This window comes from Streptomyces sp. NPDC047880 (assembly GCF_040706515.1).
GTDB lineage: Bacteria > Actinomycetota > Actinomycetes > Streptomycetales > Streptomycetaceae > Streptomyces.
Genome location: NZ_JBEZOK010000001.1, coordinates 127,067 through 183,336, shown reverse-complemented (window position 1 = coordinate 183,336; position 56,270 = coordinate 127,067). Strand labels below are relative to the sequence as shown.

At 70.7% G+C, this 56,270-nt stretch carries 54 protein-coding genes, 1 tRNA gene and 2 pseudogenes; 26 read left to right on the top strand and 31 right to left on the bottom strand.

The features are described from left to right. Positions 1–73 precede the first annotated feature (73 nt). The 4 genes from AB0937_RS00925 to AB0937_RS00910 all read right to left on the bottom strand — a co-directional run bounded on the left by AB0937_RS00925 (position 74) and on the right by AB0937_RS00910 (position 4,678). Positions 74–979 (bottom strand): SRPBCC domain-containing protein, encoded by a 906-nt coding sequence (locus AB0937_RS00925; RefSeq protein WP_366708821.1) that lies wholly within the window; start codon positions 977–979, stop codon positions 74–76. 260 nt (positions 980–1,239) lie between these two features. Continuing rightward, the gene (locus AB0937_RS00920) at positions 1,240–2,895 is read right to left on the bottom strand and encodes a polyamine aminopropyltransferase (protein ID WP_366708820.1); all 1,656 of its coding nucleotides are present in this window, start codon (positions 2,893–2,895) and stop codon (positions 1,240–1,242) included. Between the two features lie 140 nt (positions 2,896–3,035). Next, entirely contained in the window at positions 3,036–3,563 is a 528-nt protein-coding gene (locus tag AB0937_RS00915; protein ID WP_366708819.1) for a DUF2617 family protein, read from the bottom strand. A gap of 824 nt (positions 3,564–4,387) precedes the next feature. Next, a complete protein-coding gene (locus AB0937_RS00910; protein ID WP_366708818.1) occupies positions 4,388–4,678 on the bottom strand; it encodes a hypothetical protein in 291 nt (96 codons plus the stop codon). 128 nt (positions 4,679–4,806) lie between these two features. On the opposite strand from AB0937_RS00910, the gene AB0937_RS00905 reads away from it, so the two are divergent. Beyond that, complete coding sequence (locus tag AB0937_RS00905; RefSeq protein WP_366708817.1) at positions 4,807–6,003, top strand: pyridoxal phosphate-dependent aminotransferase; 1,197 nt, start codon at positions 4,807–4,809, stop codon at positions 6,001–6,003. A 222-nt stretch (positions 6,004–6,225) separates the two neighbouring features. Here the strand turns inward: AB0937_RS00905 and AB0937_RS00900 are convergent, their stop codons facing one another. From AB0937_RS00900 to AB0937_RS00880, 5 genes are all read right to left on the bottom strand, one after another. Then, positions 6,226–6,588 carry a hypothetical protein gene (locus tag AB0937_RS00900; RefSeq protein WP_366708816.1) on the bottom strand — a complete coding sequence of 121 codons (363 nt, stop codon included), beginning with the start codon at positions 6,586–6,588 and terminating at the stop codon, positions 6,226–6,228. Positions 6,589–6,987: 399 nt separating this feature from the next. Beyond that, entirely contained in the window at positions 6,988–7,542 is a 555-nt protein-coding gene (locus AB0937_RS00895; protein ID WP_366708815.1) for a Uma2 family endonuclease, read from the bottom strand. A 327-nt stretch (positions 7,543–7,869) separates the two neighbouring features. After that, the gene (locus tag AB0937_RS00890) at positions 7,870–8,793 is read right to left on the bottom strand and encodes a hypothetical protein (protein ID WP_366708814.1); all 924 of its coding nucleotides are present in this window, start codon (positions 8,791–8,793) and stop codon (positions 7,870–7,872) included. 259 nt (positions 8,794–9,052) lie between these two features. Beyond that, the gene (locus AB0937_RS00885; RefSeq protein WP_366709324.1) at positions 9,053–9,187 is read right to left on the bottom strand and encodes a DUF397 domain-containing protein; all 135 of its coding nucleotides are present in this window, start codon (positions 9,185–9,187) and stop codon (positions 9,053–9,055) included. Further along, complete coding sequence (locus tag AB0937_RS00880) at positions 9,147–9,704, bottom strand: Scr1 family TA system antitoxin-like transcriptional regulator (RefSeq protein ID WP_366708813.1); 558 nt, start codon at positions 9,702–9,704, stop codon at positions 9,147–9,149. The genes AB0937_RS00885 and AB0937_RS00880 overlap by 41 nt, the downstream gene beginning before the upstream one ends. A 238-nt stretch (positions 9,705–9,942) precedes the next feature. Here AB0937_RS00880 and AB0937_RS00875 point away from each other — a divergent pair, with 238 nt between their 5' ends. Further along, positions 9,943–10,368 (top strand): ATP-binding protein, encoded by a 426-nt coding sequence (locus tag AB0937_RS00875; RefSeq protein ID WP_366709323.1) that lies wholly within the window; start codon positions 9,943–9,945, stop codon positions 10,366–10,368. A 131-nt stretch (positions 10,369–10,499) separates the two neighbouring features. On the opposite strand, the gene AB0937_RS00870 is transcribed toward AB0937_RS00875, so the two are convergent. Further along, on the bottom strand, positions 10,500–11,027 hold the full coding sequence (locus AB0937_RS00870; protein WP_031106386.1) for a YbjN domain-containing protein: 528 nt from the start codon (positions 11,025–11,027) through the stop codon (positions 10,500–10,502). Positions 11,028–11,192: 165 nt separating this feature from the next. Between AB0937_RS00870 and AB0937_RS00865 the strand changes: the two genes are divergently transcribed. Further along, positions 11,193–11,681, top strand: coding sequence for a hypothetical protein (locus AB0937_RS00865; RefSeq protein ID WP_366708812.1), 489 nt, complete (start codon positions 11,193–11,195; stop codon positions 11,679–11,681). A gap of 12 nt (positions 11,682–11,693) precedes the next feature. Here AB0937_RS00865 and clpB read toward each other — a convergent pair whose 3' ends face one another. Beyond that, a complete protein-coding gene (gene clpB, locus AB0937_RS00860) occupies positions 11,694–14,315 on the bottom strand; it encodes an ATP-dependent chaperone ClpB (protein WP_366708811.1) in 2,622 nt (873 codons plus the stop codon). Between the two features lie 102 nt (positions 14,316–14,417). Here clpB and AB0937_RS00855 point away from each other — a divergent pair, with 102 nt between their 5' ends. After that, complete coding sequence (locus AB0937_RS00855) at positions 14,418–14,843, top strand: TIGR03618 family F420-dependent PPOX class oxidoreductase (protein WP_366708810.1); 426 nt, start codon at positions 14,418–14,420, stop codon at positions 14,841–14,843. A 158-nt stretch (positions 14,844–15,001) separates the two neighbouring features. Here the strand turns inward: AB0937_RS00855 and AB0937_RS00850 are convergent, their stop codons facing one another. Further along, entirely contained in the window at positions 15,002–15,337 is a 336-nt protein-coding gene (locus tag AB0937_RS00850) for a hypothetical protein (protein ID WP_352114048.1), read from the bottom strand. A gap of 304 nt (positions 15,338–15,641) precedes the next feature. Here AB0937_RS00850 and AB0937_RS00845 point away from each other — a divergent pair, with 304 nt between their 5' ends. Both AB0937_RS00845 and AB0937_RS00840 read left to right on the top strand, forming a co-directional pair. Next, positions 15,642–16,673: a helix-turn-helix transcriptional regulator gene (locus tag AB0937_RS00845; protein WP_366708809.1), complete on the top strand. Its 1,032-nt coding sequence runs from the start codon at positions 15,642–15,644 to the stop codon at positions 16,671–16,673. Next, positions 16,670–17,656, top strand: a complete 987-nt coding sequence (locus AB0937_RS00840; protein WP_366708808.1) for a helix-turn-helix transcriptional regulator — start codon at positions 16,670–16,672, stop codon at positions 17,654–17,656. Before AB0937_RS00845 ends, AB0937_RS00840 begins: the two co-directional genes overlap by 4 nt. On the opposite strand, the gene AB0937_RS00835 is transcribed toward AB0937_RS00840, so the two are convergent. From AB0937_RS00835 to AB0937_RS00805, 7 genes are all read right to left on the bottom strand, one after another. Then, positions 17,619–18,671, bottom strand: coding sequence for a helix-turn-helix transcriptional regulator (locus AB0937_RS00835; RefSeq protein ID WP_366709322.1), 1,053 nt, complete (start codon positions 18,669–18,671; stop codon positions 17,619–17,621). The two genes, AB0937_RS00840 and AB0937_RS00835, sit on opposite strands and share 38 nt — an antisense overlap. A 170-nt stretch (positions 18,672–18,841) precedes the next feature. Next, positions 18,842–19,951 (bottom strand): substrate-binding domain-containing protein, encoded by a 1,110-nt coding sequence (locus AB0937_RS00830; RefSeq protein ID WP_366708807.1) that lies wholly within the window; start codon positions 19,949–19,951, stop codon positions 18,842–18,844. 283 nt (positions 19,952–20,234) lie between these two features. Then, entirely contained in the window at positions 20,235–20,687 is a 453-nt protein-coding gene (locus tag AB0937_RS00825) for a helix-turn-helix domain-containing protein (RefSeq protein ID WP_142166878.1), read from the bottom strand. A gap of 5 nt (positions 20,688–20,692) precedes the next feature. Then, on the bottom strand, positions 20,693–21,877 hold the full coding sequence (gene dnaJ / locus AB0937_RS00820) for a molecular chaperone DnaJ (RefSeq protein ID WP_366708806.1): 1,185 nt from the start codon (positions 21,875–21,877) through the stop codon (positions 20,693–20,695). Between the two features lie 33 nt (positions 21,878–21,910). Further along, positions 21,911–22,567, bottom strand: a complete 657-nt coding sequence (grpE, locus tag AB0937_RS00815) for a nucleotide exchange factor GrpE (protein WP_366708805.1) — start codon at positions 22,565–22,567, stop codon at positions 21,911–21,913. Next, positions 22,564–24,420 carry a molecular chaperone DnaK gene (gene dnaK / locus AB0937_RS00810; protein ID WP_366708804.1) on the bottom strand — a complete coding sequence of 619 codons (1,857 nt, stop codon included), beginning with the start codon at positions 24,418–24,420 and terminating at the stop codon, positions 22,564–22,566. Before dnaK ends, grpE begins: the two co-directional genes overlap by 4 nt. Before the next feature lie 94 nt (positions 24,421–24,514). Then, entirely contained in the window at positions 24,515–25,534 is a 1,020-nt protein-coding gene (locus tag AB0937_RS00805) for an undecaprenyl/decaprenyl-phosphate alpha-N-acetylglucosaminyl 1-phosphate transferase (RefSeq protein WP_366708803.1), read from the bottom strand. A gap of 265 nt (positions 25,535–25,799) precedes the next feature. Here AB0937_RS00805 and AB0937_RS00800 point away from each other — a divergent pair, with 265 nt between their 5' ends. After that, entirely contained in the window at positions 25,800–28,121 is a 2,322-nt protein-coding gene (locus tag AB0937_RS00800; protein ID WP_366708802.1) for a (Fe-S)-binding protein, read from the top strand. Positions 28,122–28,184: 63 nt separating this feature from the next. On the opposite strand, the gene AB0937_RS00795 is transcribed toward AB0937_RS00800, so the two are convergent. After that, positions 28,185–28,499, bottom strand: coding sequence for a hypothetical protein (locus tag AB0937_RS00795; RefSeq protein WP_366708801.1), 315 nt, complete (start codon positions 28,497–28,499; stop codon positions 28,185–28,187). A gap of 450 nt (positions 28,500–28,949) precedes the next feature. Between AB0937_RS00795 and AB0937_RS00790 the strand changes: the two genes are divergently transcribed. Together AB0937_RS00790 and AB0937_RS00785 are read left to right on the top strand one after the other, a co-directional pair. Continuing rightward, positions 28,950–29,216 (top strand): winged helix-turn-helix domain-containing protein, encoded by a 267-nt coding sequence (locus tag AB0937_RS00790; RefSeq protein ID WP_366708800.1) that lies wholly within the window; start codon positions 28,950–28,952, stop codon positions 29,214–29,216. Positions 29,217–29,300: 84 nt separating this feature from the next. Continuing rightward, positions 29,301–29,843: a UTRA domain-containing protein gene (locus AB0937_RS00785; RefSeq protein WP_366708799.1), complete on the top strand. Its 543-nt coding sequence runs from the start codon at positions 29,301–29,303 to the stop codon at positions 29,841–29,843. 418 nt (positions 29,844–30,261) lie between these two features. Here AB0937_RS00785 and AB0937_RS00780 read toward each other — a convergent pair whose 3' ends face one another. Further along, a complete protein-coding gene (locus tag AB0937_RS00780) occupies positions 30,262–31,233 on the bottom strand; it encodes a hypothetical protein (protein ID WP_366708798.1) in 972 nt (323 codons plus the stop codon). 56 nt (positions 31,234–31,289) lie between these two features. Beyond that, positions 31,290–32,621 (bottom strand): hypothetical protein, encoded by a 1,332-nt coding sequence (locus AB0937_RS00775; protein ID WP_366708797.1) that lies wholly within the window; start codon positions 32,619–32,621, stop codon positions 31,290–31,292. A 562-nt stretch (positions 32,622–33,183) separates the two neighbouring features. Between AB0937_RS00775 and AB0937_RS00770 the strand changes: the two genes are divergently transcribed. The 11 genes and pseudogenes from AB0937_RS00770 (at position 33,184) to AB0937_RS00720 (ending at position 45,286) form a co-directional block, all read left to right on the top strand. Then, positions 33,184–34,449, top strand: a complete 1,266-nt coding sequence (locus AB0937_RS00770) for a nucleotide sugar dehydrogenase (RefSeq protein WP_366708796.1) — start codon at positions 33,184–33,186, stop codon at positions 34,447–34,449. A 115-nt stretch (positions 34,450–34,564) separates the two neighbouring features. Further along, a complete protein-coding gene (locus tag AB0937_RS00765; RefSeq protein ID WP_366708795.1) occupies positions 34,565–34,729 on the top strand; it encodes a hypothetical protein in 165 nt (54 codons plus the stop codon). A gap of 1 nt (position 34,730) precedes the next feature. Continuing rightward, complete coding sequence (locus AB0937_RS00760) at positions 34,731–36,023, top strand: glycosyltransferase (RefSeq protein WP_366708794.1); 1,293 nt, start codon at positions 34,731–34,733, stop codon at positions 36,021–36,023. A gap of 224 nt (positions 36,024–36,247) precedes the next feature. Beyond that, positions 36,248–36,472, top strand: coding sequence for a hypothetical protein (locus AB0937_RS00755; RefSeq protein WP_366708793.1), 225 nt, complete (start codon positions 36,248–36,250; stop codon positions 36,470–36,472). Positions 36,473–36,818: 346 nt separating this feature from the next. Further along, positions 36,819–37,199, top strand: a complete 381-nt coding sequence (locus tag AB0937_RS00750; protein ID WP_366708792.1) for a hypothetical protein — start codon at positions 36,819–36,821, stop codon at positions 37,197–37,199. A gap of 572 nt (positions 37,200–37,771) precedes the next feature. Further along, positions 37,772–37,966, top strand: a pseudogene (locus AB0937_RS00745) (hypothetical protein); the annotation flags it as partial. 288 nt (positions 37,967–38,254) lie between these two features. After that, the gene (locus tag AB0937_RS00740; protein ID WP_366708791.1) at positions 38,255–39,658 is read left to right on the top strand and encodes an FG-GAP-like repeat-containing protein; all 1,404 of its coding nucleotides are present in this window, start codon (positions 38,255–38,257) and stop codon (positions 39,656–39,658) included. 35 nt (positions 39,659–39,693) lie between these two features. Further along, positions 39,694–41,118, top strand: a complete 1,425-nt coding sequence (locus AB0937_RS00735; RefSeq protein ID WP_366708790.1) for an FG-GAP-like repeat-containing protein — start codon at positions 39,694–39,696, stop codon at positions 41,116–41,118. A 119-nt stretch (positions 41,119–41,237) separates the two neighbouring features. Next, positions 41,238–42,686: an FG-GAP-like repeat-containing protein gene (locus tag AB0937_RS00730; RefSeq protein ID WP_366708789.1), complete on the top strand. Its 1,449-nt coding sequence runs from the start codon at positions 41,238–41,240 to the stop codon at positions 42,684–42,686. 17 nt (positions 42,687–42,703) lie between these two features. After that, a complete protein-coding gene (locus AB0937_RS00725) occupies positions 42,704–44,056 on the top strand; it encodes an FG-GAP and VCBS repeat-containing protein (RefSeq protein WP_366708788.1) in 1,353 nt (450 codons plus the stop codon). Positions 44,057–44,275: 219 nt separating this feature from the next. Further along, entirely contained in the window at positions 44,276–45,286 is a 1,011-nt protein-coding gene (locus tag AB0937_RS00720) for a Yip1 family protein (protein ID WP_366708787.1), read from the top strand. 61 nt (positions 45,287–45,347) lie between these two features. On the opposite strand, the gene AB0937_RS00715 is transcribed toward AB0937_RS00720, so the two are convergent. Continuing rightward, positions 45,348–45,845 (bottom strand): phosphoribosyltransferase, encoded by a 498-nt coding sequence (locus tag AB0937_RS00715; RefSeq protein WP_366709321.1) that lies wholly within the window; start codon positions 45,843–45,845, stop codon positions 45,348–45,350. Positions 45,846–45,871: 26 nt separating this feature from the next. Next, positions 45,872–46,447, bottom strand: a complete 576-nt coding sequence (gene dcd, locus AB0937_RS00710; RefSeq protein ID WP_053670409.1) for a dCTP deaminase — start codon at positions 46,445–46,447, stop codon at positions 45,872–45,874. Positions 46,448–46,992: 545 nt separating this feature from the next. Between dcd and AB0937_RS00705 the strand changes: the two genes are divergently transcribed. Then, a tRNA-Gly gene (locus tag AB0937_RS00705) sits at positions 46,993–47,066 on the top strand. A 626-nt stretch (positions 47,067–47,692) separates the two neighbouring features. Then, positions 47,693–47,872, top strand: a pseudogene (locus AB0937_RS00700) (acyl-CoA desaturase); the annotation flags it as partial. Positions 47,873–48,019: 147 nt separating this feature from the next. On the opposite strand, the gene AB0937_RS00695 reads toward AB0937_RS00700, so the two are convergent. Together AB0937_RS00695 and AB0937_RS00690 are read right to left on the bottom strand one after the other, a co-directional pair. Continuing rightward, positions 48,020–48,247 (bottom strand): hypothetical protein, encoded by a 228-nt coding sequence (locus tag AB0937_RS00695; protein WP_366708786.1) that lies wholly within the window; start codon positions 48,245–48,247, stop codon positions 48,020–48,022. A 60-nt stretch (positions 48,248–48,307) separates the two neighbouring features. Beyond that, positions 48,308–48,490, bottom strand: a complete 183-nt coding sequence (locus AB0937_RS00690; RefSeq protein WP_366708785.1) for a hypothetical protein — start codon at positions 48,488–48,490, stop codon at positions 48,308–48,310. A 193-nt stretch (positions 48,491–48,683) separates the two neighbouring features. Here AB0937_RS00690 and AB0937_RS00685 point away from each other — a divergent pair, with 193 nt between their 5' ends. Continuing rightward, positions 48,684–49,925 carry a PP2C family protein-serine/threonine phosphatase gene (locus AB0937_RS00685; RefSeq protein WP_366708784.1) on the top strand — a complete coding sequence of 414 codons (1,242 nt, stop codon included), beginning with the start codon at positions 48,684–48,686 and terminating at the stop codon, positions 49,923–49,925. Here AB0937_RS00685 and AB0937_RS00680 read toward each other — a convergent pair. The 3 genes from AB0937_RS00680 to AB0937_RS00670 all read right to left on the bottom strand — a co-directional run bounded on the left by AB0937_RS00680 (position 49,904) and on the right by AB0937_RS00670 (position 51,506). After that, entirely contained in the window at positions 49,904–50,281 is a 378-nt protein-coding gene (locus tag AB0937_RS00680) for an STAS domain-containing protein (RefSeq protein WP_366708783.1), read from the bottom strand. The two genes, AB0937_RS00685 and AB0937_RS00680, sit on opposite strands and share 22 nt — an antisense overlap. Positions 50,282–50,592: 311 nt before the next feature. Continuing rightward, entirely contained in the window at positions 50,593–50,904 is a 312-nt protein-coding gene (locus AB0937_RS00675) for a hypothetical protein (RefSeq protein ID WP_366708782.1), read from the bottom strand. 5 nt (positions 50,905–50,909) lie between these two features. Next, positions 50,910–51,506: a DUF5994 family protein gene (locus tag AB0937_RS00670; protein WP_366708781.1), complete on the bottom strand. Its 597-nt coding sequence runs from the start codon at positions 51,504–51,506 to the stop codon at positions 50,910–50,912. A gap of 467 nt (positions 51,507–51,973) precedes the next feature. Here AB0937_RS00670 and AB0937_RS00665 point away from each other — a divergent pair, with 467 nt between their 5' ends. Next, positions 51,974–53,689, top strand: a complete 1,716-nt coding sequence (locus AB0937_RS00665) for a SpoIIE family protein phosphatase (protein ID WP_366708780.1) — start codon at positions 51,974–51,976, stop codon at positions 53,687–53,689. Positions 53,690–53,722: 33 nt separating this feature from the next. Here the strand turns inward: AB0937_RS00665 and AB0937_RS00660 are convergent, their stop codons facing one another. Continuing rightward, a complete protein-coding gene (locus tag AB0937_RS00660; protein ID WP_366708779.1) occupies positions 53,723–54,397 on the bottom strand; it encodes a hypothetical protein in 675 nt (224 codons plus the stop codon). A gap of 530 nt (positions 54,398–54,927) precedes the next feature. On the opposite strand from AB0937_RS00660, the gene AB0937_RS00655 reads away from it, so the two are divergent. Together AB0937_RS00655 and AB0937_RS00650 are read left to right on the top strand one after the other, a co-directional pair. Then, positions 54,928–55,380, top strand: coding sequence for a hypothetical protein (locus tag AB0937_RS00655; protein ID WP_366708778.1), 453 nt, complete (start codon positions 54,928–54,930; stop codon positions 55,378–55,380). A gap of 76 nt (positions 55,381–55,456) precedes the next feature. Next, positions 55,457–55,870 carry a DUF5994 family protein gene (locus AB0937_RS00650; RefSeq protein WP_366708777.1) on the top strand — a complete coding sequence of 138 codons (414 nt, stop codon included), beginning with the start codon at positions 55,457–55,459 and terminating at the stop codon, positions 55,868–55,870. Between the two features lie 129 nt (positions 55,871–55,999). On the opposite strand, the gene AB0937_RS00645 is transcribed toward AB0937_RS00650, so the two are convergent. Next, on the bottom strand, positions 56,000–56,270 hold a 271-nt coding region (locus AB0937_RS00645), incomplete at its 5' end, for an LAETG motif-containing sortase-dependent surface protein (protein WP_366708776.1).

The following is a 56,270-nucleotide window of genomic DNA, read 5'->3' as shown; positions in this document are numbered from 1 at the left end:
GCCTCACCGGTGACGGGTCGCTGCGGCCGGATGGGCCCGGGGCAGGGGCGTTGCCGCCCGGCCGCCACGCGGTTCAGCGGCGTCTGCGCAGGGCCCGGACCGCCACGATGGCCGACGCCAGGGCCAGGGCCGCCGCGGGGGCCGCCCAGCGCAGCGGGGCCGGGGCCGTCACGGTCTGCGGCGCGGGCACGGGGGCGTACCGGCCGCGCGGAGGGGCGTGGTCCACCTCCTCGGCGCTGCGTCCGATCATGGTGCGGCGCGCGTGCGCCGCCTCGGCGATCTCCTCGTCGTTCTCGTCACTCTCGTCGTCCGCGGGTCCTGGAGGGGAGAGCGGGACGTCGGCGCCGAAGGCGGAGGGCCGCTCGGGGGCCGGGGGCTCCTCGGTGAGACCGGGGTCGGAGGTGGCCTTCTCGTCGGACGCACCCGTCTTGCCGTCGGTCGCACCCGTCTTGCCGTCGGCGGCCGGCGGTGGTGGTGCCTCGTCGTCCGCGTCGGGCGTCGTCTCGTGGTCGGTCGTCGCGCGCGGTTCGAAGTCCTGTGTGGCGAGGGGGGTGGTGGTCTGCGCCGCCGTGGCCAGGTGCTCCGCGAAACGGTTCAGCAGCCGGGTGACCGCGCCCTCCACCGCGTCCGGCGGGAGCTCCTTGATCCGTCCGTCCGCCGTGGCCGTGCCTTCGTACACGACGGTGCAGCCGTCCTCCGCCTCGCGCAGGGCGATCCGCAGGGCGATCTTGACCGAGCCGCTGCCGCGCGACTCCTCGGCCTCGCCCTCGACGGCGTACGCCTCATCGCGCCGGGACACCCGTACGGCACCCCGGTAGGTGATGGAGTGACTGCCGACCCGGATCTTCAGCCGCCCGGTGACGGGCTCGGCGCCGGCGTCCTGCTGGAGCCCCGGAACGGCCCGGGCGACCCGCGCGGGGTCGTCCAGCACCTCCCTCAGCCGCTCGGCCGGAACCGGAACGAACACCTCGTGCTCCATGTCGACGGACTCTACCCAGCACAGCCCGAAACGCACCCTCGCCCGAGGGATTCGCCCCCGATCCACCCCCAGCAGGCGTATCCTCCGCGACCCGCGGACGGGGTCCGCCGCCCCCTGGTGGGCGCGGGTGCACCCGTCAGGGGCGCGGGAACGCCCGTCAGCGGCACAAATCCACGGATCGATCGCGCGGATCCACAGGCCAGTCGCGCGGATCCACAGGCCTATCGCGCGGACACACCCGTCAGTAGCGCGGCCCCCCGTCAGTAGCGCGGATGCACCAGCGTCGACGCCGGCAGTCCCTCGATCCGCGTGCCGCGCGCCGCCCGTTCCCCCGCGGCCAGGGACGCCTGCGTGAGGGCCCGGGGCCGTGGGCCGTCCGGGTCGAGCCGCAGCCGCGGTTCGCTGCGCGCGGCCAGCACGAAACCCCAGTCGCGGGGTGCACGGGAGCGGTCGGCGGGGGTGCGGTCGGGCCCGGCGGTGAATCCGGGACGGCGGCCGCCGGTGCCGTACGGGGCGGTGCGCAGACCGGCCGCGCGCAGGGTCGCCTCGACCGTCCAGTACACCCGGGGGCCGGACGCGACCGGCCCGGCGTGCACCACGAGCCGGCCGCCGGGGGCCAGCACACGCCGCGCGAGGCCGTAGAACTCCTGCGAGTACAGCTTCGTGCTCGCCGTGATCCCGGGGTCCGGCAGGTCCGAGACGACCACGTCGTACGCCGCCGGGTCCGCTCCGCGCAGCCAGCCGAAGGCGTCGTCGGTCGTCACGTGCACGCGCGGGTCACCGAAGGCGTGCCGGTTGAGCGCGGACAGGGCCGGGTCGGTGCGGGCCAGGCGGATCACCTCCGGGTCGAGTTCGACGACGTCGATCCGGTCCACTCCGCGGTGGCGCAGCACCTCGCGGACGGCCAGGCCGTTGCCGCCGCCGAGGATCAGCACGCGCGCGTGCGGCCCGTTCATCGCGGGGTGGACGAGGGCCTCGTGGTAGCGCGGCTCGTCGCGTCCGCTGACCCGCAGCCGGCCGTCGAGGAACAGGTCGAGGGGCCGCCCGTGCGTGCCGCCGGTGAGGACGACCTCCTGCACTCCGGTCCGGAGCGCCACGCGGACGTCGTCGCCGTACACCGCCTGCCGCGCGGCCCGTTCGAAGTCGTCGACGAGGACGGCGGCCGAGGCGAGGACGGCGAGCACGAGGACGTTGCCGACCAGCAGCAGCCACCGGGCCCGCCGGGTCAGGTCCCGGCGGAAGAGCCCGAGCACCAGCGCACCGCCGACGACCGCGTTGACCGCGCCGGTGAGCAGCGCGCCGGTCAACTGCCCCAGGAACGGCAGCAGGAGGAAGGGAAAGGCGAGGCCGCCGACGAGGGCACCGACGTAGTCGGCGGCGGACAGGTCGGCCACCGCGCCGCCCGCATCCTGGCGGCGGATGCGCTGGATCAGCTCCATCAGCAGCGGCACTTCGGCGCCGATGAGCAGCCCCGTGGCCAGGGAGAAGGCGACCAGCAGGCAACGCGGCCCGTTGGCCCACATCCCGCCCCAGTCGCCGGTCCAGGCGAACACCGCGTACAGGGCCATCGCACTGCATCCGCCGACGAGCGCGAGGATGGCCTCGACAGCACCGAAGCCGGCCGCGGCGAGCGGGCGCAGCCGCTTCGCCGCGAGGGAGCCGATGCCCATCGCGAAGACCATGACGGACAGCACGACGGACGCCTGGGTGACGGAGTCACCCATCAAGTACGAGGCGAGCGCGACGAGTTCCAGCTCGTACACGAGTCCGCAGGCCGCGCAGACGAACACGCACGCGAGGACCAGGAACCGCCCGGTGCCGGGCCGTACGGGCAGTCGCGCCGGGCCGGCCGGGCCGCCCGGGGCGCTCCAGAGCGGCGGGCAACCTGGCGGGGCGGGCGCGTGCGGCTCGATCACGCTGCGACGTTACGTCACGTCTCGACTGCGATTCGTCACCCACACGTGTGGTGCTGGTTTACCGGGGACGGACATCGGTACGGGATGAGGTTCGGCCCGTGCGGCTCCGAGGGGCGGGACCGACGGCCTTTCCCCGGGCGTCAGTTGGCGAGGACCGCCGTCGGCACGCGCACGCCCACCCTCGTGCGGGTCGCCACCAACTGCCCGTCCTGCGGGTAGGCGTGCCACGTCCGCCAGTGCACCTGGCCCTCGTGGTACTGGGCGAGCAGGGCCGTGAAGGCGTACGGGCTGCCGGGGAAGACGCCGACGAGGCCGTGCGGATGGTCGGAGACAAGGGCCAGCAACTCCTGGGCGCGGCCCGCGAAGGAGCCGGGCGAGAGGACCTCGACGCGGGCCGCGAACTCGTACTCCCAGTCGTCCACCCGCTTGGCGACGCCGAGCGGAAGCGGAGTGCTGCTGCCCGCGATGCACGCCACCGTCTCCGAGCAGATGCCCCGCTCCTCCTCCAAGAGGACCTGGTGGGACGCGCCGAGGAGCCGCAACTGCAGTTTGGTGCCCGCCAGTTCGAGGTCGAGCACGGCCAGTGCGGGAAGCGGCTCGCGCCCCAGGGCCCACGCGAGATCGGTTGCACGGGTGTCGGTGTAGGAGGTGTTCAGGGTCGTGAGCATGGATCGGCTCCGCAAGCACACATGGAGAGTGAGAGGGGTCCGCTGCGCCCCGGTGGCACCGGGGGATGTCGGCCCGGGGTCAGCCCGGTCGGCCGGTTCGGGAGAGGTGTCCGCGGGGCTGCGTCGGTGACTTAGAGGGAATCATGAACGGTGGCACCGCCATAGCGTTTTTACCCAAGCACGCTGGGTTTCCATCCATCAGAGGGCTCCACAGCTCAACTGTTCAACCACGGCGTGCGCCGCTGCCGGGGAGGCGTGCGCCGATGCGCCGTGCCGCGCACTCACAACCGGGGCGGAGGGGCGGCCGCGTTTCCGGCGAAACCCGCAAACGACCGCCCGGCCCGCGCTGTTGCGGAAGCGGTCTCCTGATCGACGGGAGTTGTCCTACAGACATGGGACGTCACCGCCGGCCGCGCGAAGACACCCGACGGACATTCGAAGCATCGCCCGTCCGGGCCCCAGGCCTCAGGCCCCGGGCTCCAGGCCCCGGGCTCGAGACCCCGGGCTCCGGGCTCCGGGCTCCGGGCACCGGGCACCGGGCACCGGGCACCGGGCACCGGGCACCGGGCACCGGGCACCGGGCACCGGGCACCGGGCACAACATCGCAGGCCTCCCACAGGCGCATGCCGCACGAGGACGCGGGCCCGCCCAGATCGCATGCCGCACGACACGACGACGCGGGGCCCGCCCAGGTGCGGACCCCGCGTTCGGTGATTGCGGCTCCCCGTCGCGCGGACGCCGCGTTCGGTGGACGCCGCTGCCGCCGTCGTGGGGAGGCCGCATGTGTGGATGCGGCTGCCCCGCGCGAGGACACCGACGTCAGTCAGCTGCCCCCGCCGCCGCAGCCACCGCCGCCGCCCCCGCAGGACGACCCGCCTCCGCAGGACGAGCTGCCACCGCAGGAGTGACCCCCGTGGTGTCCGCCGCCCCCGTCGGACGAGCCGGAGTCTCCCCCGCCCGCCCACCAGCTGTTGTGGCTGCTGCTGCCGCTCGAACCGGTGGACGCCCACGCCCCGCGACGCGTGGTCCGCCGGGAACCGCCCCTGCGGGCCTTGGAAACCAGCGCCCCGATCAGGACGACTCCGACCACCGCCAGGATGATGCCGACGATCATGGCGTCACCCTCCTTCCATGTCCCCCGAAGCGGCCCCCCGTGGGCGCCTCGCTCTTGCGTGAAGCGGTGATGCCCTCCCCGCTCCCGGCCCAACACAGAGTTGAGGAACTCCAGAGCTTCGGCGGAGGATGGCCGGCATGACCTCCAGCGCGCGCCCCCTCCTGAACCGTCGGCTCGCCGAGTTCGGGACGACGATCTTCGCCGAGATGTCCGCCCTGGCCCTGAGCACCGGCGCCATCAACCTCGGGCAGGGCTTCCCCGACACCGACGGCCCCGAGGAGATCCGGGAGGCCGCCGTACGGGCCCTGCGGGACGGCCGCGGCAACCAGTACCCGCCGGGCCCCGGCGTGCCCGAGCTGCGCACCGCCGTCACCGCCCACCAGCAGCGCCGCTACGGCCTGGCCTACGACCCCGACACGGAGGTCCTGGTCACCGCGGGAGCCACGGAGGCCATCGCCGCCGCCCTGCTGGCCCTGGTGGAGCCCGGCGACGAGGTGATCGCCTTCGAGCCGTACTACGACTCCTACGCCGCGTGCATCGCGATGGCGGGCGGCCGCCGGGTGCCGGTCACGCTGCGCGCGGACGTCGAGGAGGGCCGTTTCCGTCTCGACCTCGACGAGCTGCGCGACGCCGTCACCGACCGGACCCGGCTGCTGCTGATCAACACCCCGCACAACCCGACCGGGACGGTCCTCACCCGCGAGGAGCTGGCCGCGATCGCCGAGCTGGCGGTGGAGCGGGACCTGCTGGTGGTGACGGACGAGGTGTACGAGCACCTGGTCTTCGACGACGCCGAGCACGTGCCGCTGGCGACGTTCCCGGGGATGCGCGAGCGTACGGTCACCATCTCCAGCAGCGGCAAGACGTTCTCGTTCACCGGCTGGAAGGTCGGCTGGATCACGGGGGCCCCGGAGCTGGTCACGGCGGTGCGTTCGGCGAAGCAGTACCTGACGTACGTCGCGTCCGGGCCCTTCCAGTACGCCGTGGCCGAGGCCCTGCGCCTGCCCGACTCATACTTCGCGGACTTCCGCGCGGACATGCTGGCCAAGCGGGATCTACTCGCGGGCGGCCTTGAGCGGGCGGGCTTCAAGGTCTTCCCCCCGGCCGGCACGTACTTCATCACCACCGACATCCGGCCCCTCGGCGAGAGCGACGGTTTCGCCTTCTGCCGCGCGCTGCCGGAGCGCGCGGGCGTGGTCGCCATCCCGAACGCCGTGTTCTACGACCACCGCGAGCAGGGCGCGCCCTTCGTGCGGTTCGCCTTCTGCAAGCGGACGGAGGTGCTGGAGGAGGCGGCCGCCCGGCTCAAGACACTGGCCGCCTGAACAGCCACAGACGTACCAGCATATGTACCGGCCACACGGCCTGGCTGCTCCGATCCGCCGCGCACCCGCACTCGACTGCCGCCTGGTCGACCGGGACACCGGTGATCGGCAGCCATATCACGCAGCCCGCCTGTCGGCGGACACGCTTCCATCAGCGATCAACCGGCGCCGCCAGGCCAGTGACAGCGACCCCGGATCATGCGGGACAGAGGCAGCAAAGAGTCATACCGGCCCTGAAGGACACGAACCCGAGCTGGGCTCCACGAAGAAGGTGATGTGCGGGCAGTAGCCCTCCTCGGCCAGCCAGGCGCGGGCCCGGCCGCGCTGTCGCTCATCGCGGAACCGGTGGTACCGGCTCCAGGAGCGCTCGTCACCAGCGAGGACGTCCTTGAAGCGCCGGAAGGCGCCCCGCCCACCGATGGCGATCCGCAGCCGGTCGGCAAGGGCGGCGTCCCCGACCTCCTCCCCACGCTGCGCCCGGTCCGCGAAGCGCTGAAACGCCGCCCGGTCGTGGACGTCCACGCCCTGCTCCGCGGCCGTCATCGCCCAGAACTTCGCCAAACCCCAGCCAGTGCGGTCCGTCATCGCCGCCAGATGCTGGTCCGCAACACTGTCGACCGCCGCAAGGGAATCCTGGAGTGAGGGGCCGCGCGGGTCCGCCAACTGCGCGGCGTGCAGATAGCGCAGGAGCGTGCGCAGTGTGCCCGGGGCATCGCCGCGTTCCTCCCCGGGAAGCTCCGTGAGCGGCCGACTATCTCAAAGGCAGTACGTGCTGGTTGTCACCCGCAGCAGAACGAGGCCTTGAACTTCCGTGCGCCGAAGCGGACTTCGCCCTACGGACTCACGACACAGAACGGCACACTCCGTGGCCGATCCCGCTCGACGAAAGGCCGGGCCATCCCAGCCCTCTGCCCCGCCCAGGAACGACCAGGTCCGGCGACGGCGGTGCCGACGGCACGGTCTTGGCTGGCGGGGAGTGCCTCGTCAGCGGGCGTCCGCCTCGGGCTCCGGGCGCGGGAGTTCGTCGAGGTCGAGGGTGAAGGTGCGGCCGTCGGCCAGGGGGATGGGGAGCTTGCCCGTGCCGTACTTGTGGGTGTGTGCGGCGATGTAACCGGTGGCGGTCGGCTGGGTGTGAAGGACGACTTCCTGGGCGTAGGGGTCCACGACCAGGTAGATCGGGATGCCGTAGCGGCCGTACTTCGCGGTGCAGTCGTCGTAGTCCTTGCGTGCGGAGGAGGTCGAGACGACCTCGGAGATCAGCAGGACGTCCTCGAAGCTGTAGCGCCTGCCCTCCCGGCGGGCGTCCTCGCGCAGGATCGCCAGATCGGGAGCGGAGTGCTCGTCGGCGGGGAAGTCGATGTAGACGTCGGAGACGGTCTTCGCATGGCGCCCGAGGGACACGATGGTGTCGAACTGCATCGACTTGATCGTGCTGGAGTGCTCGACGCTCTGCGGGGTCATGATCACCTTTCCGTCGGCCCCGAACAGGACCGTGTACCCCTTGGGGAACTCGGTGTGCACGATCACGTCGACGCTCATCAACGGCTCCTTCCGTGTGTGGTCAGGATACGACGGACAGTGCCGCGTCGCCGAGCCCGACGATACGGCCGGAAGACCGGTCCGGACGGCTTGTGCGGCCGGCTCACCGACGATGCCGGAGATCCGCAGGGGGCCTGTCGCGCCGCCAACAATAGGTAGGCCAACGAGGTGCCGGCTGGATCACCGGGGGCCCCGGAGCAGGTTGGCGTTCTGCAAGCGGACGGGGGTGCTGGAGGAGGCGGCGAAGCGACTCAGCGCGGCGCTCTAGGCACGCCGGGGTTCAGGTCTCGGGGGTCACTCGAGTACTCATCCATGAGCCCCACCGGCTCAGCCCGCCACACGCAGACATTCCCCGGCGAGTCGGTCCCGGCAGGTCCGGCAGTGTCCGGGCTCCGGGGCGCGGAAGGCGCGCTCGCAGCCGTCGCAGGTCTGGAAGGGCAGTACGGCCGGGCGCTCCACGCTCGGCGGGAGCGGTGCCGGGGAGGGCAACGGCAGCGGGGTTTCCCGGAGGCGGAAGGCCAGGACGCCTGCCGGGCGGGCCCTGAAACGGTCGGGGAGCCGTACGGTCAGCAGTTCCGTGATCTCCCGCGGCCCGACACCGGCCGCCAGCCACTCGGCTACGGCCGGTGCCAGTCGGGTGGCCTCCTGCGCGGACAGGACCAGGCGGGGGTCGACCCGGCGCAGGGCGGTCAGTACGGCGACCGCGTCGGGGTCGGCGTCGGCTAGTGCGGACGCCGGACTGCTGGGCTCCTCGGGACCGGGAGCGGGAGCGGGAGCGGGAGCGGGAGCGGAAGCGGGACCGGGAGCGGAAGCGGGCGCCGTCTCCCGTCGGGTTTCCAGGACAGTGGGCCGCTTCCTTGGCCGGGGCTTCGGCGGCTCGGGCGGGTCGTCCGGGCCCTCGCCGCGCGGTACGTCGTAGAAGTACGTGCGGGTGCGTACCTGCCCGGTGGGCGTCCGTTCGCGGCGGCGTTCCAGGTATCCGGCCGATTCGAGTTCTCTGAGCGCTCGCGAGATGAGGATCTCGCCCTCGCTGAAGTGCTCGCACAGAGCGGTGATGGTCACGGGGGAGCCATCGGGCATCGAGGCGATGTACGCCGCGACGCCGACCGTGACCGCGCTGCCCCGCCGCTGGGCGAGGGCGTTGGAGATCACCGTGAAGTCGGCGGTGAGGCGGGTGCGTACGTGGATCACGCCGGTAGTCGGAGCTCCGGCGTCGGCGCGCAGGCGCGCGTTAGACTGCGGGTCAGCCATCGGGAAGGTGTCTCTTCCTGATCGGTCAGGCCCTCGTTCGGGATTGCCGTCCCGGCCGGGGGCCGTATCTGTTTGCGGTTGTCGCGGCGAACGTAACGGCCCGTTACCCGCCCCCGCAAGCCGGTCACTCGGACGGGTGACGCGCGCCTTCCGGCGCGGGGAGGGTGGGTGGGCGGGTAGTTCTTTCCCCGGTTCTTTCAGGAGGTCAGTGGTCTACCGGACCCTCGCGGACAAGGGCCCGGTGAGTCCGAAGGCCGCCTCAGGGGCGGTGGTGCCCGGCCTTCAACTCGGCTATGAAGGCTGCCCAGGACGCGGCTTCGAAGCACAGCGCCGGGCCCTGTGGGGCCTTGCTGTCACGGACCGGGACGACGACCCCTTGGAACCCGTCGGCCACCTCCACGCAGTCGCCCCCCTCTTGATTGCTGTAGCTGCTCTTGCGCCAGGCGGCGCCGTTCAGATCGGGACGGGACCTTCGCTCCACGGTGGTTGTCCTCCCTCACGGATCGGATCATGTCCAGAGACATGAGCGGGGGCAGACGAAAGGTGACCCGTTCTTCCAACTGCTCTTCGCTGCCGAGCGTCCGACCGACTCTCAGCACCGCACGCGCGTAGTCCTCCGTCTGCAACAAGCCGGGCACCACATGAGCCGCATACTGCCGGACCGCCACCGCCCGCTCCGCGTACTCCATGAACCTCCGCGACCAGTCCGGAAACGCCTCCCGGTACACATACGGCCACAGCTCCACCAGCAGATCCTCCGCACCGAGTGCCGCGTCCAGCGCACGCGCCAGCTCCAGCGTCGGCTTCGCTCCGGACGCGCGCTCGATCTGCGTGATCCGCGTGCTCACGACATGCGTCCGGTCGCCCAGCTCGGCCTGCGTCAGCCCCGCCGCCGCCCGAAGCCTGCGCACCCGCGCACCCGCGCACCGAACAGCGCGGCCATCGACGCACTGGGGTCAATTCCGTTGGCCAAGGCATCACTTCCGTTCCTCACGGCCTCACAAGTAAGGCTGCGCCCCCTGTCGAGCGTAGGACGATCGACCGACTCTTGAGCACGGAAGGTGATGACTCGTGTGCGCAACGGAGCGCTTCGAGCCGAGGGAAAGGGACGGACAGGCCGTGCTGACAGAAACCGCCACCCCGGGAGACATGCCGCAGCGTGAACTCCGGTCGCTCACGCTGCAGTTCCCCTCCTCCCCGCGCGGTGCGCGGCTCGCCCGGCGTCACGCCGTCCGGTGGATGGGGGAACGGGGCCACCCGCCGGCTTCGGACGTCTCCTGCGCGGTCGCCCTCGTCGTCGGCGAACTCGCGGCGAACGCCGTCCAGCACGGTCGGATCCCCGGCCGGGAGTTCGGTCTCCTGCTCGCCCTGGACCGGGCCGCGGGCGTGCTGCGTGTGGAGGTCGCGGACGCCGCCTCCGCGAAGCGGCTCCCTACGGCCGCGCCCGCGTCGTCTCCCGATGGCGAGTCCGGCCGGGGGCTGCTCCTGGTGGACGTCATGGCCGAGCGCTGGGGGTCGACGCCTCGCAGCCCGGTGGGCAAGACGGTATGGGCGGAGCTGCGTCTTGAGATCTGATCCGCCCCCTCGGCGAGCGAGGGGAGGCAGCGGCGTCCGAGGGAGGCGGCGGCACCCGAAAAGGCGTACGGCGCGTACAGCGCGTACCTGCTCGTACGCGCCGACGCGCCGCTGCGGGGCCGGCTGAGGGTCTACTCCTCGTCCTCGGGCTTCTCCGCTTCGTTGATCTCCTCTTCAATACCGAGCTGCTCGACGAGCCACTTGTCGAACTCGATCGCCGCGCGCACCCAGCTGACCGTCGAGGAGACGAAGTGCTCCAGGCTGACGCCCATGCCGATCAGCATCTGGGCCTCGCCGATGAGGCGGACCGTGCCGTCGTCGTGGGTGTGGCTGTAGACCTTCGGCCACAGGGTCCGGCGGTTCCAGTCGTCGATCGACTCCAGGATCTGCGGCTTGGCCTCGATCTCGTGGGGCCGGTCGTAGAACGTCCGCACGGAGAAGACCTGCTGGTCTCCCTCTCCACGGAACATGAAGTAGGTGCGGAACTGCTCCCACGGCGCCGCGAGGTCACCCTCGTCGTCGACGACGTACTTGAGCTCCATCTGGTCGAGGAGCTGCTTCACGAGGTCCTGATCCGGGACGACGGGGCCGGCCGGGCCGCCGGGCTGCGGCTCGGGCTGGCCCCCGAAGTTCGGAATCGAGGACGGGTCGATGGTCACCGTGAATTTCCCTTCGTACGGATTCCGCCATCCTCCCCCATGCGGGGAGGGGGGTGGCAAGCCCCGACAGGCCCTGTCAGCCCACGGCTGACACGATCCGGTCAGCCGCAACCTCCGGGTGCCCACAACCGTCCTCCTGAGCAGCCGACGGAGAGGGCTGTGCACATGCGGGAAGCGGACAGAGGGCATACCCGGTGGGGCATCGTCCTGCCGTTCCTGGCGCTGCCGGTGGTGGTGCTCGGCGTCCTGATCATCGGCCTGTTCCTGTGGGCCTGGTCGGACGACGACGGGACCGGCGGCGACGGCCGGGCGGGGGCGGCGGCGTCGGTCCCCTGCACCGAGGCCCTGGCCTTCGGCGCCGCCGAGCGCCCCGCGAACGCCCGCGCGCACGACTGCACCGTGCAGCGGGGCATCGACACGTCGTACTCGGCGGTGCTGCGGATGCCCCGCGAGGACGTCCGCGACTGGCTGCGCGAGACGTACCCCAACGCTCCGGAGCCCCGCACCGGCGGCGGTGTCTGCGGGGCGCTCTGCCTCGACGTGACCCACGAGGACGGCCTCCCCGGCACGGCGGAGGCGCACGTGGTGCAGGTGAGGGTGGAGTACGAGAACGCCGAGACGGCACGGGTGCGCTTCTCGGCGTTCACGATGTGACCGGCGACGGTCCTACAGCGTCTTGCCCGTGGCCGGGCCCACCAGGAGCCCGTCCTCGAAGCGGTCCACCCGGACCGTGTCGCCGTCCTTGATCTCTCCGGACAGGATCTCCTTGGCGAGCCGGTCGCCGATGGCCGACTGGACGAGCCGCCGCAGCGGCCGCGCGCCGTACGCCGGGTCCATGCCCTCCTCCGCGAGCCACGCCAGGGCATCCGGCGTGATGTCCAGGGTGAGCCGCCGCTCGGCGAGCCGCTTGGCCAGGCGGTCCAGCTGGAGCTTGGCGATGCGCTCCAGCTCGGGCTTGGTCAGCGCCGAGAAGACGACCAGGTCGTCGAGGCGGTTGAGGAACTCCGGCTTGAAGGAGCTGCGCACCACCTCCAGCACCTGCTCCTTCTTCTCCTGCTCGCTGGTGACCGGGTCGACGAGGAACTGGCTGCCGAGGTTCGACGTCAGCACGAGGATGGTGTTGCGGAAGTCGACCGTACGGCCCTGGCCGTCCGTCAGACGCCCGTCGTCCAGCACCTGGAGCAGGATGTCGAAGACCTCCGGGTGGGCCTTCTCCACCTCGTCCAGCAGGACGACGGAGTACGGACGGCGGCGCACGGCCTCGGTGAGCTGGCCGCCCTCCTCGTAGCCGACGTACCCGGGCGGGGCGCCGACCAGGCGGGCCACGCTGTGCTTCTCGCTGTACTCCGACATGTCGATGCGGACCATCGCCCGCTCGTCGTCGAAGAGGAAGTCGGCGAGCGCCTTGGCCAGTTCGGTCTTGCCGACGCCGGTCGGGCCGAGGAAGAGGAAGGACCCGGTGGGCCGGTCGGGGTCGGCGATGCCGGCGCGGCTGCGGCGTACGGCGTCGGACACCGCCCGCACGGCCTCGGTCTGGCCGATGAGCCGCTTGCCCAGCTCGTCCTCCATGCGCAGCAGCTTCTGCGTCTCACCCTCCAGCAGGCGCCCGGCCGGGATGCCGGTCCAGGAGGCGACGACGTCGGCGATGTCGTCGGCGCCGACCTCCTCCTTGACCATGGTGTCCTTGGCGCCCCCGCCGGAGGCGGAAGATGTCAACGCCTCCTCGGCCTCGGAGGCGGCCTCCAACTCCTTCTCCAGGGCCGGGATCTCGCCGTAGAGCAGCTTGGAGGCGGTGTCGAAGTCGCCGTCGCGCTGGGCGCGTTCGGCCTGGCCGCGCACCTCGTCGAGGCGTTCCTTCAGTTCACCGACGCGGTTGAGGGACTGCTTCTCCTTCTCCCAGCGGGCGGTGAGGCCGCGCAACTCCTCCTCCTTGTCGGCGAGGTCGCGGCGCAGCTTCTCCAGCCGCTCGCGGGAGGCGGCGTCGGTCTCCTTGCCGATCGCCAGCTCCTCCATCTTCAGCCGGTCGACGGCGCGCTGGAGTTCGTCGATCTCGACGGGCGAGGAGTCGATCTCCATGCGCAGGCGGGAGGCGGCCTCGTCGACGAGGTCGATGGCCTTGTCGGGCAGGAAGCGGGAGGTGATGTACCGGTCGGAGAGCGAGGCGGCGGCGACCAGCGCGCTGTCGGCGATCTGCACCTTGTGGTGGGCCTCGTAGCGGCCCTTGAGTCCGCGCAGGATCGCGATGGAGTCCTCGACGGACGGCTCGGCGACCAGCACCTGCTGGAAGCGGCGCTCCAGGGCGGGGTCCTTCTCGATGCGCTCGCGGTACTCGTCGAGGGTCGTGGCACCGACCATGCGCAGCTCGCCGCGGGCCAGCATGGGCTTCAGCATGTTGCCGGCGTCCATGGCGGAGTCGCCGCCCGCGCCGGCCCCGACGACGGTGTGCAGCTCGTCGATGAAGGTGATGATCTGCCCGTCGGAGTCCTTGATCTCGGCCAGGACGGTCTTCAGGCGCTCCTCGAACTCACCCCGGTACTTGGCACCCGCGACCATGGCGCCCAGGTCGAGCGCGACGAGCCGCTTGTCCTTCAGCGACTCGGGCACGTCGCCCTTGACGATCCGCTGGGCGAGCCCCTCGACGACGGCGGTCTTTCCGACGCCGGGCTCGCCGATGAGGACGGGGTTGTTCTTGGTCCGCCGGGACAGCACCTGCACGACCCGCCGGATCTCCTGGTCCCGCCCGATGACGGGGTCGAGCCGTCCTTCCCGCGCGGCGGCGGTGAAGTCGGTCCCGAACTTCTCCAGCGCCTTGTACTGCCCTTCGGGGTCGGCCGTGGTCACGCGTCGTTGCCCTCGTGTCTTCTGGAAAGCGGCTTGGAGCTTCCTGGCGTCGGCCCCCTGCTGGGACAGCACCTCGCCGGCCGCGCCGCCCTTCGCGGCGAGGGCGATGAGGAGGTGCTCGGTGGAGAGGTACTCGTCGCCCAGGTCCTTGGCGCGGGCCTGGGCGTCGGCGACGACGGCCAGCATCTCGCGGTTGGGCTGGGGCGGCGCGACGGTCGACCCGGTCACGCTCGGCAGCCCGGCGAGCACGCGCTCGGCGCCGGCGCGCACGGCGGCCTGGTCGGCGTCGACCGCGGCGAGCAGGTCGGTGATGTTCTCGTTGTCCTGTCCCTGGAGCAGCGCGAGCAGCAGGTGGGCAGGGGTGAGGTCGGGGTGCCCCTCGGTCACGGCCCGGTTGCTGGCAGCGTTGATCGCGTCCCGGCTCCGGTTGGTCAGCTCGGCGTCCACGTTCGCGTTCTCCTCCTTGCACTGACCCGAACGGCTTGCACAAAGTTGAGTCTAGTGCACTCAAGGACGGTTCGTGGAGGCTCGGGGGTCTAAGTTCCGGGCATGGCGACCAAGTACTCCGTGGACCCCGGCGCTCCGGACCCGTCGTTTCTCGGCTTCTGGCGGGAGCGGCACCTGTGCACCCTGACGACTCCCCGCCCGGACGGCACTCCGCACCTGGTACCCGTCGGGGTCACATACGATCCCGAGGCCCGTCTGGCTCGGGTGATCACCAACCGGGGCAGCGCGAAGGTGCGGTACGTGCGGGCCGCCGGGGAGCAGGGGGCGGCCGTCGCCGTCTGCCAGCTGGAGGGCCGCCGCTGGGCGACGCTGGAGGGCCGGGCCTTCGTCCACGAGGAGCCGGACCGGGTGGCCGAAGCGGAGCGGCGGTACGCGGAGCGCTACGGCAGGACCCCGTCACCGAATCCTTCACGCGTGGTGATCGAGATCCATCTGACGCGGGCGATGGGGCGTGGTGGACAGAAGTGAAAATCCACACCGGTGATCGACTGGATCCGGCCATCGCCGGATGGGACCGATACCCGGAAATGTCCCCGAAAACTGCAGCGGCGTCACCGTGTTCAGGTCACGGTGACGCCGCTGCGGGGGGAAGCACCTGAGCGATCTTTTACGACGGGGGAATCGCGTCAGGCACTGCGGGGGGTGGCAGAGATGGTCCTCGGGACAGGGGAGTCGACCTCCACCTGCTGATGGTCCCGTTGGTCCAGGTTCACAAAGATCATTCCGTACCGTACGGCACACCGGACAGGCTGCGGCGCCCCCCGAGGCCGCCGCAGACACCGGTAAGCCCGCACGTCCTCGTCGTCGTCCCGCGTGACGACCACCGGCTCTCCGAAAACCGTCACCATCAACGAGTCACCACTGTGGGGGATGGCGGTGACCAGGTCGATGAAGTGCCAGCCGGAGCGGTAGGCGGTGGCCATTTCACGGCGGAAGGAGCGGTCGTCGGGTGGAGTGGTCACGGTCAGCTCCCCGCCCCGTCGACTCCAGGGCTCGGCCACTGAGTGTTGTCAGTAGCTGCTGCGACGCTCACAGCTGCTGCCGGCCACTGCGTGTTCGCCCGGGCCTCGCGCCCCTCATCGGAGAAGCCACTCAGTGCACCGAGGGCTACAACAGCGGAGAAGGCGGCGACAAGCACCGAGCGAAGCATTTTGTTACGCATAGTCGGCTTCGTCCTCACTTGAAGGTCCCCTTTTCCCCCGTCGAGTACGACGATGGCTCATTCGGGCACGTCATGGCCACACAATCGATGCATCATGTTCCTGCATGTTCAGGACCCTGGGGGGTGGAGATTTGGGCTCTAATCGGACTAAGGGTGCGCATACCCACCCGATTACCGAGCTGTGCGAGGCAGGAAGTCGCCTCTATACCACAGCTCTTCGGGCTGGACGGGTCACGCGCACCGACGCGGAGTCCGCTCCCTGCCTCATCGAACTCGCTCTGCTCCACCCCGATCCCGACGATCAGGACTGGTTGCGCCCCGTGCCTCCGGCGGTCGCGCTGGCACAGCATCTGCATCCGCTCGAGCGGGAAATCACCGAGCGCAGGCGCCTCTCCGTGCAACTCGCGGACACCTTCGAGCCGTTCATGGCCATGGGTCTGCAGTCGACGACCACAAGCGACTCCATCACCGTGCTGGAGGGCGGCGAACGCATCAACGCCGCCCTCAACCTGGCCACCACCCAGTGCCGGACGGAACTTCTGACGGTGCAGCCCAGTGACCGTGTCTCCGAACGGAGCCTGCTGCGAAGTCTGGAACGGGACAAGCCCCTCATCGATCGCGGTGTGAAGGTCCGGAGCCTGTACCAGCACACCGCCCGCTACAACCCGGAGAAGCTGGCATACGTTGCCCGGCTCTCCGACGGGAAGGTCGAGTACCGCACCATCGACGAATTGGTCGAGCGCTTGATCATCTGCGACGAGACCGTCGCGTTCATCCCTGCGCGCGACGACCAGCAGGTCGCCCTGGAGCTGCGTCATCCGGGGCTCGTCCGTTACCTGATCAAGGTGTTCGAGTACCTGTGGGACCGCGCGGTTCCGATGAGCACCGGCGCGCCCTACGAGGTGGCGTCCGACGGCATCACCGAGATCCAGCACTCCATAGCCAAGCTCCTGGTGGAGGGCCACGTGGACGAGGCCATCGCCCGCCGCCTCGGCATGAACGTGCGCACCTGCCGGGCCCATATCGCCAAGCTGGCGTCGGCCCTGGGCAGCGGAAGCCGAGCGCAACTCGGTTACCTCATCGCGCGGTCCGGGATGCTGAAACAGGACGACGGAACGGGAGGAAGCCCGGAGTGACGTCGGTCTTACACCCAGAGCACGGCGCGGAGGAACTGTGCCCCGGCGGGGCCGGACTGTACGAACTGGCCCTGCGCGAAGGGCATGTGGCCGCTGAAGCAGCCCGAGCCGCGCCGTGTCTGGTGGACTTCGGCCTCCTGCGTCCCGCAGTCGACGACCTGCGTCGTCTGGAGCCCGTCGCCCCCGCCGTCGCCCTGCACCGGCTGCTGCGGACCTCCGGCGAACGGATCGCGCAGGAACGCCGACGGGAGGAACGGCTGACCGCCGCGTTCGAACCGCTCATGGACCTCGAAGGGCACCGCGCGGTCGCGGAGGCCAACCCGGCCCTCCGGCTCCTCGACGGAAAGGGCCGGATCAATCAGGCCCTCACGGAGGCCTTGGCGAACGCGTCACAGGAACTGCTCACCATCCAGCCGCGCACCGGCCTTCCACGGGAACAGGTCGCGGCGGCCTACGCCGTCGCCATCCGCCGCGACCAGGCGCTCCTGGACCGCGGTGGCCGCATCCGCACCCTCTACCCGCACACCCTCCGGCACTCCCCCACGACCGTCGCCTACCACGAACGGCTCTCGGGAGACGTCGAGGCGCGGGCTCTGGACGAGATCACCGACCGGCTCATCATCGTCGATCGGGACGTCGCCTTCATCCCCGCCGACGGCAACGGCGTGGCGCTCGAGATCCGCCACCCGGCCATCATCGAGTACATGGCCACCACCTTCGACCGCCTCTGGCGCCTCGCCACACCGGTCTTCCCCGAAGCCACCCCCCAGCCCTCCCACAACGGCATCACCCCCCGCCAGCACGCCATAGCCGCCCTCCTCGTCGAAGGCCACACCGACGCCGTCATCGCCGACCGGCTGGGGATGAACATCCGTACCGCGCGCGTGCACATCGCCAAACTCGCGGCGACGCTGGGCAGTCAGAGCAGGGCGCAGCTCGGGTACCTCATCGGGCGGTCCGGGATCCTTGATCGGGGACGCTGAGGGACGGGGTGGCCGCCGAGGGGGGCGGGCCGTCGAGGCCCGCCTGGGCGATGCGGACGCCCAACTGCGTACGGCTCGCCGCGCCCAGCGTCTCCGACAGGCGCGCGATGTGCGCCCGGCACGTCCGGACGCTGATGCCCAGCCGTTCCGCGATGACGGCGTCCTGATGCCCCTCCGCCAGCAGCGCCGCGATCGACTGCTCCCGGTGGGAGATGCCCTCGATGCCCGTGTCGGGGAGCGGGGCCGTGAGCGGGATGGCCAGACGCCACAGCCGTTCGAAGACCGTGACGAGGTACTCGACGATCGCCGGGTGCCGTAGCTCCAGGGCCATCGTGCGGTCGGTGTTGGCGGGGATGAACGCCACCGTCCGGTCGAAGAGGATCAGCCGGTCGATCACCTCGTCCAGCGTGCGCGCCTCCACCGCGTCGCCCATCAGCTCCAGATAGGTCAGCAGCCCCTGTCCGTGCCGGGCGACATGGGTGTACAGGTCCCGCATCCGCACCCCGCGGCCGCGCAGGGACATCGCCCGGTGCAGCCCCTCGGACAATTCCGCCTCGCGGCGGATGCCGCCCGGCTGGACCGTGAGCACCTCGGACGTGCACGCCTGGGTGGCCTCGTCCATCGCCGCCTGGATGCGGGCGAGTCCGTCCAGGACCCGGATGGCCGGGCCCTCCGCCGCCGACGCCGCCGACTCGGCCGGCCGCACCAGGCTGCCCAGTCCCGCGTACCACTCGACGGCCGCGACAGCCGAGCCCATCCGCCGCTGACTCGCGCTGACCTCGTCGTACATCCCGCGCAGCAGCCGGGTCATGACCTCCTGCGGGGAGGTCGGCACCAGCCAGTCCATGTCGTCGGGGTCGGGGTGCAGCAGGGCGAGTTCCAGCAGGCAGGGCACCGGTTCCGCGTCCCGGCGCGGCACCCGGCCGCGCCGTACGGCCCGGGAATACACGCGATCCCCGGCGTCGCACAGCCGGTCGGCACCGTGGGGATGCTCATCCGCCCCGTGCCCGGCCATCGCCCATCCCACCCCCGGTTCCGCCGTCTTCCGCAGCGCAACTATGCGCGGACCCGACGTGCTCTGCAACACGGCTCCCCGCGCGACGACCACCGGAAACCACCGGTACGCACCGGTGCAGGCATGGTCGCGGCAGAGGCCGGGGGTGGTGAACCCGGCTCGTGGTGTGGCTACTTCAGGCCGATGGCCCGGCACGCCGCCTTGTACTCGGCCGTGCAGATGTCCGACAGCTTGTAGATGTCGTCCGCGACCACCGTGTCCTTGATGTTCTCCTTGGTGAGCGCGACCACGGGCACGAGCTGCGCCGGGATGCCCTTGTCGGTGGGGCTGTCGACCTTGTCGCGGGCGAGGGCGGCGAACTGGATGTCGCGGCCCTGGACCTTGGCGACGGCCATCTCCGCGGCGTTCTCCGCCTCCTGCGGGTACGACTTGTACACGCTCATGTACTGCTGGCCGGCGATGATCCGCTGCACCGCGGGCAGCTCCGCGTCCTGGCCGGTGATCGGCGGCATCTCGGTCACACCCGCGGCCTGCAGCGCCTTGACGATGCCGCCGGCCATGCCGTCGTTGGCGGAGTACACCGCCGCGATGTTGCCCTTGCCGATCTTCTGGATCGCGTCGGCCATGTTGGCCTGGGCGTTCTCCGGCTTCCAGTCCTCGGTGTCGAAGGAGTCGGCGATCGTCACCTTGCCGTTCAGCTCGGACATCGCGCCCGCCTTGAACTGCTTGGCGTTCGGGTCCGTCGGCGAGCCGTTCATCATGACGATCTTGTCGGAGAGGCTCGCCTTCTCGCCGATGGCCTCCAGCAGGGTGCGGCCCTGGACCTCGCCGACCAGCTCGTTGTCGAAGGAGATGTACGCGTCGATCGGGCCCTCGGCCAGCCGGTCGTAGGCGATGACCGGGATGCCGGCCTCCTTCGCCTTCTTCACTCCGCTCGCGATGGCCTTCGAGTCGACCGCGTCCAGCAGGATCACGTCGACCCGGTCGTCGATCATCTGCTGCAGCTGGCTCGCCTGCTTGTCCGCGCTCGCCTCGGCGTTAGCGTACTCGACGCGGCCCTTGTCGTTGGTGAGCGACTCGACCTTGGTCTTGATGATCGGGTAGTCGAAGTTCTCGTACCGCGTGTTCGCCGTCTCGGGCAGCAGCAGCCCCACGGTGATGTCGTTGCCCTTGGCCGGGCTCGCGTCGTCACTGCTCCCCGCCGCGTTGAGCACGCCGCAGCCGGCGAGCGTGACGGACATCGTGGCCGCGGCCACGGATATGGAGATACGACGACGCATGGGGGAGCTCACTTCGCGTGTGATTCGGACGTGGGCACAGCTTTACGGCCCATGTGACTGAAAAGCCAACGCGGAGGCGCCCCCCAGCGTCAAGCGGAACCACTTAACGAGATGACAACACCACGCTCCGCAGTGGTTGTGAAGACGGTGCGGAACCGCCTTCAAGTGCTCTGCACCGGTCAATCATTGGCAGGAGACCTGGCGAAATCGGGTCAAGGCGTGCGAAAGGGGCCGGGAGTTGGCTCCCGGCCCCTTTTCACACGCTGTCACGCGGGCGCGTGGGTCAGTCGGACTGCTGCTGCCGCTTCGGCCGCCACACCACCAGCGCGCTGGTCTGCTGCACCTCCTGGTACGGCACCAGGTCGCGGCGGTACGACGCGTGCACCGCCGCCTCGCGCTGCCGCATGGCCGCGGCCGCGCCGTCGAGCGCGTCCTGCATCTCGGCGACCCGGGCCTGGAGCGCGGCGACCTGGTTCTCCAGTTCGATGATGCGCTTGATTCCAGCCAGGTTGATGCCCTCGTCCTGCGACAACTGCTGCACCGTGCGGAGCAGTTCGATGTCGCGGGCCGAGTAGCGGCGGCCCCGGCCGGGGGTGCGGTCGGGGGAGACCAGGCCCAGGCGGTCGTACTGGCGCAGCGTCTGCGGGTGCAGGCCGGACAGCTGTGCCGCGACCGAGATGACGTAGACCGGGGTTTCCTCGGTCAGTTCGTACGGATTGCGCCGCCGACCGTCCATCTGCCTCATGCTCCCTTCGCGGCCTGGAACAGATCCGCCCGCGGATCCTCACCCGCGGTCGCCTCGCGGTACGCCTCGAGTGCGTCACGAGCCTTCCCCGACAGGTCCTTCGGAACACTCACCTCCACGGTGACCAGGAGGTCGCCGCGGGTGCCGTCCTTGCGGACCGCGCCCTTGCCCCGGGCGCGCATGGTGCGCCCGTTGGGCGTGCCCGGCGGCAGCTTCAGGGTGACGGGCGGGCCGCCCAGGGTGGGCACCCGCACCTCACCGCCGAGGGCCGCCTCGGCGAAGGTCACCGGGACGGTGACCGTGAGGTTGTCCTCCTTGCGGCCGAACACCGCGTGGGAGTCGACGTGCACGACCACGTAGAGGTCGCCCGCCGGCCCGCCGCGCTCGCCCGGTGCTCCCTTGCCGCGCAGCCGGATCCGCTGGCCGTCGTTGACGCCCGCGGGGATGCGCACCTGCATGGTCCGCGAGGACTTGGCCCGGCCGCTGCCCTTGCAGACCTCGCAGGCGTTCTCCGCGATCAGGCCGCGGCCCTTGCAGTCCGGGCAGGGGTCGGTCAGGGAGAAACCGCCGCCGCTGCCCCGGGCGACCTGCCCGGTGCCGACGCAGGTCGGGCACACCCGCGGTGTGCCGTTCTTGTCGCCGGTGCCCGAACAGGCCTTGCAGGGCGACTGCGAGGACATCCGCAGCGGGACGGTCGCGCCCTCGATCGCCTCGGTGAAGCTGAGCGTCACCTCGGACTCGATGTCCTGGCCGCGCCGGGGGTGCGTACGCGTCCCCGGACCGCCCGCGCCACCGCGGTTGAACAGGCCCCCGAAAACGTCACCGAGCCCGCCGCCGAAGCCGCCGGCCCCCTGGCCGCCCTGGGCGCCGCCTCCGAAGAGGTCGCCCAGGTCGAAGTTGAAGGAGCCGCCCGCACCGCCCGGCCCCGGGCGGAAGCCGCCGTTGCCGAACAGGGCGCGCGCGTCGTCGTACTCCTTGCGCTTCTTGGGATCGCCGAGGACGTCGTTGGCCTCGGAGATCTCCTTGAAGCGCTCCTCCGCCTTGACGTTTCCCTTGTTGGCGTCCGGGTGGTTCTCGCGGGCGAGCTTCCGGTACGCCTTCTTGATCTCGGCCTCGGTGGCGTCCTTGGGGACGCCGAGGACCTTGTAGTAGTCCTTCTCGATGAAGTCCTTGGTGCTCATCCTCGACGCCCCTCCTTCCCTTCGTCTGTGACGTCAGCCCTCGTCCGGGCCACCGCTCTCCTTGTCGTCGGCGTCGGCGGACTCGTCCGCCTTGACCGTCTGCGCCCCCGGCTGGGGTTCGGCCACCGCCACGCGGGCGGGGCGGATGGTGCGCTCGCCGATCCGGTACCCGGGCTGCAGAATCGCCACGCACGTCGTCTCGGTGACGTCGGGTGCGTAGCTGTGCATCAGGGCTTCGTGGATCGTCGGGTCGAAGGGCTCGCCCTCCTTGCCGAACTGCTGCAGGCCCATCTTCGCCGCGGTGCTCTCCAGCGACTCGGCGACGGACTTGAAGCCGCCGACCAGTTCGCCGTGTTCACGTGCGCGGCCGATGTCGTCGAGCACGGGCAGGAGCTCGGTCAGGAGGTTCGCGATGGCGATCTCCTTGACCGCGATCCGGTCGCGCTCGACCCGGCGGCGGTAGTTCTGGAACTCGGCCTGGAGGCGCTGGAGGTCCGCCGTGCGCTCGCTGAGCGCGGAGCGGGCCTGATCCAGCTGGGCCACCAGGGCCACGTCCTGGCCCGTGTCCCCGGCCGGGGCCGCCCCCTCCTCCGCGGAGGGGGAGGCGGCCTTCGGCTCGGCGTCGTCGGAGGTGGCGCCGGAAGGGACGTCGGGCTGCTGCTCGTCGAAGCCCGGGGTCTCCTCCGTCACGCGGCACCGTCCTTCCGGTCCTCGTCGACGATCTCGGCGTCGACGACGTCGTCGTCAGCGGCCTTGGCACCACCGGCGGCACCGGCGTCACCCGCGGGACCACCGGCGGCCTGGGCCGCATTGGCGTCCGCGTACATGGCCTGGCCGAGCTTCTGGGAGACGGCCGCGACCTTCTCGGTGGCGGTGCGGATCTCGGCGGAGTCCTCGCCCTTGAGCTTCTCCTTCAGCTCGGCGACGGCTTCCTCGACCTCGGTCTTGATCTCGCCCGGGACCTTGTCCTCGTTGTCCTTGAGGAACTTCTCGGTCTGGTAGACGAGCTGCTCGCCCTGGTTGCGGGACTCGGCGGCCTCGCGGCGCTTGTGGTCCTCCTCCGCGTACTGCTCGGCCTCCTGGCGCATGCGGTCGACCTCGTCCTTCGGCAGCGAGGAGCCGCCGGTGACGGTCATCTTCTGCTCCTTGCCCGTGCCCAGGTCCTTCGCGGTCACGTGCATGATGCCGTTGGCGTCGATGTCGAAGGAGACCTCGATCTGCGGGACGCCGCGGGGCGCCGGCGGCAGACCGGTCAGCTCGAACATCCCGAGCTTCTTGTTGTACGCCGCGATCTCGCGCTCGCCCTGGTAGACCTGGATCTGCACGGACGGCTGGTTGTCCTCGGCCGTGGTGAAGATCTCGGACCGCTTGGTCGGGATCGTGGTGTTGCGCTCGATGAGCTTGGTCATGATGCCGCCCTTGGTCTCGATGCCGAGGGACAGCGGGGTGACGTCGAGGAGCAGGACGTCCTTGACCTCGCCCTTGAGGACACCGGCCTGCAGGGCGGCGCCGATGGCGACGACCTCGTCCGGGTTGACGCCCTTGTTGGCGTCCTTGCCGCCGGTCAGCTCCTTGACGAGCTCGGCGACGGCGGGCATACGGGTGGAGCCGCCGACCAGGACGACGTGGTCGATCTCGCTGATGGAGATGCCGGCGTCCTTGATGACGTTGTGGAACGGCGTCTTGCAGCGCTCCAGGAGGTCCGCGGTCAGCTGCTGGAACTGGGCGCGGGTGAGCTTCTCGTCGAGGTGCAGGGGGCCCTCGGCGGAGGCGGTGATGTAGGGCAGGTTGATCGAGGTCTCGGTGGACGAGGACAGCTCGATCTTCGCCTTCTCGGCGGCCTCGCGCAGACGCTGCAGGGCCATCTTGTCCTTGCCCAGGTCCACGCCGTGGCCGGACTGGAACTGCTGGACCAGGTAGTCGACGATGCGCTGGTCCCAGTCGTCACCACCGAGGTGGTTGTCACCGTTGGTGGCCTTCACCTCGACGACACCGTCGCCGATCTCCAGCAGCGAGACGTCGAACGTACCGCCACCGAGGTCGAAGACCAGGATGGTCTGGTCGTCCTTGTCGAGGCCGTACGCCAGGGCGGCCGCGGTCGGCTCGTTGACGATACGCAGCACGTTCAGACCGGCGATCTCGCCGGCCTCCTTCGTGGCCTGACGCTCGGAGTCGTTGAAGTACGCCGGGACGGTGATGACCGCGTCGGTCACCTTCTCGCCCAGGTAGGCCTCGGCGTCCCGCTTCAGCTTCTGGAGCACGAAGGCGCTGATCTGCTGCGGGTTGAAGGGCTTCCCGTCGAGCTCGATCTTCCAATCGGTGCCCATGTGACGCTTCACGGAGCGGATGGTCCGGTCCACGTTCGTGACCGCCTGGCGCTTGGCCACCTCTCCGACGAGCACCTCACCGTTCTTGGCGAAGGCGACGACGGACGGCGTGGTCCTGGCGCCCTCGGCGTTGGTGATGACGGTGGGCTCGCCGCCCTCCAGAACGCTGACGACGGAGTTAGTCGTGCCCAGGTCGATGCCGACCGCACGTGCCATGGTTGATTCCTCCAGCTGACTTGAGTGGAACGGACTCAAGTGTGCACGACGGCTCCCCACCGGTCAACAGACCTGAGCCGGGTGGGCTCAACTCTTATCCGCTCCTTACACGCAACGAAGCGCTGACCTGCGCAGATACGCTGCGTCGGGGGCCGTACGCAGGGACACGGGAGAGGGCGAGCACGACGACGAGGACCCCTCCGGCCACCCACCACAGGGCACCGGCCCCGATCCGGCCGGCATGCGCGAGTACCCCGACGAGGATCCCCGGCAACGCCCCGGCCCCCAGCAGCAGACACGCCGCCGGCGTGGTCAGGCCGAGCCGCCGCAGCCGGTGCGCGAGATGATCCGGCCCGCCGCGCGCGAGCCCCCGCCCCGCCGACTTCCGCGTCACGAGCACGAGCACGGCGTCCGCGGCCACCACGGCGGTCAGCCCGAACAGGACCCCCGCGCTCTCCCCCACCGCGAACCCGGCCCGGGCGTACACGGCACCCACGGCGATCACGAACCCCGCGGCCATGGACCCGCAGCCGCCCAGTGCCACGCGCGCGGGATGCCAGTTGTGAAGGAGCAGGCCGGTCAGCGCGGCGGCCAGCACGCTCATCAGCCCCGCGAACCCGTCCATCATCGCGACGGCCGCACAGGCCGCCACCCCGAAGGCGGTGACGACCCCGACCGTACCCGCCAGCCCGTCGGCGTGATCGAGCCCCCGGAACCCGGCCACCACCGCCACGACCCACCCGACGGCCAGCAGCCCGGTCCCCACCCCCGTCTCCCCGAACGGCACGACACACGCGGCCGCCACGCCCGTACCGGCGGCCAGCACCTTGCGCCGCAGCCGCCAGACGTCACCGGCGAGTCCGAGCAGGGCGACGGCGCACGCGGCGACCAGCACCCCGAGCGTCCCGTCACCGGGCGGCACGAGCCCCAGCCACTGCCCACCTCCCCCGACCAGCCCCGTGACGAGCACGACGGCCACACCCCCGGACAACGGCACGTCCCGCTGCCGGCGCCGCTCGACCAGCCGCAGCCGCAGAGCGGGGGCCCGCAGTACGGCCGCGAGCAGGGCGGTGAGGAGAAGGGCGGTGGCGGCGGCGGTGATCCCATAGAGCACGGATATAAGTTAGGCGGGAATATGACATTTCGGTACGAATAACACGAGGGGATGTGCGTCGGGATGCACGTCGGGTTCGTGATCGGATCCGCCTTCCTCTGAGGCAACCCTCAGCGATTCAGATCACTGCCCACCCGGCTACAGTGCGGCGGAAGATAGGGGTAGTCTCAGACGGACTGCATAAGTTACCGCTTAGTAATTTCGGGTAGGCCTGAAGAACGACAGGTCACCCCGACGAAACCCCTCGCAGGCCCGAGGAGCCCCCATGCAACTCGCCGCGATCATCGTGTCGCTGGTACTGACCGTGATCGGCGTCGCGCTGCTCGCACGCGCGATCGGCCAGTTCGTCCGGTACTTCAAGCTGGGCCAGCCGGTCCCGGCCGGAACCCGGACCGACAACCCCTACCAGCGCAGCGTGACCCTGGTGAAGGAGTTCCTCGGCCACACGCGCATGAACCGGTGGGGCATCGTCGGTGTCGCCCACTGGTTCGTCGCCGTCGGGTTCCTGACGCTGCCGCCGACCCTCGCCCAGGCCTTCGGCCAGCTGTTCCAGGCCGACTGGGTGCTGCCGGTCATCGGTGAGTTCCTGCCGTTCGAGCTGTACATCGAGTTCATCGGCGTGATGACCGTTCTGGGCATCGCGGTGCTCATCGCGATCCGCCTGCTGAACCTGCCGAGCCGCCCGGGCCGCAAGTCCCGCTTCGCCGGCTCCAAGGCGGGCCAGGCGTACTTCGTCGAGTACGTCATCCTCACCATCGGCCTGGCGATCTACGTGCTGCGGGGCCTGGAGGGCGCGCTCCACCACGTCGACCACTACGAGGCGTCGTACTTCGCGTCGTACCCGCTGGTGCTCGCGTTCAAGGGCCTGAGCGTCTCCGCGCTGCAGAACCTCGTCTACCTGGTCGCGATGATCAAGATCGGCACCTCGTTCATCTGGATGATCGTGGTGTCGCTCAACACCAACATGGGTGTCGCCTGGCACCGCTTCCTCGCCTTCCCGAACATCTGGTTCAAGCGCGAGGCGAACGGCGGCACGGCCCTCGGCGCGCTCCAGCCGATGACGTCGGGCGGCAAGCCGATCGACTTCACCGACCCGGGCGACGACGACGTCTTCGGTGTCTCCCAGGTCGAGCAGTACTCCTGGAAGGGCCTGCTGGACTTCTCCACCTGCACCGAGTGCGGCCGCTGCCAGTCGCAGTGCCCCGCCTGGAACACGGGCAAGCCCCTCTCCCCCAAGCTGCTGATCATGTCGCTGCGCGACCACGCGCACGCCAAGGCGCCGTACCTGCTGGCCGGCGGCGGCAAGACGATGGAGGGCGAGGAGAAGGCGTCCGAGGAGCAGCTGAAGGACGTTCCCGCGTCCGCCCTCGCGGAGGCCGAGCGCCCGCTGGTCGGCACCGCCGAGGAGAACGGCGTCATCGACCCGGACGTCCTGTGGTCCTGCACCACCTGCGGCGCCTGCGTCGAGCAGTGCCCGGTGGACATCGAGCACGTCGACCACATCGTCGACATGCGCCGCTACCAGGTGATGATCGAGTCGTCGTTCCCGTCCGAGGCGGGCACGATGCTCAAGAACCTGGAGAAGAAGGGCAACCCCTGGGGCCTGGCGAAGAAGCAGCGCCTGGAGTGGCTCAAGGAGGTCGACTTCGAGGTCCCGGTCGTCGGCAAGGACATCGAGGACCTGTCCGAGGTCGAGTACCTCTACTGGGTGGGCTGCGCGGGCGCCCTGGAGGACCGCGCCAAGAAGACCACGAAGGCCTTCGCGGAGCTGCTGCACATCGCGGGCGTCAAGTTCGCGATCATGGGCGGCGACGAGAAGTGCACCGGTGACTCCGCCCGGCGTCTCGGCAACGAGCCCCTGTTCCAGGAGCTCGGCATGGAGAACGTCATGGCGCTGAACATGGCGTTCGGCGAGGAGATGGACGACGAGGGCAAGGTGACGCCCGAGTCGGCGAAGCCGAAGTCCGCGAAGAAGATCGTCGCCACCTGCCCGCACTGCCTCAACACGCTCGGCAACGAGTACCCGCAGCTCGGCGGCGACTACGAGGTCATCCACCACACGCAGCTGCTCCAGCACCTCGTCGACGAGGGCAAGCTGATCCCGGTCACGCCGGTCGAGGGCATCATCACGTACCACGACCCGTGCTACCTGGGCCGCCACAACAAGATCTACACGCCGCCGCGCGAGATCATCGCCAGCGTCCCGGGCATCCGCAACGAGGAGATGCACCGCCACAAGGAGCGCGGCTTCTGCTGCGGCGCCGGTGGTGCGCGGATGTGGATGGAGGAGCGGATCGGCAAGCGCATCAACAACGAGCGCGTCGACGAGGCCCTCTCCGTCAACCCCGACATCGTCTCGACGGCCTGCCCGTTCTGCCTCGTCATGCTGACCGACTCGGTCAACGGCAAGAAGAACGACGGCAAGGCGAAGGAGTCCATCCAGGTGGTGGACGTGGCTCAGCTGCTGCTGGACTCGGTGAAGACGCCGGTCCCGGCGGAGGACGAGACCGACGGCGACGACGACGGCGAGCCGCCGGCCGGCACGTCGGACTCCACGAGCGCGCCGGAGCCGGAGCCGGTGAAGTAACCGGCCCCAGCGGTTCGTTCCGACGCCCCCTGCCCCGAGTCATCGGGCGGGGGGCGTCGGCGTTCACCCGCGGGTCCTCTGCTCCCGGCTCTCGACGACGCGGAGGACGTCCCGCAAGGCCTCGGTGAGACGCTCGGCCAGGAAGCGGAGTTGCGACTCGGTGGCGTCCGGAAGTAAGTCGTCGGCATGGGCGAGGAGCCGGGCGCCCATGTCGAGCTGGGTCGCTTCGGCGATGTCGGCCAGACGGGACAGGCGTCCTCCACGGTGGTCGGTGATCAGGTAGCTCGACTTGCCCTCAAGGCTGGACCAGGGCAGGAGACGCGCTTCGCGCAACCGCTGCCCCGTCTCCGCCTCTCTCGACTCGAAGCCCGCGCTCATCAAGCGACCTCCGTCCGCTCGACCCGGTAGGACCCCCGCAGGTCCGGTCTCCAAGACGCCATGGTCAGCTCACGACGCCTATGGCTCTGCTCGTGAGCGGCGAGGTAGGGGCGCACGGTGACGGTGGAAGCACCGTCGAAGAGGGCAGCCAGCCCGTACGGACTGCGGTGAGCGGGAAGTGGCGCCCACTGGGGAAAAGGTGCGGCGGGCACGGCCCGCAGTGCGTGAGCGGTGGCGCAGCGTCTATGGGGCGGAGGGGCCAAGAGGCCCACCCACACCAGGAGACGGCGGATAAGGTCGAGCACGTCATCAGCTCCGTTCGGCTTCGCTGGTGGCCACGCCCCCGGACGGCTCCACCCGTCGCGGGGGTTTCCGTATCCCGCATCGATCGCGGTCTACCGCAGTCTACTGCGGTCGCACGGTCTACCGCAGAGTTCTAGCGTCCACTGCATGAGTCCCGAGCTTGATCGCACCCGCCCCGTCTGGCGGCAGGTAGCAGCAGCCATCTCCGATCGCATCGCTGACGGGACGTATCCCGTGGGCAGCCGGGTGCCGTCGGTCGTCGAACTCTCCACCGAGTTCGGCATCGCCGCCTCGACAGCGCAGAAGGCATTGACTCACCTCAAGACGGAAGGGCTCGTCCGGGCCGAGGTCGGTCTGGGCTCGTTCGTCGCGGAGCGCCCCGAGACTCCATCGGACTCGGACCAGGGAGCGTAGGCGAAGGCCTTGTTGCGCGCTCGGGCCCTGGGGCCTTGAATCTCGAACAGGCCTGTCAAGATCATCGGTTGCGCCGGAGGACTCGTGAGCGCGAGCAGGTGGATCAGCACGTCGATGCCGTATCTGACGCCCCGTGAGCAGGGGCAGGGCGACGCCTGGAGCGCGGACGCGGCCGCCCAGGCCAGGCGTGGATCCCAGCGCATCGTGCATGCCGGAGAGGTGCCCGCACCCGGCGAGGTTGCGCGGCTGCTCGGAGTCCAGGACGGAGAACCGGTCGTCGTGCGACGCCGCCTGATCCTCCTGGACGACGAGCCGAACGAACTGACCGACACCTACTACCCCGTTGTCATCGCCCGAGGTACCCCGCTCGCCGGATCGGCCAAGATCCGGGGCGGAGCTGTCACCCTGCTCGCCGAGTTGGGGCATGTCGGCGCGCTGGTCAGGGAGGACGTCACCGCCGGACTGCCGGATGAGGGAGAGCAAGAGACCCTGCGGCTCACCGGGACGGATCCCGTCCTGCGCCTGACCAGGCTCACCTTGGACGGCGCTGACAAGCCGCTCCAGGTCGACCGCATGGTGATGCCCGCCCAGCGCCAGCAGTTGCGCTACGAGATCAGAATCGGATGACCGCGGTGCCCAAGAACTGGGCGTCACGTTGTTGAAGGGACGAGTTCGTCTCCGAAGCCCTACCGTCTTGCTCTGTGACAGCGCCCATGCGGGGCGCCGACCAGGGGGCTCTCACCACCACCTGCACCATCGTCTTCGTCCTGGGCATGGGGGACGGTGAGTACGACCTGCTGGACGGGGTCGTGGGCGAGCTGAGCGGGCAGTGCCGCGACAAGGGGCCAGTGCCTCGGCGACGAGACCGATCTCCATGTCGTGATCGTCTGGGCCGTGGCTGTCCTGGTGCTGGGCTACAAACACCCCGAGCGTTTTCCGTGCCGCCCGCCGTCCGCGTAGGCATCGCCGGCCGTGTCGGCCCGCCAGTGGCGCCGTGTGAGGCTGATGCACCGGGCCAGGCGCTCAGGTCCTGGCCCGGTGTCGCTCAGTCCCCGGCCGACTGTGCCTTGTCCGCCAACGCGGCGATGTCGGCGGTGTCTTCGGACGGGGGCGTTTCGACGGTCACCGGCTGGTTGACGTCGAGGAAGGTGACGGTCATGTCGAGGGGTTCGCCGTCGGTGAATTCGAGCGGCTTGCCCTCGGTCCCGCCCCGTGTGGCACGGGTGTCGCCTCGCATGCGGAACTGCCGTGTGCGGCCCGCGTCGTCGATCCAGAGATCCATGGTGAGTGTGTCGTCGATGCGCAGCGCGATGAACTGATCGAGGCTCTCGATCTGCCGCTCCCGAGCCGCCTTGTTCGCGGCGGCGTCACGGGCCGCGCTCATCCCTCCGCGCGTGACCGTTCCCCTGTAGTGCATGGTCCGGGTGCCGTCGACCGTCTCCGTCCCGACCTTCCGCACGTCCTTGGAGGCGGTCAGGATCCTGGACTGCACGACCGGGCTCCCTTCCAGCTGACTTGGCAGCACGCGGTACGAGTTGTTGTCCACCGCGCCCCGGCCCCATACGGCCGGGCGGGCGCTGAACCAGCTCTTGCCGTCCAGTTTGGTGGAGTCGACGGCGCTCCCGCCCGCATACATCACCTCGTCGACGAACCGGACTTCCAGCCGGCCGTCCTCACCGTGGTCGGCCGTGGTCATCCCCATGCTCATCACCGGCGGTTCCGTGCTCATGGACGCTTCGGCCTCCAGACGGCCCGTCTGCGGCACGGTCCCGGTGATCCGATAGTGGAGGGAGGTGATGTCCTCCGAGTTCGTCGCGGCCTTCGCCACGGCCGCCCTGGGCGTCGCCTTGGCCGGGCCCTCCTGCGCGGAGTCACTCTCCGAGCCCTCTCCGCAGGCTACTGCTCCCCCGGCGAGCAGCACGGTGGCGAACGTCGCGCTCGTGAGTCTGCGCAGACCCGTCACCGCGCTCGGACTTGTCACTCTGCGCAGCACGGAACCACGCGGTGAAACCTTCATGACTCCCCCGGAATCATATTCATGCGAACGGCAAGGCGATGGCGGTCTCACGGACATCAGCGGCCCACCCGCACGACCTCTGACGTCGCCCCGCGGAACGACTCCGTCTTGTCGAACTGAGCGCGGTAGTAGCCCCGCCGCCCGTCGGCGAGGTCCGCCGAGAAGGCGTGGCCCTCGCCGGACCAGGCGGCCTGCGCCGTCGCCAGGTCCGTCCAGCGCTTGCCGTCTCGCGAGTACTGGATGTGCACCGGGATGTCCGCGGGCGTCCAGCCGCCGGGGAAGTCCATGGCGCCCTCGACGTGCACGCCACCGCCCTCGGTGCGGGCAGCCGAGAACGAGGTGAAGACCGAGGCACGCAGGACGGTGATCTCGGCGCTGTTCGCGGAGGCGGGGGCGATGAACGGGTCGTCGCTGTTCGAGGCCACGCGGAAGGTGCCGGTCTCCCACGGGGTGTGGGTGAAGGTCGTGGCCTTGCCGTCGGCTCCGGTGGTGAAGTAGCCGACGCTGGCCCACTGGTTGCCGGAGGAGGCCTCGTGGAGGACGCCGCCGCTCTGACCCTCGAAGGGCACCCAGCCTTGCGGGGTCTCGCGCTCCAGCGTCGCCGTGACGGTGACCTCCTGCCCGTAGTCGATCGTCCTGGCTTCGGACGGGGCCTGAAAGGTCCAGCGGGTGGCCACCTGACGGATGGTGATCGGGGTCGACTCGGACTCGCCGTACAGGACGTACGGGTTGGCGTTGTCGTGCCGGAAGACGGCCTGGACCGGCACCGCGTCATTCACGGTGACCGTGCCGGAGAAGCGGCCCTGCGCATCGGTGCGGACGGTGTTCTCCGTCCAGTTGTCCACGTCGAGGTCGACCTGGTGGTCGGCCAGGGCCTTCAGCTCCCGGGTCGCCGGCCAGCGACCCTGCAGGGTGCCGTCGACGCGCACCTGACGGTGGTCGGTGTCGATCTCCGTGCGGTCGGGGTGCACGTCCTCGAACACCGCGGCGACGTAGTAGGCGAGAGTGCCCGCGGAGTTGTCGACGTCGCGGTCGCCGTCGGCGTCCGTCGCCTCGATGCGGACGGTGTAGCTGCCCAGATCGGGAAGGTCGAGGGGCTTCTTCGTGCGCCAGACGCCGTTGTCCGCGGTGCCGGAGACCAGGTCGAACGCGTCGTACTCCACGACGGCGACTTCCTGCTGCGTGGCCGCGGAGACGAGATGGGCCCTGATTCCCGTGATGGCGCTGTCGGAGCTGATGCCGACCTCCAGGGTGCCGAGATCGCCCGTGGCACTGTGTGCGTACCGCACATCCGGAGCCTGCGTCCCCGCGGCGTTCGCCGTCGGCGTGCCGGTCCCCAGGAACGCCACGACACCGATGGCGGCCGAAGCCGCCCGAGTTCTGAACAAGGTCCCCCCACAGGGATGCATCGAGGCCGTACCCCACGGCCGAACGCCCTTTCTATCGCACGCTGTTGGCGGCGGGCGTGTGAGTTTCCGCATGGATGAGCCCCTGAGACCTGGGCGAACCCCAGGTAACCGGCGGCAGCGCGAAGTGGCAATACAGGGGGCGCAGACAGGGGCGCACGATATTCGCGAATGCACTCGGCCCGACACTTCAAGGATAACCACCCCCGTTGTGATTTGTGAAGATCACAAACGTCTATGAGCTTCCCTGTTTGGCAGTTGAGGCGGCGTCGACCCCCAACCACCGTTGCTCTCGCCACACTTCACATCTCGAATCAGTAAAGAGGGTTCCGTTCAGCGAATAATTGTTGAACCATGAAGGTCCACAAATGAGGGGAGTTTGTGAAGATCACCGGTTGCGCTTTGCGCACGGCCGGGCAAGGGGGCCCGGCAGACCGGTGACGCGGCGGTGGTGCCGTTCCCACGCCGCTTCTCACGCAGTACCACGCCACGGCCACCTGCTTCAGGAACAGGCGGGCCGTACTTCAGGGGTGAGGAAAACACCATGCACATATGTGTGCTGGGGCAGGGCTATGTCGGCCTGCCCCTGGCCGTGAGGGCCGCCGAGGCCGGGCACGCCGTCACCGGCTACGAGCCCGACGGGGCGCGCTGCGAGGCGCTGGCCGCCGGGTCGTCCTACGTCGAGGACATCGGCGACGACCGGCTTCAGGCGGTGCTCGACTCGGACGCCTACTACGCGACCTCCGACCCGCAGGACCTCAAGGGGTTCGACGTCGCGGTCATCACCGTGCCGACGCCGCTCACCGACCGTGCTCCGGACCTGAGTTGCGTACGGGACGCCGGCCGGGCGCTCGCCGAGTGGATCGAGCCGGGCGCGACCGTCGTGCTCGAGTCGACGACCCACCCCGGCACCACGCGTGACGTCCTCGTCCCGCTGCTGGAGGAGGGCTCCGGCCTCGTCGCCGGTCGGGACTTCCACGTCGGGTTCAGCCCCGAGCGCATCGACCCCGGCAACCCCGACTGGCGCCTGGAGAACACACCGAAGATCGTCGCAGGGCTCACCGAGGGCTGTCTGCGACGGGTGAAGGACTTCTACGACACCGTCACCGACGTCACGGTGCCCGCCTCGGGTCTCGAAGAGGCCGAGCTGGCCAAGGTGTTCGAGAACACGTACCGGCACGTCAACATCGCGCTGGTCAACGAGCTCTCGCGGATGGCGCACACGCTCGGTGTCGACGTCTGGCACACGCTGGAACTGGCCGCGACCAAGCCCTTCGGGTTCACCAAGTTCCTGCCCGGGCCGGGGGTCGGCGGGCACTGCCTGCCCATCGACCCGGTCTACCTCAGCCACCACGTCAAGGCCCGGCACGGCCAGACGTTCCGTCTCATCGAACTGGCCCAGGACATCAACGAGAGCCAGCCGGACTACGTGGTCCGCCGCCTCCAGGACGCCCTGAGCCGCCGCTTCCGCCGAAGCGTCCACGGGGCACGGATCCTCGCGCTGGGGGCGGCCTACAAGCCGGGCACCTCGGACGCCCGTCAGTCCCCCGCCGTCGAAGTCAGCGACCGGCTGCGGCAGATGGGGGCGGACGTGACCGTCGTCGATCCGTATCTGCCCGACGGCGGCAGCCGGTCCATCCCCTTCGCCGCAGAGGACGTGGGGACGGGCACGTGCGTCGCTGACTTCGACGCGGTCGTACTGCTCACCCCGCACGCCGAGTTCGACCTCGACCGACTGGCCGACGAGGCGAGCTACGTACTGGACACCCGGGGCGTGATGGCAGCGGCTCCGCACGTCGAGCTCCTCTGAGCACCCCGGCCCGGCACACCGGCCGTACCTGCCGTCGCGTGCCGCGTACCGCCTCCACCTCACCACACACACCGGGCTGCTTCGCGCTGCCTGAAACACCGGAAGGAAAAGCGACATGGGTTACGACGACGGAGCACTCGCCAGAACCGGCGTAGGGGCCTTCACCCTGTTCGGCGCCAGCGTCTCGCTCAACTGGGTCCTGGCCGTCGCGGTGACACTCGTCCTGGTGGGCGCCTTCACCTACCGGGCTGTCACCCGCCGCCAGCGAGGACAGGCCTGACATGCCCAACCGCACGTCCAAGCGGGGCCGTCGGGCACCGTGGCAGACCTGGGTCTGTGTGGCCGCCACCCTGGCGGCCACCGCCTGGACCCTCATCTACCACTTCTACTGGAGCACCCAGCCCTGGGGGACCGCACTGGTCTTCTACTGTGCCGTCACCGCCGTCCTCATCTACTCCCTGGCCGCGGTGATCAAGGGGCGAAGCTTCACCCACCTGCCCGCCCATGAGGGCCGGGTGCTGGCCATCGTCCCCGCGTACAACGAACCCGCCGAGGCTCTGCACAAGACCGTGTGGGCGCTCATCAACCAGGTGCGCCCGCCCGACGCGATCCACGTCGTCGACGACGGTTCCAGAATCCCCGTGGTCCCCTTCGACCATCCGCTGGTCACCTGGCACCGTCAGGACAACGCCGGTAAACGTGAGGCACAGGCGAACGTGCTGCGCACCGTCGATCCGTCGACGTACGACCTCATCATGACCGTCGACTCCGATTCGGTCGTCCACCGGATGGGGCTCTGGCACTGCCTCAAGGCCATGTCGGATGTCCGTGTCCAGGCCTGCACCGGTCTGACGCTGGTCTCCAACTACGCCCACAACCTCCTCACCCGCGTGATCGACCTCGAAATCGTCACGTGGTGTCTGGTCACGAGGATGGCCCGCTCACAGGTGGGCGCAGTCGCCCCCACCTCCGGCATCCTCGCCGTCTACCGCAAGGAACTCGTCCTGGAGAACCTGGACGACTACGTCGCCTCCGGAACGGCCGGAGACGACCGGCGCCTGACGCACTACGCACTGCAGCGGGGCCAGGTGGTCGCCGTGAACGAGGCGTGGGTCTACAGCAGCATGCCCACCGACATCAACGAGCTGTTCACCCAGCGCGTCCGGTGGTTCAAGTCGTACTGGCGCTACGTCGGTTGGGAGCTCACCAACTTCTCGGCTGCGCCCCTGTTCTTCCGTCTCTACGGCCTGGTCGTCACCGCCACGATGCCGATCCTCTACGTGTGGGTTCTCTTCGTGCTCCCCTACCACACCGATGACAAGCTGCTCTTCGTGCAGGGCCTCGGTTACTGGCTGATCATGACCTACGCCCAGACCGGCATGTACGCAGCCCTTCGACCCGAGTTGTCGGCCCGACAGAAGATCGTCGCCTGGGTCTTCCTCACGCCCCTGGTCACCTTGATGAACCTGCTCATCGTTCGCCCTGCCATGTACTGGGCCCTCACCCAGGCCCGCACCACCCACTGGGGCACCCGCAAGGTGAATCTGCCGGTGCCGGCTGCCGAAGGGCCTTGATCAAGAAGTGTCGGCTTCCCGCTGGTTCATGCCTCTTCGAGGCGTACGGCCTTCCCGAAGTCGTCGACAGCGGCCCAGTAGTGGTCGAGGCTCGTGTAGAACACTGCTGACTCCGTGACCCCGTCCGCTATGTCGCCCAGTGTCATGTAGACCGTTCTGCACGTGCTGAAGACGCGATCGCACGCCTTGACGACCTCGCCACTCCGGGCATGCAAGGTGGCGACTTGGCCGGTGTGACGGAAGGGCCCGAAAACCTCGCGCAAGCGCGCTCGGTGTTCGTCGATGCGTGTGCGGCGCATCCCCGGATCCTCGGTTCTCAGGATGGAAGGAGTCTGGCGGTACTCGACCCCCATGAGATGAGCCTGCTCGAGGAAGGCCAGGTAGGCAGCCTGCCTGACCTCGCGCCGACGCGCCTCGTCCTGAGCCGCTGCCGACATCTCAGCCTGTAACCGTGCTGCCCGCGTATGGCCGCGACTCGTGACCCAACTCGCGAGCACTGCGGTGGCGCCTGTCAGCCCTGCGATCCACAGTCCGATGTCCCCCACGTCAGCCGAGTGTGAGGCCTGGCGACCGAACGGAACAGCCCCCTTGCCCGACGAGGCGTGGCGGCTGCCGGCGGAATCATGGCTTCCGTCACTGCATGTTCGATCTTGGTCTGCTTCCGTTGCTCTCGACCACATACGCACGCGTATCCCTCCCGCCCCGCCAGGGCGGGCAGGCGCGCGTGCGCGCGACACCCATGAGAGACAAACGGGGCCGGGCGGCCTGCCGTCGGCCGTGATCGGAGGCAGTGACATGTCGGCAGCGCAGATCGTCTTCGCCTGCGAGACCCTGCTGGTCGTCACGGGCATCATCTGGATGCTCGCCGTCGTCCGCACCGGGGCGAGGGTCGCCGGGGCCGAGCGTCCGCGCCTCGGTCTCATGCAGCCCACCCGAGAGCTGCTCACCGCCGCGGCGCTGAGCCTCGGCGCGGGGTGGGCCGTCACCCGCCACTCCGTGCCCGACCTGCTGGCGCTGGCCCTCTTCGGCATCGTCATGCCGGCCATGGCCGGCATGGGCCTGGCGCTGATCATCCGCCAGGAGGAGTCCCCGCTGCGCAGCGCACGCGGCTTGCCGGTTCTGCTCGTGCCCGTCGTCGGAGGCGCCACCGCCGGTCTGGCACCTCACCTGTTCTGATCAGGCAACGGCCGGTCAGCGTCGTCGGTGATGAGTTCCGGGGACGGAGGCGGTCCAACCCTCCGGCTAGGCAACCCGCCGGTGAGGACCTGGTGGTCGTGCCGCACCGGTCCCGTCCCACGGGGTGGCACCCCGACGCGCCGTTCCACTGCGTCGACGGCGTGGCGGAGGCCGTCGCCAGGGCCAGGGAGCCGTACCGCCCGGCGACCGAGCCCGGCTCTCCCCGCACCCCCGGAAATCAACCGAACTCACGTACAACCCTTACGCCCCTCCAGGGGTCTCCTGATCGCCGACCAGCCGTGAACGCCCGGGCAACGCCCGGCGAACACGGACAGTCCGGCCCTCCATCGACTGTGGATGTCCGCCAGGCATCCCCCGCATGCAGCAGGAGACCCCGCATGCAGCAGCACGAGCGCCCCGCCGGGCGCCGTCCCGCGTCCGCCCACCCGTCCCGGCGCTCCCGCGTGCGGCTCGCCCTGGCGACGGCCGCCCCGGCCGCGCTGACCGGCACGCTGCTCTCGGCCGCGGCCGGCCCGGCGACGGCCGCGGACGGCACGCACGCCCCGCGGGCCGACTTCAACGGTGACGGCATCGCCGACGTACTGGCCGGCTCGTACGAGAACGACGGCGACGGCGACGGCGCGGTCCTCCACCTGCCGTCCGACGGCACGAAGATCACCGCCACGGGTTCGCGCAGCGTCTCCCCCAGTGACGCGGGCGTCTCGACGACGGGCTACCCGAACTTCGGCGCGAACTTCGCCGACTGAGCCGCCCGCGGGGGCTGAGCCCACCCGTACGGGCTGAGCCACCCACGCCGGCCGAGCCCACCCGCGCGGGCTGAGCCACCCACGCCGGCCTGGCCCGTTCGTGCCGGTGAGCCACCACACCGGCTGAGCCGTCCCGCGCAGGCCGCACCACCCGGCACCCACCGAAGCACCCCCGCCGCGGAAGCCACCGACGGCACCCGGCCCCGCCGCCCGCCGGCGGAGCCACCCCCGCACCCCCTTCGGGGCCGGGCCCCCGGGCCCGGCCCCTTCCCCACCCGGAGTCCCACCTTGCGCAAGCGCACCCTCCTGCTGGCCGCCGCCCTCACCACCGGCCTGCTCTCCGCCGCCCCCGCCACCGCCGCCCCCTCCGGACTCGCCGGGGACTTCAACGGCGACGGCTACCGGGACATCGCGACCGGCGCCCCGTGCACCAACGTCGGCTCCGCCTCCTGCGCCGGCGCCGTCGTCGTGCTGTACGGCTCGGCGTCCGGCGTGTCGGCCACCCGCAAGGCCGTCATCACCCAGAACTCCACAGGCGTGCCCGGCACCGCCGAGTCGGGCGACCTGTTCGGCGCCTCCCTGGCCACCGGCGACCTGGACCGCGACGGCTACTCCGACCTCGTGGTGGGCGCCACCAGCGAGAGCGTGGGCGACCGGGACGCCGTCGGCTCCGGCACCGTCCTGTGGGGTGGCAAGTCGGGCCTGTCCGGCGGCAAGGGCCTGCCTCAGCCCAGCACCCTCGCCGAGTACGGCGGCTTCTCCCAGGGCATCGCCACCGGCGACTTCGACGGTGACGGCGACCTCGACGTCACGCTCACCGGCCAGAGCCACACCCGTCTCTACCAGGGCCCCTTCACCAGGACCGGCGGTCCGCTGACCCACTCCCGCGTCGGCGAACTCGGCACCACCTTCGAGGTGATGGCGGGCGACCTCACCGGCGACGGCGCGGCCGAGCGGGTCTACCCGTTCACCGTCGACGGCGACTCCGGCGGCGAGATCCTCTACTTCCGCTGGAACGGCATGACGCACAAGATGGCCGAGCTGCCGAACGCCGACGGCACCCAGGGCGCGATCGGCGACATCAACCGCGACGGCTACGGCGACCTCGTCCTCGGCGACTCCAGGGACCCGTACGAGCTCAAGCCCGGCGGCCACAAGGGCGGCCAGATCACCGTCTGGTACGGCGGTCCGGACGGCCCCGACCCGGCGCAGCAGCCGACCGTCGTCCACCAGGACACGGAGGGCGTGCCCGGCGCGGGCGAGCCGGACGACGGTTTCGGCATGTCCGTGAGCACCGGCGACATCAACGGCGACGGATACGCCGACGTGGCGGTCGCCGCCCCGGGCGAGGACATCGGCTCGGCGAACAACGCCGGCTCGGTGACCGTGCTGTTCGGCTCCGCGTCGGGGCTGAGGACCAGTGGCGCGAAGTCGTACACCCAGGACACCACCGGTGTGCCCGGTTCCGCCGAGTCCTGGGACCAGTTCGGCTCCGCGGTCGACCTGACCGACGTGACGAAGGACGGCAAGGCCGACCTGTCCGTCGGCGTCGACGGCGAGAACTCCACGGGCGGCCTGTGGTTCCTGCGCGGCTCCGCCTCCGGCCTGACCACCAGCGGCGCCCAGGGCCTCACGACCACCGCCGTCGGCCTCCAGTACGGCGCCAACTTCGGCTCCGACATCGCCCAGTGACGCCCCGTCCCCTTCCCCGTGAGGCACGTACCTTCATGCGCACCCGTATCGCTTCCACCGTCCTCGCCGCGGCCCTGACCCCGCTCGCGCTGGCTCTGTCCGTCCCGGCCGCGCACGCCGCGCCGGCCGCCGCCCCGTACGACTTCAACGGCGACGGCCGCACCGACCTCGCGATCGGCGCGCCGGCCGCCACGGTCTCCGGGCAGGCGCGAGCGGGTGCCGTGTCGGTGGTCTACGGCAGCACGAGCGGCCCGAAGAGCTCCACGCGGACCCTGCTGACGCAGAACACGGCCGGGATGCCGGGCACCGCCGAGGCCGACGACGCCTTCGGTTCGGCCCTCGCCTCCGCCGACCTGAACACCGACGGCTACGCCGACCTGCTGGTCGGCACGCCCGGCGAGGACGGCAGCGACAGCAACGACGGCACGGTCACCATCGTCTGGGGCTCGCCCACCGGCCTGTCCGGGGCCCGCTCGCTGTTCAGTTTCTTCAGCACCGACTACGACCGGTACGGCCGGACGCTGGCCGCGGGTGACTTCGACGGCGACGGGAACGTGGACGTCGCGGTCGGCTCCACCGGGCCGGTCACCCTCTCCCTCGTGAACGGCCCGATCACCAAGACCAGCGCTCCCAACGGCGGTTCGGGCTCGGGCAACGACTGGTGGTCGTCCTCGAACGGCGTCACCCACCTCTCCGCCGGCGACGTCGCCGGTGACGGCCGCCCCCGCGTGGTCCTGCACGGCCGCACCGCGCACGACGGCGCCGCCGCCACCTCCCTCGCCGACATGAAGATCGGCAACTACGTCGACTGGCTGCAGAAGCTGCCCGCCGGGTTCGTCTCCGCCGTCGGCGACATCGACGGTGACGGGCACGCCGACATCGTCGTGGGGAACGACCGGGAGGCCTCCGCCGACCCCGGGGGCGCCCTCGGCGGCAAGGTCACCGTCGTCTACGGCGGACCCGACGGCCGTGACAGCGGCCGCGCCCCGCTCGTCCTCACCCAGGACACCGCCGGTGTGCCCGGCGCCGCCGAGAAGGGCGACCGCTTCGGCAGCGGCGTCTCGCTCGGCGACATCAACGGCGACGGGTACGCCGACCTGGCCATCGGCGCCGCGGGCGAGAACAGCTCCGCCGGTGCCGTCACCGTGCTGTACGGCTCGGCGTCCGGCCTGACCACCAAGGGCGCCACGTCGTACACCCAGAACACCGCCGGGGTGGCCGGCACCAGCGAGAACGGTGACCGGTTCGGTGAGCGCGTCACGCTCACCGACCACACCGGCGACCGCCGCGCCGACCTGTCCGTCTCCGCGCCCGGCGAGAACGCCAGCGACGGCGCCGTCTGGTCCCTGCGCGGCACGGCGACCGGCCCGACGGCCTCCGGCTCGACGAGCTTCGGCCCGGCCGCGACCGGCATCTCCACGGCCGGCACGCCCGGCTACGGCACCGCGCTCAACTCCTGACCACGCCCCACCGCCCGACCCGACGGCCGACGCCCGGCGACAGCCGGCCCACCGGGCGACGGCCCGCCGGCCACCGGCGACCTCATCACCGAACACCCGACGACTCAACGGGGATCCCGATGCGCAAGCGCACCCTCCTCCTGGCCACGGCCCTCACCACCGGCCTGCTCACGGCCCTGCCCGCGACGGCGGCCACCGCCGCACCCGCCGCCACCGGCCCGACCGTGGACTTCAACGGCGACGGCTACGGCGACATCGCCTTCGCCGCCCCGTACGCCAGGGTCGACGGCCAGGGCATGGCCGGCTACGTCGCGGTGGTCTACGGCGGCGCCACCGGCCTCGACCCGGCCAAGCACACCGTGATCAGCCAGAACACCGCCGGTGTGCCCGGCGCCGCCGAGGCCGAGGACGGCTTCGGCGAGGCGATCGCCCCGGCCGACCTCAACGGCGACGGCTACACCGACCTCGCGGTCGGCTCCCCCGGCGAGGACGTCGGCGACGACGCCGACGGCGGCTCCGTCACCGTCCTGTGGGGCTCGGCGAGCGGCCTGAAGAACGGCACCACGGTGAAGGACCCGGCGGTCTCCGCACACGACCACTGGGGCAACCTGCTGACCGCCGGCGACTTCGACGGCGACGGCAAGGCGGACCTGGCCGCGAGCGCCTACGCCGACCCGTACGTCATCCGCGGCGGCTTCACCACCACCGGCACGACCGGCGCCGTGCAGCGGATCGGCACGCCCGAGACGTCGTACAGCGTCGACGCCATGGCGGCGGGCGACACCAACAAGGACGGCCGCTCGGACCTCGTCCTCACCTACCGTGTCCACCTCGACTCGGACGAGTCGGGCAGCTGGTCCAAGGGCGCCGCCTACCTGGGCACCGCCACCGGCCTGGACACCTCGCTCCCCCGCCCCCTGAACGGCGGCACCTCCGTCGCACTCGGCGACATCGACGGCGACGGCTACGACGAGATCGCCCTCGGCAACGTCTTCTCCGAGGAGGACGACCACAGCGGCAGCCTCGGCGGCCGGGTCGTCGTCATCCGCGGCTCCGAGGGCGGCCCGGTCAACGGCGACGCGCCCATGGCCGAACTCACCCAGGACTCCGAGGGCGTCCCCGGCGCCGACGAGGCGGACGACGCGTTCGGCGGTGCCGTCTCCATCGGCGACACCAACGGCGACGGCTACGACGACCTCGCCATCGGCGTCACCTTCGAGGACGTCGGCACCATCGAGGACACCGGCGCCACCGTCCTGATGAACGGCTCGGCCTCCGGCGTCTCGCGCACCGGCGCCCGCACCTTCACCCAGGACACCGCCGGTGTCCCGGGCTCCGCCGAGGCCATGGACTACTCCGGCTCCGACGTCCTGCTGGCCGACGTCACCAAGGACGGCCACGCCGAGCTCACCGTCACCGCCGGTTTCGAGGACGAGGGCATCGGCGCGATCACGGCCCTGCGCGGATCGGCCGGCGGACCCGTCACCGACGGCGCCCGCACCTTCGGCCCGGGCAGCCTCGGCCAGACCCGCTCCTACGGCGCGTTCGGCGCCGGCCTCATCGGCTGACGAACCAGGAGACCCCCATGCGCAGATCCACCACGACCGCACTGGTCGCCGCCCTGCTGGCGACCGGCGTCACCCCCGTGCTCCTCCCCGGCCCCGCCTCCGCCGCCGTCGCCAAGCACTACGACGACTTCAACGGCGACGGCCGCCGCGACCTCGCCTACGGCGGCTACAACGACGTCGACCGCGAGGGCGGCACGATCACCGTCGTGTACGGCACGGCCACCGGCCTCGACACCGCCCACCCGAAATACCTCCACCAGGACAGCGCCGGCGTCCCCGGCAACGGTGAGGAGGACGACCAGTTCGGCGCGTCCCTCGCGAGCGCCGACCTCAACAAGGACGGCTACGCGGACCTCGTCGTCGGCAACCCCACCGAACACGTGGGCAGCGACGACTACCGGGGCACCGTCACCGTCCTGTGGGGCTCGAAGTCCGGCCTGTCCGGCGGCACCACCATCGCCCCCGTCGGCGGCGCGGGCGGCCACTTCGGCCGCGACCTGGCCACCGGCGACTTCACCGGCGACGGCTCCCCCGACCTGGCCGTGATCGGCGGCGAGGAGGCGTGGCTGTACCGCGGCCCCTTCACCGAGTCCGGCACCACCGGCAAGGTCAGCAAGATCGACAAGGGGTCGGGCGGCTGGTACTCCACCGCCCTCGGAGCCGGAAAGGTCGACGGGGACGGCAAGACGGACCTGGTCGTGATCGGCACGGAGATCAACGGCAGCCGGATCCGCGAGCGCGCCTGGTACCTCAAGGGCACCTCCTCCGGCCTCGCCCCGGGCGCCTCCAAGACCCTCAGCGACCGGCAGGAGGGCCTCTACCCGAGCCCCGTGATCGGCGACTTCGACAAGAACGGCTACGGCGACATCGCCCTCGGCGTGCCCGACAAGGACAACGGCAAGGGCGCGGTCACGATCTGGCGCGGCACGTCGTCCGGCCCGGGCACCTCGGTCACCCTCACCCAGGCCACCTCCGGCGTCTCCGGCAGCCCCGAGGCCGACGACAACTTCGGCTACGCGATCTCGGCCGCCGACACCAACGGCGACGGCTACGCGGACCTCGCGGTCGGCGTCCCGCACGAGGACGTCGACGGCGAGGAGGACCAGGGCGGCGTCCACGTCTTCCGCGGCGGCTCCGGCGGCCTCAGCGGCGCGCGTTCCTCGTGGATCGCCCAGACGGTCCTCGGCCCGGCCGACTCCCACACCGCCTTCGGCTACACCGTCCGTCTGCGCGACCTGACCGCCGACGGCAAGGCGGACCTGGCCGTGGGCGCGGCGAGCAGCGCGCTGCTCATGCGCGGCACCGGCACGGTCCCGACGAAGACCGGCGCGATCGCCCTGCCGGAGCTGGGCGGCGGCTTCGCCGACTGACCGCGTCTGAAGGGCCGGCCCGGGGCAGTCCGCCTCGGGGCCGGCCTGCGGCACACCGTCATGGGGCCGGCCCGAGGGGACATCGCCGTCGGGCCGGCCTGAAGGACATCACCGTGGGGCCGACTGCTCCCCAGCCTCGGCCGGACGGGCCCGGGGGCGTGGCCCGTACGGCCCAACCCTGACACCCCATGGACACCCAAAGCCCCTTCCCCTTAAGGGATGTCACAGCTCGGCCGCAAAGCCGGGCCCGAAAGCCCGGGCCCGGCACGCCACCGCCGGGGACCAGGTACGTTCGAAGACGTGGCTGGATTCAGGATCGGACGCGGCCGGAACAACGGCGCTCCTCAGACGCGACCGCACAACCCTCCGTACGGGCAGCAGACGCCGCAGGGACCGTCGTACGGCTCCCCGCCGGCGCCGCAGCCGTACCCGCAGCAGCAGCCGTACGGCAACGGCGGCGGTCCCGCGTGGCCGCAGCCGAACGCCGGACACGGCGGCGGCTACGGCGGGCAGGGCGAGCCGGAGTACTTCGGTGACGGCGCGTACCCGCCCGGCCCGCAGGGTCCGGCCGACCCGTACGCGGCGAACAACCCGGGCCACACGCAGGCCTTCTCCGTCGGCGAGGACCCCTACACGCAGGGCGACACCTACCGCGCCGGCTCCGCGGCCCCCGCGCCCGGACCGGTCGGCCCGCGCCTGCACTGGAAGGCCCTGCTCCGGGGGATCGTTCTCGCCCCGAACCAGACGTTCCTCCAGATGCGGGACTACTCGATGTGGGGCCCGGCCCTCATCGTCACGTTCCTCTACGGTCTGCTCGCCGTCTTCGGCTTCGACGGCGCCCGCGAGGATGCGATAAACGCCACACTGTCGAACGCGGTGCCGATCGTCCTGACGACGGCCGTGGCGATGGCGCTCAGCGCGTTCGTCCTGGGCGTGGTCACCCACACCCTGGCCCGCCAGCTCGGCGGCGACGGCGCCTGGCAGCCCACGGTGGGCCTGTCGATGCTGATCATGTCCCTCACGGACGCGCCCCGTCTGGTCTTCGCGATGTTCGCGGGCGGCGACGCGACCTTCGTCCAGCTGCTGGGCTGGGCCACCTGGGTCGCGGGCGGCGCCCTGCTGACCCTCATGGTGAGCCGCTCGCACGACCTGCCCTGGCCGAAGGCCCTGGGCGCGTCGGCGATCCAGCTGATCGCGCTGCTGTCGATCGTGAAGCTGGGCACGGTCTGAGGCCACACGACACGGAAGAGGGGCTCCCCGAGCGGGGAGCCCCTCTTCGTCGTCATGGCCGTCAGGCGTCGAGGACCTGCCCGGCCCGCCGCACGACGGGCAGTTCGACGCTCCACGGGAAATTGATCCAGTCGTCGGTGCGCTTCCACACGTACTCGCACTTCACGAGCGACTGGGACTTCTCGTAGACGACGGCGCTGCGCACCTCGGCGACGGTGTCGAGGCAGAAGTCACGGACCAGCTTCAGCGTCTTGCCGGTGTCGGCGACGTCGTCGGTGATCAGCACCTTCTTCTGCGAGAAGTCGATCACGTTGGGAACGGGGGCGAGCATGACGGGCATCTCGAGGGTGGTCCCCACGCCGGTGTAGAACTCCACGTTCACCAGGTGGATGTTCTTGCAGTCCAGGGCGTAGGCGAGCCCGCCGGCCACGAAGACACCGCCGCGGGCGATGCTGAGGACTATGTCGGGCTCGTAACCGTCGTCGGCGATGGTCTGCGCGAGCTCGCGCACGGCGACGCCGAACTTCTCGTAGGTCAGGTTCTCGCGCACGTCACTCACGCCTGCTTCGCTCACGTCCTGGTCGCTCACACCTGGGTCCGGTGGAAGTTGAGGAAGGACCGGGAGGCGGTCGGACCGCGCTGCCCCTGGTACCGGGACCCGTACCGCTCGCTCCCGTACGGGAAGTCGGCGGGCGAGCTGAGCTTGAACATGCACAGCTGGCCGATCTTCATGCCGGGCCAGAGCTTGATGGGCAGGGTGGCGAGGTTGGACAGCTCCAGGGTCACGTGCCCGCTGAAGCCGGGGTCGATGAAGCCGGCCGTCGAGTGCGTGACCAGCCCCAGCCGCCCCAGCGAACTCTTGCCCTCCAGCCGGGAGGCGAGGTCGTCGGGCAGGGTGATGACCTCGTAGGTGCTGGCGAGAACGAACTCCCCGGGGTGCAGGATGAACGGCTCGTCCCCCTCCGGCTCCACGAGCCGGGTGAGATCGGCCTGCTCGATGGCGGGGTCGATGTGGGGGTACCGGTGATTCTCGAACACCCGGAAGTAGCGGTCCAGCCGCACATCGATGCTCGACGGCTGCACCATCGCGTCGTCATACGGATCGATCCGCACCCGCCCGGCGTCGATCTCGGCCCGGATGTCCTTGTCTGAGAGAAGCACGCCCCGAGGATACGCAAGGCGCGCGGAGCGACCACAACCGGACGTCTCCGCGCGCCTTCGCCTGTTGCTTCCTGCTGTGTCCGTCACGGCCGCCACGAGTGCGGCCGGTCGCCGCTACCGCTTCTGATGGCTGACGGGCACCACGCTCCGGAGCCGCGCACATCGCGGGCACCGGAGCAGCCGCCCGGGGCCGAGCCGCTCGGCCTGCTGCATCGGGAACGAAGCGGTGCTGAACACGTGCCCATCGGCACAACGGACGACGGTGCGCTCCATCAAGTCCAAGAGTCCCTTCCCCAAGAGCCGCGTCTGGCTGCTGCTTGCCTGACGACAAAAGCCACAGTACGGGATCAAAGGGACGGCCCTCCAGGCGGCACTCCGGTCCCGCCCGGGCCCTCTCAAGCCTCTCCACCGTACGCCCCAACTCCGTTCCCCCGCAGCCGCATCCCACGCCTGAAACGCCCTCAGACCTCACGGCGCGAACGCCGGAGGCCTGAGATGAGGTACAGTGAGCGAGCATTCGGACACCGACTCGGTCGGCGTCTTACGCGGGTGTAGTTTAATGGTAGAACATCAGCTTCCCAAGCTGAGAGCGCGAGTTCGATTCTCGTCACCCGCTCCACGAAGAAGGCCCAGGTCAGAGACCTGGGCCCTTTTGCTGTGCGGGGCGGATGAGCGCGTGCCGGATGCGCGCCACGCCGCACCACGAGGGCCGCGGTCTTTCGTCCACAGGTTGTGGACGGCGGAACGCAGTCGGAACACCAGCCGAGTTGCACGTCGCTCCCGCCCTCGCCGCATGACCGGACAGGTCCGGCGCCCGCTTCACCCTGCTGGTCACGGCCCTGCGCAACTCGCCTCGGGCGGAGCGCTTTTGCCTCTGCCACCGATCCGGCCAGGACGTCGAAGTCGCGGCCCGCTCCGCAAGCCCGGTGCCGTCGCAGTGTGTGAGTCCCGTCCGGCAGGGAACACGCATGGACATAGAGGGCCTGCGCGGCCGCCCGCTGACGAAGCAGACGTCGTCTTTGCTCCGCGGTCGCGCGATGCGCTTCCGGCAATGGAGGAAGCGCATCCCTGCCTACGGCCCGGTCTCAGCGGCTCCCGGGCGGCGCCGAGTCATCGGCCTCACCCGGGGAGAACCATCGTCATGACCACGCACTCCATCGTTCACCCCCCGCCCTCGAAGGGGCCCGGCAGCGACTTCGCCCGGCTGTCGAGGAAGATCGCCGATGCCGGCCTGATGGGCCGCCGCACCTGTTCCCCAGCATGCCCAGACCCAACCTGCGCAGTGCGCGGACCATCGTCCGGCGCCACTGCGAGGACCTGGGCGTGGACTACGTGGAGACGGGGCTGATCACCTCCTACCGGCTGGCCCTCGTCAGCCTCCATCAGGCGGGAGCACCGCTCCGGAAGTCCCGGGTCCCCGCGTAGGAGCGGGCGCCCGGCGATCGCCGAGAGGACCGTCGGCCGCGGTGACAGCACCACGCGACGACCGTCGGCCGCGGTGACAGCACCACGCGGCCATCGTGGCAACACCGCGCCACGCCGCGGATGCCCGGGCGCCGATCGGCTCCCCGGTCAGCGCAGCCGGTCTCCCCTGGCCCGTCGCCGGTCATCGCGGATGCGGTCCTGCCGGTCCCGGCGGTGGATGAAGTCGCCCGGTGCGAGATCACCGTCCATGAGCCGCCCGATCACGAGACCGACGATGCCGAGGCCCAGCACCAGCAGGAAGGCCCAGAAGTCACCGAAGTACGCGGCGAACCCCAGCGCCATTCCCGCGATCAAGCCCACCACGCTCCTGCTCATCACGCGCTCCTTTCGACGCATCGGGCCTGATCCGGACCCCGTGCTCCGGCCGGACCTTCCCTACTCCTCCCGCCTCAGCGCTCTCCGGATGAGCAAGAAGGCCGCGACAGCGACCAGGGCGATCCCGATGAGGATCAGCAGTCCCCCGAGGATGATCAGGAACGTCCCGACCAGGAGCAGCATCGAACCCACCAGGATCAATATCGTCCCGATGACGAGAAGGAACGCCGCGAGGACGGTCATGGCTGCCTCCTCCCCCTCGACTCTGACTCCTCCCTGTCCGCTTTGTAAACAATTACGGACTAAATGGTGCAATGAGTCCTACGATGGCGAGAGGTCCCCCTTCCGCCCGAGCCAGCGTGGCGAGGGGTGCTCGGGACGACATGCCGCCCAGGCCCGATCGGCTCTCCATCACCCGGGACGAAGGGAATCGAGGATGACGGACGGTGGGCGGCAGCCGGACAGGGTCGGGGTGGACCGGTCGGAGGGGTTCGGCGAACGACTGCTGGGTGTGCTGCTGGACCGTGCCCACGAGATGCCGCCGGACTTGATCGCCCCGCTCGTCGCGGAGGAGGTGGCCAGGGTCGGGGGGCGGGAGGTCTCCATCCTCCTGCAGGACTACGAACAGGTGCTGTTGGTGCCGCTGCCCGGCCGGAGGCTGAAGGTCGGCGGCCCCGAGCCGGTCGAGGACTCCCCCGCAGGCGAGGCGTTCCTCAGTCTCAGAACGGTGGAGGTGCCGCGGGGCGGCAGCGTGCGGATGTACCTGCCGCTGCTGGACGGCAGCGACCAGATCGGGGTCATGGCCGTCACCCTGGACAGCGTCGATGACGACGACCGGCGGCTGCTGCGGAGACTCGCCGGTCTGGTCGCGGACATGATCGTCACCAAGGACGCCTACACCGACCAGTTCTTCCAGGCCCGCCGCAGCGCCCCGATGAGCGTGGCCGCGGAGATCCAGTGGTCGTTGCTGCCGCCGCTGTCGATGACCGTTCCGCAGGTCGAGGTGGCCGGCATCCTGGAGCCCGCCTACGACGTGGCCGGCGACAGCTTCGACTACGCCCTCAACGGCGACGTCCTTCACGTGGCCATGCTCGACGCCATGGGCCATGGGCTGGACGCGGCGACCATGGCGACGGTGGCCGTCGGCGCCTACCGCCACACGCGACGGGCCCACACCGATCTGTCCCAGGTGTACGCGTTCATGGACCGGGCCATCAACGACCAGTTCGGCCCCGACCACTTCGTCACCGCGCAGATGATGGTGCTGAACATCGACACAGGCCTGCTGCAGTGGGTCAACGCCGGTCACCCGGCTCCGTTCCTGATCCGTGACCGCGCCGTGGTGGACCGGCTGGAGAGCCCCACCACGCTGCCCGTCGGCTTCGGCGGCGAGGAGCCGGTGGTCAGCGAGCGGATGCTGCACCCCGGCGACCGGTTGCTGTGCTTCACCGACGGTCTGATCGAGGAGCACCAGGCCGGCGGGCAGCAGTTCGGTGAGGAGCAGCTCATCGAGTGGACCAACCGGATCCTCCGCGACCGCACCGAGGTACGGGCGGTGGTGCGGGCGCTGTCGCACGCTCTGAAGCACGAACGGGGCGGCACCACGACCGACGACGCCACCATCTTCCTCGTCGAGTGGCGAGGCGGCGGCGCCGATCACCTCACCGCCTTCGATTGAGCCTCTTCGGGAGATCGACGTGAGGGCGTTCCGCGGGTGGGGAGTTCGTGGACCAGGAACCCGGAGCCGGTGATCTCGATGATGCGGACCATGATCGGCGGCGGATGGTGCAGCCGGAGGATCGTGCCGGCTTCGGTGGCGAGCCCCGATGCCGTGAGGAAGACGTTGAGTCCGCTGGCGTCGCAGAAGGTGACTCCCGTGAGATCGACGTCCGTGATGCCCGTGCCGTCGTTCAGGCACTCGGCCAGCGCGGCCCGTACGAGCGGGGCGGTGGCCAGGTCGATCTCCCCCGAAAGGGTGATCAGCGTGCGGGTGGTGCGGTCGCGCCGGTGGACGTTCAGCCGTGGAAGGGGCATGGCTCCTCGGTTCGGAGTGCCCGTCGGCGAGTTGCGTGGCCGGACCGGGTCCTGCCCTCGCGGCGTGCCGCCGATACGGGGTGTGCGGGGTGGCGGGCGGAGGGCCGTTCCACGAGCCCGGGTCGGCGGGCTCGTGGTGGACCCGTCCGGGGATGCGCCACGAACCGGACAGAGGGTCCGCGTCCGACGGCATCGTGTCCTGGAGGGTTGGCTGCCCCGGCCTGCGGACACCGGACGCGGGTGGGCCCCCGGCCTGTCGTGTGCGCGGCTGCGGCCGGGGTCCCGGATTGCGGGTGGTGCTGTCGGTGCGGTCAGTTCCGCCCGTCGGGTGACGGGCCGGGCGAGCCTGCCGGAAGGGTGGGGCTCGCTCCTTCACGGGCGCGCGGGCGGAGCCGCCCGCGTACGCCGGGCCCGGGTCGGTCGGGGCGGCCGGTGCCGCTCGTCGCCGCCCTGCCGCGGTCTCTGCGTCGAGCCGACGGAGCCGGTCCCGCGACAGGTATCCCGGTGTGGCCGTAACGGACGCCGGCCATGCGGTCGCCGTGCTGCGAGTTCAGCAGACGGATGAGGAGCACCCCGAGGGCGATCATTCCCAGGATCACGGCCACGGTCACGAACGTCTCCACCGTCCTCACCTTCCCCTCGGCTGCTGCGGCACCGTGCCGGTCATGGCCGGCACCCGTGGAGGTGCGGCCGCGTCGCGGGACCCGTGCCCTCCTTCGGAGTCCCAGACCGCTTCCACGGCCCGGTCGGCGTCGCGCAGCGTCCGCAGGCGCGCCGCCTCCTCCATCAGCCGGCTCGCGCTCGACGTACCTCGCGGGTCGCTCGCGGCGGCCATCAGCCAGGCGGCCGAGTCGGGAGTCGTCTGCGGCGGGACGACCAAGAGGTTCCAGCGGCCCACGTGGTAGGAGAGCAACAGCAGTTCATGCGGGTCCTGCTCGTCCCGGAACCAGCCCACGTGCACCACGCGCCCGGCGACGGGCACCTTGCGTGGGATGACCGGCCACTGGGTGGGATTCACCGTGACCCGGGTGATCCGCCCCCACAGCGGTTCCAGTACGGCGGTCAGGGGCGGGAGTTCCGCCTCGAGATCGCGGGAGCGGGGCCACCAGGCGCCGTCCAGCAGAGCAGGCTCGGAGCCGATGGGAGCGAGCGACAGACGCGGAGAGAGCGAGGGGGGCCGGTCATCGGCTTCGGTCGTCGGCGGGTGGGAGATGGTCGCCATCATGACGCGAACCCTGCCCCGGGCCGACCAGGGCCGGCCCGGAATATTGAATCGCCGAAAACGACACGAGCATGGAAGCCGGTGTTCGAAATATCCTCGGTAAATCCAGCGTACTCCTCGGACAGGCCCGACGGACCGTGCGCACAACGGAGGAACGCTCCCACGCGTTCTCCCCCGGATCCGTCGTCCCTGAGGCAACGATTCCGGGCGAGTTCGATTTCCGTCACCCGTCACCCGTCACCCGTCACCCGCTCAGGCCGAAGCCGGTTTCACGGAGGGGAGTTGTTCCGGCGGCCTGAACCCGTGCCGCAGCAGTGTGGTCGCAGGGTCTCGCGCCGGGGGAACGACAAGGCCGCGCGACGTCGCCGAGCTGATCCGTGCCGAGTCGGGGGAATATCGATCCACTGGTGTGTCGGTCCCCCGACGCGCCCGCGGGCTTCGGCGAGGGTTTCCCTGACGGAGGGGGTGGCATGGTGAAGGGCGCGGGAGACGAGGGGAGCCGGCCGGCGGCCGAGAGGGAATTCTGGCAGCTGGTCGTCGGGCAACTGGGCACGGCCCTGGTCGTGGTGGATCCCGCCGGACGGATCCTCGCGGTCAATCCGGCGGCCGAGCGGCTGCTCGGCCGCGCCGCCCCGGCGATGCGCGGGCAGGACGCACACGACCTGCTGCACCGGGATGCGCGCGGCGGCAGGACCCCCCGGGAGCAGTGCCCGCTGCTGCGGGCCGTGGCCGAGAGGTCCGAGGCACGTGAGGAGGGCGATGTCTGTCTGTGCGGTGACGGTCGCCTGATCACGGTCTCCTGGTCCGCTTCTCCCGTGACGGACGACGGCGCCTTCATCGGCATGGCCGTGCTGTTCACCGACAGCGCCGGCGAGCGCAGCGCGCGTCGGGAGCGTGCGGCCTACACACGTGCTCTGGAGGACCTCACCGAGCGGCTGACGCTGGTCGCGGAGATCACCGACGTACTCGGCCAGACCCTGGAGACCGATGAGGCCCTCGTCCGGCTGGGGCGCCTGCTGGTTCCCCGCCTCGCCGACTGGGCGGCGGTGGATCTCCTGGTCGGTTCCGGGGAGGTCCACCGGATGGCGGTGACCGGTCCCGCGGGCCGGGAGGCCGGACTGGAGGGCGGGCGCCAGCGTCTTACCGATGCGGGGGAGGGAGATCACTCACCGCTCGTCCAGGTGCTCAACGGCGCTGATCCCGTACTGCAGCAGGAGGCGGTTCCGGCCGCACCGCCCGCCTCTCCCCTGGCCGCCGTCCACGACGACTTCCTGCGGACGGTGGGCTCGACGTCGGCCATCACGGTGCCGCTCGGCCCCCGAGGGCAGATCACCGGCGCCCTGACCGTGGTGCGCACGGACCCGGAGCACCCCTTCGACAGCGACGACCTGGACGTCGTGAGCGACATCGGCCGCCGGGTCGGCCTGGTCATCGACAACGCACGGCGGTTCGGCCGCCAGCGCGCCGTCGCCGAGGCCATGCAGCGCAACCTGCTCGCCCCGCCGCCTCAGCCCGGCAGCCTGCGGCTGGCCGCCCGCTACCAGCCCGCCCCGGCCGGTTCCCAGGTGGGCGGCGACTGGTACGACGCGTTCGAGCGGAAGGACGGCACACTCGCGCTGGTCATCGGCGACGTCGTGGGCCACGACCTGACCGCGGCGGCGGGAATGGCGCAACTGCACGGCATCCTGCGCTCACTCACCTGGGACCACACCGGCCCGCCCGGTGCCGTCGTCGACCGCCTCGACGACGCCATGCCCGCCATCACCACCGTTCCCATGGCCACCCTCGTCCTCGCCCTGCTCGAAGGCGACCCGCACACCGGTCCCTGGACGCTGCGGTGGACCAGCGCGGGGCACCCGCCGCCTCTGCTGCTGACCCCGGACGGACAGGCGCAGTACCTCGAAGCGGGACAGGGACTTCTCCTCGGTGTCCCTCCGGGCACCGGCGGCAGCCGGCCGAGCGCCGTGCGGTCCCTTCCACCGGGTTCCACCCTCCTGCTCTACACCGACGGCCTGATCGAGATCCCCGGCAGCGACCTGGACACCGGCCTCGCCCGTCTGCGCCGCCACGCCCTCGCTCTCGCCCACGAACCGCTCGACACGCTGTGCGACCAACTGCCCGCCCGCATGCCGCCCGGCAGCACCGACGACGTGGCCCTCCTCGCCCTGCGTCTGCCGTCGCCCTGAACGCGGTGACCGCGGTGAGGCGGGACCGGGGGCTCAGGTGTCGAGGACCAGGACGCGGAACGGGCCGAGCGGGGCCGTCCGCGGTGTGTCGCCTTCGATGTACCGCCATCCCCAGGACCGCAGCGCCTCGACGGTCCTGTGGTCGGAGCGCTTCACCAGTGTGACGGCGACGGCGGCACCGTGGTCGGTGAGCAGCCGTTTCTGCAGGCGCCGGGCGAGGTTCCAGGCACGGTCCTGGTTCTGCCTGCGTACCCGGGAGGGAACGTGGATCCCGGAGATCACGAAGAGGCGTCCGGAGGCGGCAAGCCGGAGCAGCCGCCCCGGAAGGTATCCGTCGAAGCCCTCCCACCAGGGGCCGTCGCCGCCCACGGGGAAACCGTAGGCGCAACCGGTCAGCGCGGTGGTCTCCGCGATCAGCAGCTCGAATCCCGGACGCCGTGCGTCGGCCGCGAGCCGCCGCAGGAAGGCGCTGCGGGCCTGGTTCCAGGCCCAGGGGCCGCCGCCGCACGTCTCCGCGTACAGATCACCCAGCTCCTGCATATGGTCCTCGATCTGACGCCGGGTCAGCGGACGGACGCGTTGCCCTTCCCGGGGCGAGGAGCCCCGTTCCGGCCTCGGGCCGGGCTTCCGCGTCGCGGGCGGGTGCGCGCCGACGGGACGCCCGAGGAGTTCTGTGGTCGTCGGCGCAGCCGGCGCGTTCACGGTCATGAGGCAAGCCCTGCTTCGGGCACGGACGGACCCGGCCCGGCGTCGTCGGTCGCCGAGAGCGGCACCGGTGTCGGAGCCGGCGCGCGGCGCCCTCGGTGTCTTCAACCGTACTCCCGCGGCCGCGCCCCCTCCGGGACCGGCGGTGGACGAGAACGCCGAGGCGGGTACCGCGGTACCGTCCCGTCCGCTTCCCGACAGCCGGGGGCGCACCGGAGTACGGTGGACGTACCGAGGGCATGTCGCACACCGGCTTCCGCGCTGGTCTCGTCCTCGGCGAGACACTTCGCCGGAAGCCTCGCGCAGCGCAGGAGCTTCCGGAGACAGGTCAGCATGATGGCCCCGGCCTTCGATTCCCTCCCCGCCGCCGACGCGTGGCCGGTGCCCGACCCGCGCAGGGCCGTACTGCAGCTCTTCACCACCGGCGCCACGAGCACGAGCGGCACCACCGGCACCCATGCGCCACGACGCGCCCGAGGGACGGCGGGCCCGCTTCCCCCAAGCCCTTCTCACGTTCGACCGACCGTCAGGTCGTGACCGCGATGGACATCACCCTCAGCATCGCCGTGCTCCTCGTGCTCATCGCCGCCGGAGCGTACGTGATCCACCGGCTCAACTCCGCACGCAGCGAAAGGATCGCCTCGCGTTCCTACAGCCAGGTCACTTCCAGCGGCAGCAGTCACAGCACAAGCGAAGATCCGCCGGCGTACGAGACCGCCGATGGTGATCTCCCCATGGGCGGTCTCGCGGAGGTCCGCATCATCGCCGCCAGCCCCGACATCGCCCAACGAGTGGCGCGGCTACTGCGCCGGAACCTTCGCTGCGACGAGCCCCGCAGCTACCCCGCGGGCCCCGGCGGGCAGGGCACCCTGCTCCATCTCACCGTCGACACCGGGCATGTCGGCGGAGAGACCTTTACCCAGTCGCCCTGGCTGGCCACCAGCCACACCCAGGCCCGACGCGCCCACACCGACGAGCCTGGCTGACGCCGGCCCAGCAGCACCGGCAGTCCGTTGGTCCTGCCCCGAACCCGCCGCTCCACAACCCGTCGAAGGAAACGCCATGATCACCACAGCGTCACCGGCACCGCCCGCACCTCCCGCACCGTCCATCCGCCCTCTCCGCCTGCGGCTCGCGCCCCACAGCGCACTGCCACGTCGCCTCGACGGGGTGTGGTGGCCACGTTCGTACGACCTCCTGGTGGAGCTTCCGCAGCTGCTCTCCGCACTGCCGCGCGCCTGGGGGCACATCGCAGGCGTCACGGTGAACGGAGCGGCCTGGTCCGCGGCACCTGGCCGGATGCTCGTCGCCAACCAGGTCGTACGCCTGCGGAAGACGGTCGCAGCACACGCCCCGGACACCGTCGTCCTGCTCGCCCCCGGCCACGGCCGCTGGGACCTGCTGGTCGTGCCGCCCGACACCACCGAGGAGGCGGCCGAACCGCTCATGACCGCCGTGCTCGGCGCCAGCGCCTGACCCGCCAGGAGTGGCGTGGACGCGAGGAGGCCCCGACAGCGCCCTGCACATCGGCACGTCGCTCGCGCCCGTGGGCGCCCTGGTTGTCCCCAGGGCGCCCACGGAGTGTCGTACGCGGTCAGGTCAGTGTCATGCGGTGTGGCGGCGACGCACGACCAGCACGGTCCCTACACCGACCGCGACCAGGGCGGCGGCCGCAGCGGCCAGGACGTACTCCTCGTCCCCGGCACCGGTGTCCGCGAGGTGCGGCTTGTCCGAGTGGTCCTTGTCTCGGCCGTGGCCCGAGTCGCCGTACCCGTCGTCCTCGTGGCCCGAGTCGCCGTACCCGTCCTCCTCGTGGCCCGAGTCGCCGTACCCGTCGTCCTCGTGGCCCGAGTCGCCGTACCCGTCGTCCTCGTGG

Bases quoted from the DNA above. Each gene is read 5' to 3' on its own strand.
- AB0937_RS00925 (WP_366708821.1), bottom strand. From the start codon at position 979: ATGGAGCACGAGGTGTTCGTTCCGGTTCCGGCCGAGCGGCTGAGGGAG.
- AB0937_RS00915 (WP_366708819.1), bottom strand. From the start codon at position 3,563: ATGCTCACGACCCTGAACACCTCCTACACCGACACCCGTGCAACCGAT.
- AB0937_RS00910 (WP_366708818.1), bottom strand. From the start codon at position 4,678: ATGATCGTCGGCATCATCCTGGCGGTGGTCGGAGTCGTCCTGATCGGG.
- AB0937_RS00905 (WP_366708817.1), top strand. From the start codon at position 4,807: ATGGCCGGCATGACCTCCAGCGCGCGCCCCCTCCTGAACCGTCGGCTC.
- AB0937_RS00900 (WP_366708816.1), bottom strand. From the start codon at position 6,588: ATGACGGACCGCACTGGCTGGGGTTTGGCGAAGTTCTGGGCGATGACG.
- AB0937_RS00895 (WP_366708815.1), bottom strand. From the start codon at position 7,542: ATGAGCGTCGACGTGATCGTGCACACCGAGTTCCCCAAGGGGTACACG.
- AB0937_RS00890 (WP_366708814.1), bottom strand. From the start codon at position 8,793: ATGGCTGACCCGCAGTCTAACGCGCGCCTGCGCGCCGACGCCGGAGCT.
- AB0937_RS00875 (WP_366709323.1), top strand. From the start codon at position 9,943: ATGCCGCAGCGTGAACTCCGGTCGCTCACGCTGCAGTTCCCCTCCTCC.
- AB0937_RS00865 (WP_366708812.1), top strand. From the start codon at position 11,193: ATGCGGGAAGCGGACAGAGGGCATACCCGGTGGGGCATCGTCCTGCCG.
- AB0937_RS00855 (WP_366708810.1), top strand. From the start codon at position 14,418: ATGGCGACCAAGTACTCCGTGGACCCCGGCGCTCCGGACCCGTCGTTT.
- AB0937_RS00845 (WP_366708809.1), top strand. From the start codon at position 15,642: ATGTTCAGGACCCTGGGGGGTGGAGATTTGGGCTCTAATCGGACTAAG.
- AB0937_RS00835 (WP_366709322.1), bottom strand. From the start codon at position 18,671: ATGGCCGGGCACGGGGCGGATGAGCATCCCCACGGTGCCGACCGGCTG.
- AB0937_RS00830 (WP_366708807.1), bottom strand. From the start codon at position 19,951: ATGCGTCGTCGTATCTCCATATCCGTGGCCGCGGCCACGATGTCCGTC.
- AB0937_RS00825 (WP_142166878.1), bottom strand. From the start codon at position 20,687: ATGGACGGTCGGCGGCGCAATCCGTACGAACTGACCGAGGAAACCCCG.
- dnaJ (WP_366708806.1), bottom strand. From the start codon at position 21,877: ATGAGCACCAAGGACTTCATCGAGAAGGACTACTACAAGGTCCTCGGC.
- dnaK (WP_366708804.1), bottom strand. From the start codon at position 24,420: ATGGCACGTGCGGTCGGCATCGACCTGGGCACGACTAACTCCGTCGTC.
- AB0937_RS00800 (WP_366708802.1), top strand. From the start codon at position 25,800: ATGCAACTCGCCGCGATCATCGTGTCGCTGGTACTGACCGTGATCGGC.
- AB0937_RS00795 (WP_366708801.1), bottom strand. From the start codon at position 28,499: ATGAGCGCGGGCTTCGAGTCGAGAGAGGCGGAGACGGGGCAGCGGTTG.
- AB0937_RS00790 (WP_366708800.1), top strand. From the start codon at position 28,950: ATGAGTCCCGAGCTTGATCGCACCCGCCCCGTCTGGCGGCAGGTAGCA.
- AB0937_RS00780 (WP_366708798.1), bottom strand. From the start codon at position 31,233: ATGAAGGTTTCACCGCGTGGTTCCGTGCTGCGCAGAGTGACAAGTCCG.
- AB0937_RS00770 (WP_366708796.1), top strand. From the start codon at position 33,184: ATGCACATATGTGTGCTGGGGCAGGGCTATGTCGGCCTGCCCCTGGCC.
- AB0937_RS00765 (WP_366708795.1), top strand. From the start codon at position 34,565: ATGGGTTACGACGACGGAGCACTCGCCAGAACCGGCGTAGGGGCCTTC.
- AB0937_RS00760 (WP_366708794.1), top strand. From the start codon at position 34,731: ATGCCCAACCGCACGTCCAAGCGGGGCCGTCGGGCACCGTGGCAGACC.
- AB0937_RS00750 (WP_366708792.1), top strand. From the start codon at position 36,819: ATGTCGGCAGCGCAGATCGTCTTCGCCTGCGAGACCCTGCTGGTCGTC.
- AB0937_RS00735 (WP_366708790.1), top strand. From the start codon at position 39,694: ATGCGCACCCGTATCGCTTCCACCGTCCTCGCCGCGGCCCTGACCCCG.
- AB0937_RS00730 (WP_366708789.1), top strand. From the start codon at position 41,238: ATGCGCAAGCGCACCCTCCTCCTGGCCACGGCCCTCACCACCGGCCTG.
- AB0937_RS00725 (WP_366708788.1), top strand. From the start codon at position 42,704: ATGCGCAGATCCACCACGACCGCACTGGTCGCCGCCCTGCTGGCGACC.
- AB0937_RS00720 (WP_366708787.1), top strand. From the start codon at position 44,276: ATGTCACAGCTCGGCCGCAAAGCCGGGCCCGAAAGCCCGGGCCCGGCA.
- AB0937_RS00695 (WP_366708786.1), bottom strand. From the start codon at position 48,247: ATGAGCAGGAGCGTGGTGGGCTTGATCGCGGGAATGGCGCTGGGGTTC.
- AB0937_RS00690 (WP_366708785.1), bottom strand. From the start codon at position 48,490: ATGACCGTCCTCGCGGCGTTCCTTCTCGTCATCGGGACGATATTGATC.
- AB0937_RS00685 (WP_366708784.1), top strand. From the start codon at position 48,684: ATGACGGACGGTGGGCGGCAGCCGGACAGGGTCGGGGTGGACCGGTCG.
- AB0937_RS00680 (WP_366708783.1), bottom strand. From the start codon at position 50,281: ATGCCCCTTCCACGGCTGAACGTCCACCGGCGCGACCGCACCACCCGC.
- AB0937_RS00670 (WP_366708781.1), bottom strand. From the start codon at position 51,506: ATGATGGCGACCATCTCCCACCCGCCGACGACCGAAGCCGATGACCGG.
- AB0937_RS00665 (WP_366708780.1), top strand. From the start codon at position 51,974: ATGGTGAAGGGCGCGGGAGACGAGGGGAGCCGGCCGGCGGCCGAGAGG.
- AB0937_RS00660 (WP_366708779.1), bottom strand. From the start codon at position 54,397: ATGACCGTGAACGCGCCGGCTGCGCCGACGACCACAGAACTCCTCGGG.
- AB0937_RS00650 (WP_366708777.1), top strand. From the start codon at position 55,457: ATGATCACCACAGCGTCACCGGCACCGCCCGCACCTCCCGCACCGTCC.